The sequence below is a fragment of the Methanothrix sp. genome, from assembly GCF_024518575.1.
Lineage (GTDB): Archaea > Halobacteriota > Methanosarcinia > Methanotrichales > Methanotrichaceae > Methanothrix_B.
This window is the reverse complement of record NZ_JANIHG010000001.1, coordinates 54,954-97,259: the sequence shown is the minus strand read 5'-3', so window position 1 is coordinate 97,259 and position 42,306 is coordinate 54,954. Positions and strand designations below refer to the sequence as shown.

Here is a 42,306-nt window from a genome sequence, read left to right as displayed (position 1 = left end):
CTCAAGTCTGCGCTTCTCTCAAGTTGTGGGGTTACCGCATCACACCGCAGATCAGCATTCTTCGCTGAGCTTAAGTGCCATCGCCAGATTGAAGTCATGGATGTGGTCAGTTAACACCCATGGAAGACGATTTAAAAAGAGCGGTCGAGTTTCACGGCCATATGTGCCCTGGTATCGCTATCGGATACAGGGTGGCGAAATATGTTATGAACCACTATCGCAGATCCCAGGACGAGGAGCTCGTGGCGGTCGTCGAGAACAACTCCTGTAGCGTCGACGCGATTCAGGAGATGCTCGGATGCACCTTCGGCAAGGGAAACCTGATATTCGTCGATAACGGCAAGCAGGTCTTCACATTCTACCACAGAGGAGACAAGAAGGCCATAAGGATCTACTTCAGGGATGAGATCTTGCAGGAGATATTCAGGGAGGGCAGAGGGGAGGGGGCGAGATCGAAGGCCATGGGGGCGATACTGAGCGCTCCTGATGAGAGCATACTCTCAGTGAGAGAGGTGGATATTCCCGAGCCGCCGAGGGCAAGGATATACCCGTCCATCAAATGCCAGGAATGCGGCGAGAGCTTCATGGAGATCAGGGGCAGGGTTGTGAACGGCAAGATCGTGTGCAAGGAGTGCTTCTCCAGGCTGACCTGATTCCGATATGCGCCGATGGCAGCTCTGCTGGCTGCACCGGTCCTGTTCCAGCAGTTCTACCCATATCGCCCTCAGCTGGCTGGCCTGCCACGGATCGATTGATCCGGTCACCGTTCTCCCTCTCGCCATCGCATCGATGAGATGTCGTAAAAGGCCTAAGACCTTCGTCAGATACATATACTATACTTCCAGAACTATACTTCCAGAGGCTGTCAAGGTGAACATAATGGCAAAGCAATCAAGGGATACGGATGAGGGCATGGAGAGCATAAAGGAGAGCCTGGAGGATATCGCATCTCTGCTCGCGGAGATCTCGGATGAGCTGGCAGAGCTCAACAGCTCACTCAAGTTCATCGGGATACCGCTGATCACAGACATGCTTGTAAAGTACAGGCCGGACATCAAGGATGCGATGGAGCCGGTCATCGCTGAGCTTGCAGATAGCATAAAGAGCATGATGTCTGAGGAAGAGGAGTGAAAACTCTCCCGCCTTAACCTCAGCCCCTCTTTCTGTTTTGTGCTCACGTCACTGACATGCGCAGGGCTGATGCGTCATGCTGCCGGGGCACCGCAGAGCACCTCCGGTTTATCTGATGTTTTGATCTGCTTGTTCACAGCGAATCAAGTGTGTGCTGGACAGGGGGCCTTCTCACCCCCAGACAGCGCTCTGCTGCTCTTGCGACCATTTCCCTGTGCTCCGGGAGCGTGTAAACGCCAAGCCGCCAAGTCGCCCTGTGCGCATCCTCCAGCATTCTTATCACAGGCGAGACCTCGCGCAGCTGCAGAACCTCTCTCTCGATCATCACAGGGAACCTCCCCTCTGGAACCTCAGGAGCCGGCGGGCAGTCCAGGAGCACGTACCTCTGATCGACGCCAGACTCTGATGCTATCTCCTCTGCAAGCCTCTTCTCACTTCCAGCTTTTGGCACGAACTCCAGTGATTCGGCGCCGACATACAGCGCCCTCTTGAAGAGCCTCCTGGTCTTGATCCGTTCTGCGATCTCAGCAGCGTATCCTCCCGCGGATCTCATGGCCGCAAAGAGCTCGAAGTCATCCATTTTCAGAATCGATGATGGATCAAAGCCGAGATCCTCGATCATGCATCTCAGTGCACCTGCAACCATGCACTCGGAGATCCTGCAGACGTGGTGCTGATAGACGGTGGGCTGCATGAGAAGTCTTGATAGAAGAAGAGACTCTGCGGCATGAACACCCCCGGAGTCGATCATGAGCCTGCCTCCTGATAGGTGCATCCTCTCGATGAGCCTGAGGTGATCGAATACGCCATAAGCAACGCCTGTGTAGTGCGCATCTCTTATGAGATAATCCATCCTGTCCACATCTATCTCGCCCGATACTATCTTCCCAAGCTCAGTCCCGCCTTTTATGAGCCTCTGTATCTCCTCAGGCGTTATCCCGTACTCCTCAAGGCGGGTGCGTATCCCCTCAGATCTGAGCAGATCCATGATGCTCTCGTGCCCGCGTCGAAGGTATTTGGATAGCATCGGCTCTGTAACATGTGAGAGGGGGCCGTGGCCGATGTCGTGGAGAAGCGCTGCGGCCCTTATTTTCATCGCATCATCATCGCTGAGCCCCAGCCGGTCGCTGAGGATCACGGCAAGATGATATGCGCCCAGGCTGTGCTCGAACCTGGAGTGAGACGCTCCTGGATAGACGAGAGACGCAAGCCCGAGCTGTCTGATCCAGCGAAGCCTCTGGAGCTGTGGGTCGTCCAGCAGCGATAGACAAAGACCATCTATCTTCACATAGCCATGAACAGGATCCCTGATCTCAACCATGCAATCACCCATGCAGCTTAATAGGAAATCAGGCAGAAGACACCTTCCCTTAAGGGGATGTGCTGTACGCCGACAAAAATAAGTACAAACAGAATCTCTCAAGATCAAGAGAACGCGGCTTGTTTGGCCGAAAGCGCTGACAGGCCATCAAACCAACAACCGCGGATGACCGCGGGGTGGAGCCTGTCTGAGCTACGGAGCAAGAGGTCTGTGAAACCTTCGACTTGCTTCGGCTTCGTCGAAGCATCTCGACGCAGTCGAGAATCGCCGATGGGCTTCGACAACGAGTCGAAGCGCAGGAAGCCCCTCCCCTTCAAGGGGAGGAGGTCACAGATAATAGCATCCAACCAGACGATGACTTCGAGAGGGGTTGCTGCCCTGATTGCGATGATCCTGATCTCAGCCGTTCCTGTCCAGGCGGCAGGGATCACGGGACTCTGGGACTTCAGGTACGATGTCGCCTGGTCTACCACATCCGATATGCTCGGGAACTCGATCATCTCGATCACCCATAACGGCAGCGCCATAACGGGAGATGCATACATCGAGGAGCCGGAGCAAATGGAGGGGAGGATCACAGGCATCTGGGCTCCCGAGGGCTTCGAGATCAAAGCAACGATGTACAGGAAGCGTATTCTCATGATCTCCCTCAAAGGCAGCAGCCAGGATTCCGGGCTGCTCAGAGGCAGCTTCGTTGCAGCATCATCTGATGGCAGAGCATGGCGCGGCAGCTTCATAGCCACGCTCACAAACCCCGACCCCCACTTCCTCGGAAACGTCACATCGATTGCAGACAAAAAAGAGGTTGGAGCTGGATCTGAGGCTGCGCCGACCACACCAGCAAAAAGCAGGTTCTTCGAGATACACTACTCGAGGGATGAGACCATCTATCCAAGGCCGGTGATGTGATCTCGCGACTGCTTAACCTTGAAAGCAGACCCTGGATAGGAACTCCCGTTTGCGCATCTGTGAGCGTTGCCGGCTCTCGTGGAACAGTTACCATGAAAGCATGACATGACAACATCCAGTGTTGAGGCGTTTCTGGAAACTAACATCGCATCGAAGCTTTCATCCTTTTGGCACGCCTCTGCTGTCACATTCACGGTTTTATTGAGCGTGCCAGCTCAAACCTCCGCCCCTTCCCGCAGCTCCACAGCAACGCCACGCCTGGAGGCTGCCATCTCCCACCCGCTCATCCTGGCCCTTCCTGCCCCGAGGAAACCATCTCCCACAACGATAACCTCGTCGCCGGGCCGGATCTGCTCGTCAGCCTCGACCACCCCGGGCGCCAGCACCGTTCCTTTGGGTATGAAATCTCCTATGCGTACGGTGTAAGATCCGAGCGGCAGCAGCATCCGTGCGCCCTCCAGCGTGAGCGCGAGCCTGCCGCTGCTGATGGATGCGAGCGCTCTACCTGATGAATCGAAGAGCCTGTTCCCCTTCACCCTCGCGCCATCTGTTAGAACATCCCCTGCGCCGGATCCGAAGTAGTAGTCTGCCTTCGCCCTGAACTCCTGGAGCCTGAAGTTCCCGATCGGCCTTGCGTCCTTGCACGCAAACTCAAGCGCCTCTCTGAGCCTCTCGAGCTCCTCCTGCCCCGTCCCGCCGCCTGTGTACACCGCGTCGATCCCTCCATCACGAAGCGTATCGCAGAGCTCTCCCTCGAGATGCGCAACGATATTTGAGTATCTGTGCCTCTCCAGGTAAGATCTGAGGGAGCCCATGAGCCATGCCCTCTCCTCCAGATCCCACACGCCCGTCACCGGCGTGTCGTAGTGCGCCGCTGGGTACACATCCTCGAGCTCCCTTGGCACTATCGCGAGCGGAGAGGTCAGGATGAGCTCGTGGACGAATCTCCGCATGCTTCCCATGACAGAGCGGAAGAGCCTGTGGCTTCTCGACTCAGAGTAGGGCTTCCGGGCAGAGCATGGAAGCAGGAGAAGAACATCGCTCTCAGGCGGCCTGTACCTTGTGAGCACCCTGCTCACGAACCGTCTGACCTCAACCCTGTGAAGCGACTCAGATGTGTTCGCATACATCACACTCTTTCTATACGTCGGCGTCCTCCGCTCCAGGTACCGCTCCTGCCTGTCTGCGAGCCTCAGCGCAGCGGTCATCCAAGGGATGCATCTGACCTGTCGCTCCACATACTCCCTGAGGGTGCCAGACCTTACGCACTCCCTGACCCACACCAGCTCCTCCTCGAGCTTCAGGATGTTGTGTGCCGGCATGTCCCCCGATGAGCAGTGCTCACACATGCACGGGAGCTCAGAGAGCTCATCTCTCCGGAAGACGCCATCCCTCGTATGGTACCTGTTGTAATGACCGTCCATCTCCACCCTGACAGAGTCAACGATATCCACCCCTAGGTACACGAGAAGCGAGAGATTCGATGGGGTTGCGAGCGCAGGGGCGTAGAGCGCGGAGTCCGGAGGTATCGACTCCCGTATACATATCAGCGTATCGACAAGATCCCTCGCGCCTGCGATGGTCCCCGCCGCCCTGAGAACATACACGTCCGCATCCTTTTGAGCGTCTTTTTGAACGGATGAGATGTCTGTGACCACAGCCCTTGGCGCGTCGATGTCCAAATCGATATCCTTAGCTGCATCAGATGGATATGGAAGAACGATCAGCCTCCTGGCGTCCTTGAGGGACTTCGCCAGGGAGATCGTGGCCTCCCTCGCCTCCTCCGGGTTTCTGTACCTGAAGACGCTTCCCGCGCACACATAGTCCTCTCGCGATAAGATGCAGGGCGTCGTGATGTTCCGATCGAGCATCAGCCTGCCAAGGCGCGCCGGGCCGTCCCTTCTGAGGACCTCAAAGAACCGCATCCCTGAAACCCTCCAGATAGCTTACCTCAACATGGAACTCCGCGCCTGGGTTCTCTCTGATAAGTGACCTCAGGGTATCGAGCGCCTCTTTTACCGCATTATCGTCCGGCTCATCAGGCAGCTCAGCGTTCAGCGGGTACATCTCCTCTAAGCCCAGAGGATACGGCCCGAATGGAGGCAGAAACCCCAAAATGTGATCATATTCTGAACGCTCATCCTCTTCAGGATGCCTGTCCGTCACCAGGACCCTCCCCCTGAGCTCCAGCCTGCAGATCCTTTTCCGGTACCTGATGACCTCAGGCCTCCTCGCAGACTCGCTGCTGAGATAGAACAAGGTCGATTTCGATACACGGTCGAGCCTCTCCAGATGCTCTGTATATCTGGAGAGGTGTTTGAATGCCTGATACATCCTCGGATGGGATCTGCATCTCATCTCAAGATGCTCCCATAAAGATCCCTCGTGGATGCTCTGCCTCACAGCCCGGATCTCCTGGAATGACGCCGAGAGGTTATGGCGGGCGAGAAGCTCCACCCTCTTCGGGTCCTCGCTGAGAGATTCGGGCGTGTGTTTTCTGCACACATCACACGAGCACGGAAGGTACCGCAGGTCTGAAAGCCTGTATGTGCCGGTGGGCGTCAGGTACCTCCCATCACGAGCATAAAGGGCGTACGCTGCTGAATCGAAGAGATCGCACCCCAGGGCTGCAGCAAGTGCGAAGACCATCGGATGGCCGGCGCCGAAGAGATGCACAGGCACCCCAGGACCCAGGCCGATCTTCGATGCGACGATTACATCCACAAGCTCCCTGAACCTGTAGCTCTCCATCAGCGGGACGACCGCGCCGATCGGGTACACATCGAAGCCCATCTCCCTCAACCTGCGCGCCGCAGACTCTCTGAGGTCAGGGTAAATGCCGCCCTGCACAGGCCCTGCGATAAGAAGACCCTCTCTCCTGTGGGCCACCGCCTCCCTGAGCCGCCTCTCTGTCTCCGCGAGCTCCCTCTCTGCCTGCTCTCTCGAAGCATCAGGAGCTGTTGGTATGTCCAGCGGCACGGAGATGTCGGAGCGGATATCCTGCTGGAACTCGAGTATCTCAACCGGCTCTGTATCCACGCTCCCGTAAACTGAGAGCTGGAATGCGCCCGAGTCTGTCATAACCGGCCCGTCGAACTCGAGAAGACCGTGGACCCCGCGCTCTAGCGCGGTCTCTTTGAGCACTGGGTCCTGGTGGATGATGTAGCTGTTTGTTATGATCATATCAGCACCGAGATCAACCAGCTCCCGGGGACTCAGCAGAAGGACATGTGGATTAACCACAGGCATGAGCGCCGGCGTCTCCACGGTGCCATGGGGCGTGTGCAGCCGACCTATCCTGCCGGCCAGGTCTTTATGGATTATCTCAAAGCAGCCCTGCATGTGCAACCGGCTCCACGGATAGACATAAATAGGTTGGGACCGATGGCGATACAAAGCCAGATATTATGGGGGTACATCAAAATATGAGATGTATGGCATTATTATTACTGCTGTGCCTGGTTGGGGGGGCAGCTGCGGATGCCATCTCCGAGCCTCAGTACAGCAGAAACCAGCTGATTTACCTCAATGGTCCGGATACAGGAAGCTTTCAGCAGGATGTTCAGAGTTACTGGAACACCTATATCGAGAAGGGTACAGGCAGCACAGAGGCCAGCAAGACCATGAGCATATGGTTCAACACATTCCCGCTCAAGTTCGAGAGCCCGGTCAAGCTTGGAGAGACGACATTCGCAATGGGTGCACTCACTGCGAAGAACGTCAGCCCGACAGTCTGGACGAGCATGATGCTTGAGAGGGAGACCGTATACAAGTTCGGTCTCGATCGGAGCTCAGCCTACATGCCCCTCTCGCTTCCCTCCAGCTTCCAGACAGTGGAATCAGGAAGCTCCTCAGCACAGGAGTCGCAGGGGCAGATAATCACCCAGAGCATAATCTCAAAATTAGGGGTGTGAGATACGCGCCCGAGGGGCGCTGCTCACAATTTATGAGGCCGGCCTTCAGACCTGGCATTTCCGGAATTGGCCGGACTTAGAAAGGCTTTACTTTTCAAATTGCGAAAGCATGCCCACACAGAGCTGTTCCTACTTCTCCTGCATCAAAAGTTTCAGGTTCTGCAGAAGCTTCTCGTATGTAGCCCTGATGTGCTCCGGTATCACCCTTGTGTCAGCCAGAACAGGCATGAAGTTCGTATCGCCCTTCCATCTCGGAACGATGTGAAGGTGGATGTGTTCCGCGATGCCTGCGCCTGCCACCTCTCCCATGTTTATCCCCAAATTGAAGCCATCCGGCCGCATTGTTCTCTGGAGCAGGGATACGCACAGATCAGCAAGCTCCATGAACTCCTGAAGCTCATCCCCGCTCCATCCTGACAGCGTCGAAGTGTGACGGTAAGGAACAACCATCATGTGGCCGTTGTTGTACGGAAAAGCGTTCATTATTATGAAGTGATTCCTTCCCCTGTAGAGTATCAGGTTCTCGCGGTCCTTGTTCTCTCTGGGCTTCTCGCAGAAGATGCAGCCCTTCCCCTTCTCGCTCAGTATGTAATCGATGCGCCAAGGCGCCCACAGGACGTCCATCAGTCGCCTCCCTCTGTGCTGGAGCGGCCTGACTGCCGCATCCTGCGCCCCAACTTAAGATCTAACGCTCTTTCGATCTGATACCTGCCTCTCAAACACCACCCTCCGTCCCTCTATTCTCGGATTCCCCTCGAGAAACATCTTGATGGCCCTGGGATACGCCCTGTACTCTGCCCTCTGGATCCTGGCCTTGAGGCTCTCATGCGTGTCATCCGGTTTCACCGGAACTGGCACCTGGTATACAATGGGCCCATGATCGACCTTCTCGTCGACGATGTGTATCGTCGTTCCGGTCCATCTCACCCCGTAGTCCAGAGCCTGCTGGAAGGCATCCACGCCTCTGAACGAGGGCAGAAGCGCAGGATGTATGTTCAGTATCCTGTTCCTGTAGTGTCGCACAAACTCAGGCGACAGGATGCGCATGTAGCCTGTCAGAACCACCAGATCGACAGCTGCATCATCGAGCCTCCTGATGAGCAGCCTGTCATACTCCTCTCTGGACAGGCCGCTCGGATCGATGAACTCAGCCGGAACGCCAAACTCTCTGGCTATTCTGAGAGCCCCAGCATCCGGCTGGTTGGTCAGGACAATAATCACCTCTGCCCTCAGGTAACCCGATCTGGTGGCCTTTATTATATACCTGAGATTTTCTCCGCGCCCTGAGGAGATAACACCAATGCGCGAAAGGGGCGTCGAGCCGGTAAAGGTATCACTTTCCAAGTACGATCTCTATCGCAGAGACGTTGGTCTCCCCTCTATCCGTGTTCAACGTCTCGGTCGATATCTTTATGTCCTTTACCACAACATCGCCCAGGAACCTGCTGCGTGAGACCTCAGCGACATCAACAGCTCTGGAGATCGCACGTCCTCTTGCCATTATCCTGACTTCCTTTGCACCGCTGTTGAACTGGGTCACTACAGCCAGTACATAGTTCATCACTGGTTTATTGCCGACGAACACCACATCATCTTCTGCCATGGTTGGTCACCACCTTGGAACATACTTCACGGTGTTTGATGGAATCATAGCCAAGCATCTGATGCCTGACCAATCCGCTGATCCGGCGAATAGGCACTATCACTTGGCCAGGAGCCCGTCCTCGCTGGTCGCCACAGACAGAGCATCCATGGCCCGATGATAGGACACCGCCATTCAGGGTGGATCTCATGAGATATATAGACTGTGGTGTCCCCAAGTTTTGACGGAGATATTATATCGTATTGTTTTCACAGGTCTCCAGAGTGGGATGGCGGGCCCCCGGTCTTCGCTCAGAGCCAGTGCATTAATAGATGTAGTTTGCGGAAAGTGAAGGCCCAGGGAGAGGGCGCGGCTGCGCACGGAACTGTCCCGTCGCGCTCTCCATGATTCTCAGGGGTGAGCAGATGGATGACTGTCATGATGACTGGCCGCCGGTTCGCGGTGATTACAGGGTTGGTGACAGCAGGCGGGGTGTTGCAGTTGTCACGCTCGCAAGCCGCCTGGACATCAGAGGAGCAGCTATAGTCGGAACATGCAAGACCGAGAATCTCGGGGTGGAAAAGATCGTGACGAATCTGATCTCAAACCCGAACATACGCTACCTGATCGTGTGCGGGGCTGAGTCACGGGGTCATCTGCCTGGCGACGCGATAGTCTCCCTTCACAGAAACGGCATTGATGGGAGCGGCAGAATCATAGGCGCTGCAGGGGCGATACCGTTCATCCAGAACCTCCAGCGCGAAGCCGTAGAGCGGTTCCGCAGGCAGATCATAGTGGTGGATATGAGGGGTGTTGAGGACATCGCTGAGATCGAGAGGGCTGTTGATCACTACAGCGGGATAGCAGAGCCCTTTTCCGAGCCGCCGTTTGAGGTCGTGAAAAAAACGCGCAGCTCAAGAGCCCAGCCGGGCGATCTCGATGTCAGCCTCGGACCGGATGTGTATCTGGATGTGGATGCATGGGCTGTGTCTGCGTAGAAACAACATCTAACTCGATAGGTGCTTGAGCGGGTGATGTGGCTTGTTCAGATTTGCCAGAGATCAGTCGGTGATCAACATCGCAGGCCTTCGAATCGGAGGCCAGCCAGGTGAGCTTCCCACAGCCCTGGCCGGGACCGTGTTCTATCACGGCCACAGCATAGTCTCCGACGAGGAGATGGGAATATTTGACGGAGAGAGGGCTGAGGAGCTTATAAACAGGCAGGCTGAGATCTCAGAGGAGACCGGAAACCCGGGAGTGCTGCATATATTCGCGAGCACGCGGCGCGCTTTCGAGAGGTATCTCGATTTCATCGATCCCATCTGGAATGGACCCTTGATAATAGACTCATTCGATCCGGAGACCAGGGCAGAAATGGCGATACATGTGACAGAGATCGGATACGCGGATCGCACAGTCTACAACAGCATAGGTCTGGCATCAACCGAGAGAGAGCTGCGTTTGCTGAGGGAATCGGATCTCGACTCGGCGATACTACTCGCCTTCAGCCCGAACGCATCGAGCGTCGAGTCCAGGATGGAGCTGCTGAGCCGTGAGGGGGGTCTCCTGGCAATCGCCAGGGAGGCGGGAATCAACAACATGCTGCTAGATCCCGGCGTGGCGCCTCTTGGGAGCGGGGCTGGAGCCGCGCTGAGGTTCGCTCTCGTCTCGAAGGCGAAGCTCGGCCTCCCGGTATGCTCAGGGATGCACAATGCTGCGAGCTCATGGGAGTGGCTGAGATCCAGAGATAAAGGTATAAGAAACGCATGCGATGCGTCCACAGCAGCCCTCGCAGCATCGTTCTGCGCCAGCCTCGTCCTCTACGGCCCGATCGAGAATGCGGGGATTGCGTTTCCTGTCGTCGCCATGACCGACATCATGATTTCAGAGGCGCTGGAGGAGATGGAGGTGTGGCCGGTGTGGTCACACCCGCGGAACAGAATGGTATGAGAATAGCGGTCTTCCAGAGCGCTGCCATCTTCAAGAAATAGAACGACAGGAGGGGAGTGAGCCTTCCCGCCGCTATAGGAGACTTCCGGATCCGATTCCCTCAGCAAACGCAGTCATGTCACGACAGCCGAAGTGAGCAGTGGCCTTCTCAGCTCACGATCTCGTAGGTGACCATGACTGTCGTCTTCACCTCAACCATGCCCGGCTCTGTGGTGCTCGGCTCTACTGATGGTCCGAAGATGCCGAACGGTATGTCCCAGAGGTAAAGCGGGCTCTCCGTGATGTCCACTATCTTTCCGAGCCGTCCGCCCGCTGCGCTGACCATCGCCTCTGCTGTTGCCCTGGCGTTCTCAACAGCCTTCTTCCTCGCCTTGTTCTTTGCAGCTGTGGCATCGCTCAGCGCATAGCCCGTCACAGCGGCGTACGTCCCTGTGCTCTCTGCAGTTTGCTTGATGCTCTCTATGGTCCTCTGATCAGGGTTCTCCAGGCGTATCGAGGCGGATACGGTCACAATGCTCTGATTCATGCAGATGCTCTCATTCGATGCGCCTCTCCTGCATACCTTCGTGCTCTGGATCCCTGTGGAGTATCCCTGCAGTATCTCGCAGTTCTCAGTGCATGCACTCCTTATCGCCTCGAGACTATCGTTCAGCTTCTCAGAGCTCTCCGCATATGCATTCGAAACGTTCTCATTATCGCTTGATGCCGATACAGATATGTACACCACATCCGCAGGCACCGTCACACTGCCCTCTCCAACAACTGTTATTGTGGGAACGTCAGCTGCGGATGCGAGTGCTACAGCAGATACAGAAATCAGCATCATTACCGCGACAGCTTTCAAATCCATAACCAATCCCCCATCGTTGATTAACGTAATCAATATTAAAAGAATTCGGTCTGATGGGGGATTTGTGCACGACATCGTTCTTGTGACATGCCAGCAGATGTCCTGCCATGCGTTTCTGCCAATTTAATGCTTCATGCAGCGACTTCCTCCCATGAAGAGCGGGGCTTCCTGCGTTTCTATTTCGTCGAAGCCCTTTGGACTCTCGACTGAATCGAAAGGCTTCGACGAGATCGAAGCAAGTCGAAGGTTTCACAGATCAAGATTTCCACAAATTTGATGATCATACAGGAGCGTTTGCGCGTGCCCACAGGGAGGATCTCCAGAACCAGCAACCCCCACCTTCAGGCGTCGGTGCCATTCACAGTATTCAAAGAGCCTTTTCGAGAGACCGTGCTCTCCATCTCATCTCCTGCACGCCATCGCCACTAGATCTACGAGATCGATGACCCTGCCGTGGCCTCCTGCCTCGTTCAGGTTCCTGACGCACATCGGGCATGCTGTCACTATGTATTTCGCCTCTGGTGGGACATCATCGAGACGCCTTCTTGCTATCTCACGCGAGAGATCCTTGTATCCTGCCCTGACGCCCCCTCCTCCTCCGCAGCATCTCGCGAGCTCCCTGCTGTTCCTCATCTCCTCCAGCTCGCATATCTCCTTTATGACCTTCCTGGGCTGGTCGAAGATGCCGTTCACGCGGCCGAGATGGCACGGATCGTGGTAGGTAACTGCAAAATCCAGAGGCCTGATCTCCAGCTCAGATACACGCGAAGCCAGGAAGTCCGCCACGCTCATGACCTTCAGACCGTAATCGTTTTTGAGCGTCGTGTAGCAGCCGGCACATCCAGTTACCACAACATCCACGTCCATCTCGTTTATCTGGCGCAGGTTCTCTTCCATGCATTCTGACGCATCCAGGCCGGTTCTGAGAAGCGGAGAGCCGCAGCACCTCTCCGATGGGAGGAGCGACACGCCGAACCTTCTCAGAATCCCGAACGTCCTCGCTGCGGTCTCTGGATATCTGTAGGAGGCCATGCATCCTGCAAAGTAAACCTGGTCCGCCCTTTCTTTCGTAGCAGAGGATGCATCTGCTCCAAGGATGCTCAGCCACCCCTGCCTCCGCCCCACCTCACCCAGACTGTTCCCCGTGGATGAGATCCTGTCACGCAGCTCGATCTGCCATGCTCCCGCGATCTTCCTGGATGCGAGCGCCCTTCTCGCATCCTCCACGACCCTGGAGGGGGCGACTCCAGCAGGACACATCTGCGAGCAGAGAGAGCATGTGGTGCAAGTCCCGAGGCTATCGAGCGCCCATGAGCCATCTGCGCCGTCCAGGATTTTCCCGATCAGTAGCATCCTTCCGCGGGTGTTGAAGGACTCCCATCCCAGAACCTCGAAGCTGGGACAGACCGCCCTGCACGCACCGCACCTCACACATCGCCTGACCTGGTCGATATCGATCATCGACATCCCTCACAGACCCAGCTTGCCCGGGTTGAGTATCCCCTTCGGATCCAGCGCCCGCTTGATCGCGCGCATTATCTCCAAAGCTGGCCCCCACTGCATCTCCATGTATTCAGCTCTCGCCCCGCCAATGCCATGCTCCGAGCTGACCGTCCCGCCGAGCTCTATGGCAGCCCTGTGTATCATGTCCGCAGCTCTCCTGAGCCTGTTCCATTCCTCTTCACTTCTCACATCTATGAACCATGCGACGTGCAGGTTGCCATCACCGATATGACCGTACTTCATCGCCGGGATGCCGGTGCTGTCCGATATCTCCTGGACCTTTCTCATCAGAGTGGGAATCTCCTTCATCGGAACCCCCACGTCCTCTCCGACATAGATCCGACTCTTAGATGGATCGAGCCTGGAGATCGCAGCGCCGACCAGCTCCCTGGCAGCCCAGATCTCTGACATCTCCCTCTCATCGGATGCGATTCTGATGTTCTGCGCCAGGCCTGCACAGACCTCAGATATTCTTCTCGCATCCTCGGATGTCGAGAGATCAGTTCCATCGACCTCGAAGAGTATGATATCACCGTCAGGAAGCGCTATTTTTGGATCGCATCGCCTGAGGACCCTTACAGTCGTGCTGTCCAGTATCTCGCATGCTGACGGGACTATGCCAGCGGAAAATGTCTTCACAACAGCCATGCCGGCGAGCTCAGAGCTCTCGAAGGATGCCATGACCAGACGCCGTCTTTTCGGCAGGGGCACGATCCTGATTCTCGCAGCAGTTATGACTCCAAGCGTGCCCTCTGCCCCGACCATGAGCCGCGTCAGATCATAACCGGCGGATGACTTCAGCACTTTAGAGCCTGTTCGGATAACCGTGCCGTCGGCCAGCACGACCTCAAGATCAAGAACATAGCTCTTCGTGGTGCCGTACTTGACGCACCTCATGCCGCTTCCGTTGTTCGATATCAGTCCGCCTATCGTGCAGACGCTGGAGCTCCCCGGGTTGGGCGGAAAGAAGAAGCCGTGTGGCCTCAGAGCTCTGTTGAGCTGCTCAACAACAACCCCTGGCTCCACCTGGACCTGCAGGTTCTCCACATCTATCTCCAGGATTTTATTCATGCCGGACATGTCGAGAACTATGCCGCCCCTGAGGGGCACTGCGCCTCCCGCCAGGCCTGTGCCTGCACCTCTGGCGGTAAGTGGGATTTCGTGCTCGTATGCAAGCCTGAGGATCCTGGACACCTCCTCTGTCGTCAGGGGTCGGACGACGTACTCCGGGAGGCCATATACCTGAGATGCATCGCAGGAGTAGCAGCAGAGCTCGGCCGGCGAGTTTGAGACCCTGGGTCCGACTATACCTCTCAGCGCATCCATGATGGGGCTGCTCTCTTCTGTTGACATTCTCCTCCAGGCTTAACAGGAGATCTCGTAGCAGCGATGATACGATAAAAAGATTTTGTCAGGAGGCAGATTGCGGATCACTTCACCGATTTCAGTAATCAGCGTCCACTGAGATTGTGCTCCTCTTTCAGATGCGCTGATCTCCTGGTACTCGCAGACGATCCGGATGCTCAAAGGCTCACCGGTCTGCTCCAGAACATAAAATATATTCCGACAGAGTCTGCGAAGCTTTATAAGTAATCAGGAGCATATAATAAGCTGTTTGTTTTATAATTCAGATAGACTGCAAGTGGTGGTCCAGTGGTAGCAGTGGAGAATCCCATCCACAGGGCGTATCTGCTAAAGATCGTTGGCGAGGAGGGGCTAAAAATCGTAGAGGCTATGCCCGAGGGAGAAGAGGTGACTGATGAGCACATCGCCGAGATCACAGGGATCAGCCTCAACACAGTGAGAAGATCTCTCTATCTGCTCTACGAGCACAGACTTGCTGTATACAGGAGAAAGAGAGACCCGGACAGCGGATGGCTGACGTATCTCTGGAAGATATGCCCTGAGGCCCTGGACAGCGCGCTTGAGGCAGAGGTCAGGAAGCTCATAAACAAGCTCAACGCCAGGCTGCGCTACGAGAAGGACCATGTTTTCTATGCATGCGTGAACGGTTGCGCTCGGTTTGTTTTCGAGGAGGCAACCGAGAACAACTTCATATGCCCGTTCTGCCAGGGCAGCCTGGAGTACATGGAGAACAGCACGATCGTAGAGGTTATAGAGGAGCGGATAAAGGAGCTGAGTGCTGCGCTCTGCTCCTGATGAACTGGTACGAAAACCCCGCATGCAACAGCAGAGGCGTGCCCAAAAAAATTGCATGGATGCAGACTCATCCAGATGAGTGGCCCCGCGTCATGAGCGTTTTCTGGCTGGAGTATGCCAGCGATGGAGTAACACCGACCAGAACATCCTGCTGGTGCACCAAAACCGCTTGCATTGTTCGTTATTGCGGATCATTATGATCGAAACAAGATACATCGAGTTCGATACAAAGGGCGATGCTGATGTGGTGGACATCACCCCGATGGTCGTCAGTGCCGTCAGGAGCAGCGGATTGGCCGATGGCATTCTGGTTGTCTTCGTCCCGGGCGCCACGGGCGCTGTCACGACGATTGAGCATGAGCCCGGCCTGGTGGCAGATATGCGCAGAGCGCTCGAGAGGATCGCTCCTGAGGATGAGGAGTACGAGCACAACGCCAGATGGGGGGATGGCAACGGCCACTCCCACATCCGCGCATCGCTCCTTGGCCCGAGCCTCACAGTGCCTGTGGCGAACGGCTCTCTACTCCTCGGCAGATGGCAGCAGATTGTCTTCATCGATATGGACAACAGACCCAGACGCAGAAGGCTTGTGCTTCAGATCGTGGGAGAACCAAAATCGGACAGGTAAACCACGTTGATCCACAATTTAAAATTTTAATTTTCATAAATTATTTGTCATTATTTGTCCTCTGAGACACCATTCTTTCTTCAGATCCTTTCTGCGCGAAAATGCTATATCTGGTTGATGCCTCTCGGCTTGAGAGGAGGTCTGCAGGTGAAGGAGATAAGGTTCCACGGGCGAGGAGGGCAGGGGGCGGTCACCGCTGCGGAGATGATCGCCATCGCAGCCTTCGAGGACGGAAGGTTTTCCCAGGCGTTTCCCGCCTTCGGGGTGGAGCGCAGAGGCGCCCCTGTGCTGGCTTTTGCCAGGATCGATGATAAGCCGATACGCATGAGAAGCCAGGTGTACGAGCCGGATTACGTCATAGTGCAGGATGTCACACTGCTCGATGTCGTCAATGTGGCTGGTGGATTGAAGCCGGACGGAAAGATAATAATAAATACTGATAAAGATGCCTCTGCGATCAAACTGAACACAGAGGCTGATGTGGTGGCGATAGACGCGACTCGGATCGCCCTTGAGACTCTCGGGAGGCCGATAGTCAACACAACAATGCTAGGCGCATTCTGCGGGGCGACTGGAGAGGTGAAACTGGAGAGCCTGGAGAAGTCGATTCTAACCAGATTCCCGGGCAGCCTGGGTGAGAAGAACATTCAAGCCATAAGGACAGCCTATGAGAGGGTTGCCAGATGAAGATCACAGTTGCAGCTCTGACAGAGCCAGGCAGCACTGTTGTTAACAAGACAGGTGGCTGGCGAACATTCGTTCCGGTTGTGAATCACAAGAGGTGCATCAAGTGCAGCCTCTGCGAGATATACTGCCCTGAGGGTTGTATCCATCAGATCGACGGGTTGTTCGTTCCGGATCTGGATTACTGCAAGGGATGCGGGGTCTGCGCTCACGAGTGCCCCAGAAAGGCGATAGAGATGGTCCTGGAGGAGAAATGAAGATGATCGTTAAAGAAGAGATGAGCCTGAGGGAGAGAATGGCCCGGATGAGGGTCGTTGAGGGCTCATATGCAGTTGCACATGCCGTGAAGTGCTGCTCTCCTGATGTCATATCCGCATACCCAATAACACCTCAGACCCATATAGTCGAGCACATCTCGCAGTTCGTTGCAGACGGCGAGCTCGACTCTGAGTTTCTCACGGTTGATTCTGAGTTCTCGGCGATGTCATCACTCGTGGGGTCGAGCGCCGCAGGAGCAAGATGCTACTCATCGACCACAAGCCAGGGGCTTGCCCTCATGTGGGAGGTGCTTTACAACGCCTCCGGTATGAGGCTGCCGATAGTGATGACCGTGGCGAACAGGGCGCTCAGCGCGCCTCTGAACATATGGAACGACCAGCAGGACAGCGTAGGCGCCCGGGACTCAGGATGGATCCAGCTGTACGCTGAGGATGTGCAGGAGGCAGCTGATGCGATACCACAGGCGTACAAGATCGCAGAGGATCCTGAGATCCTGACGCCTGTGATGGTATGCATGGACGGGTTCATACTCACCCATGTCTATGAGCCTGTGGAGCTCCTGAGCGTGGAGGAGGTGGAGAGGTTCCTGCCGCCGTACAGGCCAAAGAACATTCTGGATCCGGAGAACCCGAAGACGTTCGGAGCGTTCGCAGATCCATCATACTTCACAGAGCTCAGATACATGCAGTGGGACGCCCACAGACGTGCTCTTAAGAAGATAGAGACCGTCGCAAGGGAGTTCGCAGAGCAGTTCGGCCGGTGGTATGGCGGGCTGATAGACACCTACCGGGCGGATGATGCTGAGGTTATTATTGTAACGATGGGATCTGTCATCGGAACGATAAAGGACTGCATAGATGAGATGCGCAGCGAGGGTATGAAGGTGGGTCTGGTGAAGATCAGAAGCTACAGGCCCTTCCCGACAGAGGCTCTGAGAAAGGCGCTGAAGGACGCGGATGTCGTCGCTGTTATTGAGAAGGATGTCACGGTCGGAAACGAGGGCGCGCTTCTCACCGACCTGAAGGCTGCTCTTTACAACACCCCGACGAGGATCCCAGTGATAGGGTTCCCCGCAGGCCTCGGGGGCAGGGATATAACGGTCAGAGACATCCGAAGGGTCGTCGATAAGGCGATCGCAGCGCGTGACAGGGGAATTGAGGCGGAGATTGAGTTTCTCAACCTGAGAGAGGATCTGCTCTAGGAGGATCTTTATGGAGAAGCTACTTGCACCCGGGCACAGAGCATGCGCAGGATGCTCGATGCCAACTGTGATCAATTTGGTACTGGACGCCGCTGGACCCAACACGATAGTTGCAACGCCCACAGGATGCAGCGAGGTGACGACAACACCGTATCCTGAGAGCGCCTGGAGGGTTCCGTGGATCCACTCGCTCTTCGAGAATGCAGCTGCAGTCGCCTCAGGCATAGAGGCTGCCCTCAAGCACTTCGGGAAAGACCATAACGTCTTCGTCATAGCCGGAGATGGCAGCACCCTTGATATAGGCATGGGCTGCATCTCAGGCATGTTCGACCGCGGGCACAATGTGAAGTATGTGTGTTACGATAACGAGGCTTACATGAACACAGGTGTGCAGAGGAGCAGCTCGACACCCCCATGCACATCAACGACTACCACCCCATCAGGAAAGGTCAGCTTCGGAAATCCGAGGCCGAAGAAGGACATGCCCGCCATAGCAGTCGCACACAGGGTGCCTTATGTCGCAACAGCCTCTGTCGCGTACCCTGTGGACCTCAGGCAGAAGGTGAAGAGGGCCATATCGATACCCGGACCTGCATACATACAGGTCAACGCCCCATGCATCACAGGCTGGTCGTTCGAGGCCGGAACCACTGTGGAGATAGCGCGGCTTGCGGTCGAGACTTGCCTCTGGCCTCTCTACGAGTACGTCAACGGAGAGCTTGCTGGCGTCAAGAAGATCCACGTCAAGAGGCCTGTTGAGGATTACCTCAAGGCGCAGGGAAGGTACAGGCACCTCTTCCGCATGAAGGGCGGGGAGGAGATGATCCGGGTTCTCCAGCAGATGGCTGATGAGAACGCCCGGAAGTTCGGACTTCTGTATGAGGGAGATGTCGCGTGTACGTCGGGAGAATAGTCGCGGTCGGAATCTCCGGCGATGGGGTCTGGGTGGGCTACAGGGTCTCGTCCAGATCCTTCCCGAACCGCAGGGCAACAGCATCCGGATCCTCGATATTTGTGCATCCTCTGGATCCGTCTGATCTCCTGAAGAATCCCTACATAACATATCCATGCATAAGGGCATCGAATGACTTCGCGGTCGTATCGAACGGCGACCACACTGACATGATATTCGACCGGATCGAGGACGGATCAAGACCTCTGGACGCAGTGGCCCTGAGCCTAGTGGCATACGGTTACGAGAGAGACGAGCTCCGGACGCCGAGAATCGCCGGCTTTGTCTCAGGGCGGCGCGCGGTGCTGGGGATTGCGGCACATGATGAGATCCGCGTCAGGGATTTCGAGCTCCAGGATGGAGATGCATGGATGGTGGCGACGTATGAGAAGACCGGGTTCGAGCCGATGTCCATGGAGGGATCGAGCGCCTCGAGCATAGCGAGATCTCTCTTCGGCCTTCCATTCGAGCGCCCGGTCTGCTCTGCGGCAGCGTTCAGGAGAGGAGATGGATTTGAGCTTGCTGTGTACAATCCAAGGTGATGCGAATGGAGATTAATGGTGTGGAGATAGATGACACTTTCGCGGAGGCGTTCCCGATAAAGATAGGCAGGGTGCTGATAACCGCGATCAGTGAGCGCTGGGCGCTTGAGGCGGCGCGAGAGGCCACTGGCTTCGGGACCTCGGTGATAATGTGCCCCGCTGAGGCAGGGATCGAATGTATTGTTCCAACCACAGAGACGCCCGATGGGAGACCGGGAGTATACATACAGATATGCAACATGAGCTGGAAGAGCCTGGAGGCATCGCTCCTGGCGCGCATAGGCCAGTGCGTCCTAACAGCTCCCACAACAGCTGTGTTCAACGGTTTGCCTGAGGCGGAGAAGCAGTTCGACACCGGAAAGAAGCTGGGTTACTTCGGAGACGGATACCAGTGCGAGATCGAGTACTGCAACAGGAAGTTCTGCAAGATCCCCATCATGGAGGGGGATTTCCTCGTGGAGGAGACGATCGGGGCAGTGGATGGAATAGCCGGCGGCAACTTCTACATTCTCGGGCAGAACCAGCCAGCTGCGCTCATGGCCGCTGAGGCTGCGGTCGACGCTATAGCAAAGCTCAGAGGAACGATAACCCCCTTCCCGGGAGGCGTGGTCGCGAGCGGTTCCAAGGTGGGGAGCAGGTACAAGTTCCTGAAGGCATCGACGAATGTGGCTTTCTGTCCCAGCCTGAAGGAGCAGGGGGTCTGCGCACTTCCTGAGAACGTGGCCGCAGGATATGAGATCGTGATCAACGGGCTAAGCAGGGAGGCGATCGAGGAGGCGATGCGCGTCGGGATCAGGGCTGCCTGCAAGGTTCCCGGCGTGATCAGGATATCCGCTGGGAACTTCGGAGGTAAGCTCGGGCCGCATCAGTTCCATCTGCACAGGATACTTGAGCAATAGCCATTGGGCGCTGCATCGGCATCTTCCGACCCACTGGCGCTGGGGCAGGGGTCAGAAGATGCTTTTATATCTACATTGCAAATCATTCAACAAATGCAGACTGCTCTGGTCAATCAGTTGTCATCTTTCGTGTCCCAGAAGTTGTCCTTGCCCTCATCGTACATGCTGATATCGTTGTCGTGAATATCATTTCTCATGAATGTGTTCCTGCTTCCAGTGCAGTGGATTCCGTACTTGTTGCCCTGCGCTACGTTGTCTGTGATCGTGTTGTTGTTCGAGAGCACATTTATGCCGGCATTGCCGCATCCGCATCCTCCAGAGTTAGTGACCCTGAACCCTTTCAGTGTCACATTATCCGCGCTTATCGTTATGGCGCTGCCGATGCCCTCAGCATCTATTACAGGCATTCCTCCGCCAGTATCCACACCGATCAGCGTCAGGCTCTTTGATACATACACATGCTCGAAGTATATCCCGCTGTGGACCTCGATTGTGTCTCCAGCATTCGCAGCATTTATCGCATTCTGCACGCTCGAGAAATCACATCCCTCTCCGCATACTGTCACCGCTGCGGCAGGGAGCGAAGCCATGATGATTGCACACAAGATCGTGATACATGAATGGCGGATCATTCCGTTACATCCTCCCACATGCACGACAAACTTTATGTCTTAAAAGCATTTGGAGAAGAGAGCGAGTTAGGGGAATTGTATGCGACTTTCGATGGAGTTGGAGCTGCAGGACGTGCCGGGGCAACTGCTCTTAGCACTGCAGCCCATAAGGGATGCAAGAGGGAACATAATCAGCGTCGTACACCACAGGGACAGGAAAACACCCAGGGGCACGGTCCCTGTGAGGCTCATCGTTGAGATGGACAGGTCGAAGCTGGAGGGTGTCAAAAGAGACCTGGAGAAGAGCGGGATCGTCGTTGTGCGCGCGGGAGAGGAGCGCTTCATAGAGGAGGTCTCGGTGATACTTGTTGGCCATGTTCTGGACAGCGATCTCGGCGATACCGTGAGCAGGATCGACTCGACAGGGTATGCAGAGGTCATGGACCTCTCCCTATCCATGCCGGGCGTTGATGAGCCATCATCTGCGTACATGAAGATCAGGGCCACAGGGAAGGAGGAGATGCAGAAGGCCCTGAAGATTCTGCGTGATGTTGGCGCTCAGAAGAAGCTCCTTGTGATAGAGCCTGTGGAGGACGGTCTATGAGAGAGGTCAGGATATCGCTGGTCGGCTACGGGGTCGTCGGCCACGGAGTAGTCGATGTCATCAGCAGGAAGCGCAAGATGCTCAGGGAGCTGGGGCTTGATCTCAAGATCGTGAGCATCACCGATCACACAGGCACGCTGGTTGAGGAGGATGGGATATCAGGGGAGAAGGTTCTCGGCAATCGAACCCTTCAGGATATTGCGAACTCGGAGATGAGCGCCAAGGAGACCATACGATCCGTGAACTCAGAGCTGGTAGTGGAGGTCACGCCGACAAACATAGTCCACGGGCAGCCTGGCCTGGGCCACATGGAAGAGGCTCTAGCCAATGGAAAGCATGTGGTCACCTCAAACAAAGGGCCGCTTGTTGTTGCATACAATAAGCTGAAGCGTCTGGCCGATGATAACGGAGTCATGCTGAAGTTCGAGGCGACAGTCGGCGGAACAATGCCCCTGATCAACCTCATAGAGAGAACGCTCGTCGGGAATACCATCTTGGGGATACGCGGCATATTCAACGGCACATGCAACTACATACTCACAAGGATGGCCGATGAGCAGTATCCGTTCAGCAGGGCTCTCGCTGAGGCTCAGGAGCTGGGATATGCTGAGGCAGACCCGACATACGATATAGAGGGCGTCGATACTGCTGCAAAGATAGTCATACTGGCGAACGCTATATTCAACATGAACGTGAAGTACAACGATGTCCAGGTGAGGGGCATAACAGAGATCACACCTGAGGCCCTGGCGCTTGCGAAGAAGCATGGCTATGTCATAAAGCTGATTGGCGAGGTGCCTGCACTTACAGTCAGGCCGATGCTCGTTCCGATCAGAAGCCCCCTCGCGGTCGGCTCAACGCTAAACGCAGCTGCAATCTACACAGACCTCTCAGGGACGATAACGGTCACGGGTCTCGGGGCCGGGGGTGTTGAGACAGCTGCCGCGATACTGAGCGATATAGTGAGCATCTACAGGACAAAGCGGGTGGATGCGATATTCTGATGACCGGCTTCGCGAGATTCGCAGAGCTCTGCGAGCGGATATCACAGACATCAGGCTCCCTGGAGAAGACGGATATACTGGCCGAATTTCTCTCAGATCTGGAACCGGATGATCTCAGAATCGTGGCAGGCTTCGTCATGGGCGTCGTCATACCTGGAACAGAGCTAGGCGTCGGCCCGAGCCTCCTCTACGAATCCATCTGCAAGGCCACGGGCCTGAGCCCCGAAGCGATAAAAGAGCTTCTCCGGGCCACCGGAGATCCCGGGCTCGTCGCGTACAGAGCTGTTGAGAGGAGAAAGCCGCTCACGCTCGCAGCATTCTCCGGAAGCGATGGTCTGGATGTAAAAGATGTCTATCAGAGGTTTCTATCGATAGCAAAGGCCTCCGGCAGGGGCAGCCAGGACATCAGGGTGAAGAATCTCCAGTACCTCTTCAGCGAGGCATCGCCGCTGGAGGCGAAGTACATAGCCAGGCTCGCGATGGAGGACATGAGGATTGGCGTCGGCGAGGGTCTGGTGAGAGATGCGATAGCAAAGGCATTTGGGGTCTCAAAAGAGGATGTGGAGAGGGCTTACAACCTGACGAATGATCTGGGGCTTGTCGCAGAGCACACGAAGCTCGGAAGGCTGAACGAGCTGGGGATAAGCATAAACCGCCCGATCAAGATGATGCTCGCGCAGATCGGTGAGAGCATCGAGGCGTCGCTTGCAGAGGGCGCGACAGCGGTGGAGTGGAAGTTCGATGGCGCCAGGGTCCAGATACACAAGGATGGCACAAACGTCAGGATATTCTCCAGGAGGCTGGAGGATGTCACATCGTCCCTGCCTGAGATACGCGAGATCGTGAGAGCTCATGTCAGGGCGAAAACAGCAATCCTGGATGGGGAGGCTGTTGCAACCGGCGAGGACGGTAGGCCGCTTCCGTTCCAGGAGATTCTGAAAAGGTTCCGCAGGAAGTACGGAGTCGCAAGGACGGCGAAGACAATACCACTGAGCCTGCACCTCTTCGACATAATGTACTTGGACGGGGCGAGCCTTCTCGATAAGCCTCTGGCCGAGAGGCGTGGGGTTCTTGTCAGCGTTGCTGATCCTGAGATCATAGCTGAGCAGGTCGTGACGAGCGATGTCCCGAGGGTGGAGGAGATCTACAGAGAGGCGCTTGCGGCCGGGCATGAGGGCGTGATGCTCAAGAACCCCTCATCTCCGTACTCTCCAGGCAAGAGGGGCAAGAACTGGCTCAAGATCAAGCCGCTTCTCGAATCCCTCGATCTCGTTGTGATCGGGGCTAGGTGGGGGGAGGGAAAGAGGGCGAACCTTCTCGGCTCATACAGGCTCGCATGCATCGACTCTGATACCGGAGAGCTGAAGGACGTAGGCTGGGTCGCAACAGGGATCACGGATGAGATGCTCGCGGAGCTCACCGAGCTCTTCAGGGAGCTGATAATCAAGGAGGACGGGATGGAGGTGGTGGTCCATCCGCAGATCGTCTTCGAGGTCGGCTATGAGGAGATCCAGAGGAGCCCCAATTACTCATCGGGATACGCCCTGCGTTTTCCGAGGCTGATAGCCGTGAGGGATGATAAATCACCATCTGAGGCTGAGACGCTGGAGAGGATCAGCGAGATATACCGGCTTCAGAGGGGCAGATCCAAAAAATGAGGAGCTTTTAAAATGATCGTGAAGAAGCTGAATGAGCTGAGTTCAGAGGACCTGAAGGTTCTTCTGTCGCGGGAGATTGGAATACAGGACGTCCTGCAGAGGGTCAACGACATAGTGATGGATGTCGCAGAGAATGGCGATGATGCGCTCAGAAGATACACGGAGCAGTTCGATGGAGTGCGCCTAGAGAGTTTCAGGGTTTCAGAGGATGAGATCGAGGAAGCCTACGATGCTCTGGATGAGAGCATTCTCAGTGCCCTGGAGCTCGCGGCCCAGAACATCTACGCATTCCACGATGAGGAGCGGACGAAGGACCTCTGGCTCTACCAGGTCGCGCCCGGGGTCGTCGCAGGGCAGAAGGTCGTGCCGCTGGAGAGCGTCGGCGCCTATGTCCCTGGCGGAAGGGCAGCGTATCCCAGCTCTGCTCTGATGTGCGTTATTCCCGCAAAGGTCGCGGGCGTTGAGAGGGTGGTCGTATGCACACCTCCGGACAGTTCTGGCAGAATCGCACCGCTAACGCTTGCAGCCGCGGATATCGCCGGCGCGGATGAGATATACAAGCTCGGAGGCGCGCAGGCGATAGCGGCCATGGCTCTCGGCACCGAGAGCATCGAGCGGGTTGAGAAGATAGTCGGGCCAGGGAACGTGTACGTCACCGCAGCGAAAATGCTCGTGAGGGGGAGCGTCGAGATAGATTTCCCGGCCGGCCCTTCAGAGGTTCTGATCATAGCGGATTCATCTGCTGATCCTGAGTTCATAGCAGCGGACATGATCGCTCAGGCCGAGCACGACCCATCATCTATAGCGGTCTTGGTCACAACCAGCGAGCCATTGATGAGAGCGGTTGAGACGGAGATCTCATCTCAGATGGAGAAGGCAGAGAGGAGGGATATAGTCCAGGCGAGCCTGGAGCGATGCGCTCTCCTGCTGGCCGAGGGCATGGACGATGCAATGGCGTTCTCGAATGCCTTCGCGCCGGAGCATCTGGAGCTTATGGTCAGGGATCCGATGGATGCTCTGAACATGGTCAGAAACGCGGGATCGGTCTTCCTCGGGCACTACACGCCAGTCGCTGCTGGAGATTACGCAACTGGGACGAACCATGTGCTTCCAACAGCCGGTTATGCAAAGATCTTCTCCGGTTTGAACATAGATGCGTTCACCAAGAAGATATCCATACAGAGCATGACAGCTGAGGGGCTTGAATCGCTCGCTGATGTCATAATAAAGATGGCTGAGTCTGAGGGGCTGAGGGCGCACGCGGAATCCGTCCGGATCCGGATGAGGAGATGAGGGGCGCTCGGCGGGGCTGCATCCACTGAGGCTTGGAGAGAGTCACCGACAAGAGCCGCGTGACCTCAACCCGCTCGATGCTCTCAGTGCGTTCCTCCGCCGTCTCCTTCTAGCGGGCCAGCATCCTCAAATCCCTGCCTCTGGCCTGTGCCCGCCATCCTGGTCAGCTCCTCGGGTCTGAGGAGGAGCCTGATCGCGTTCAGGGCGTGCTCCGCCGCCCTCCGCTCCGCGAGCCTGGCCAGAGCGCGCTCGTCCTCGGCCTCGTCCTCGTGGACGAATACCTCTATGATGTGCCTGTTCGTCATGAGCTGCGCCATTATCAGACCGGTCGATGCCTCATGGGCGCAGACCTTGTCTATCGGCGCAGCGCCCGGCATCCCCAGAGCGATTACGATATCGCACTTCTGCTCTTCTATGAGCCGCTTCGCAGCCACGGGGAGATCCTTCACACCCGGCACGGTGTACCTGACTATCTCCACGGATGCATGCTTCTTTATCTCGCGAATCGCGGCCCTGGCCATGTCATACCTGGCAAATGTGGTATCAGCTATACCTATGCGTTTCATGATGCGAACTCCCATAAAGTGTGCTGCAGGCCCTACACATCGCCAGCTCAATACCCGTGCCTGAGGGTAGCGCTAGCCAATGCCCTTGTGATAGCAGTGCAGGTAATTGGTGGTACTGTATTTATATGCATACATCGCTACCTTCGTGGGACGGCAAAATCAGGACGCACAAAACACATAGTGGAGACGCATTCTCATGAGCCTATCAGCAGCTGGCAGCAGACTGAAGTCGCTCTGCGACTCGATGTCCGCGAACATCGCATCGGCAGTGAGCAGCATCGCCGGGACATCGGGCGCCGGGTCTCACATAAAGATCGGAGCTGACGGGACTCCCACGAAGGCGATAGATCAGGTCGCGGAGGAGGCAGCGCTCGCGCCTCTCAGGGATTACGGCAGCGGATTCAGGGTACTTAGCGAGGAGATGGGGGAGAGCGTGATCGGAGAGAATCCAGCTTACTTCATCCATCTGGATCCGCTCGATGGCACCTTCAACGCGATACACGGCATTCCATTTTACGCAGTTTCTATATTCATAAGCGATGGCACAACGCATCTCGCATACGTGCGCGACCTTGTCAGGGGAACGAGGTACTACGCAGAGCCTGGTGGGGGGGCGTACCGTGAGGATTCATCTGTGGATCTGATAAAGGTCTCAGGAACAGCAAGCCTCAGGGACTTCAGCATCTCAGCTTACACGATGCGGCCGAGGACGTCGAGAATCGTGGGCATTGGAGATGTCGTGAGAAGGATGAGAAACCTGGGGGCGGCCTCGCTTGAGCTCTGCTACGTGGCAGATGGCAGGCTGGATGCCTTCATCGACCTGCGCGGCGCTCTCAGGGTCGTCGATGTGATCGCTGGAATTCTCATGGTGGAGGAGGCGGGGGGCACGGTCACAGACTCTCGCGGAGAGAAGCTCCATCTAAGCAGGAATATGTGGGAGAGGACCGACCTGATAGCTTCAAATGGTCTCATGCACAGAGAGATACTTAAGCTCATAGAGGGTGGTGCCGATTAGAATAGGTTTTGTCTCCCGGAACGATTCTGAATCGATAAGACTTGCAGGATCCCTCATAGACCATTTCAGGGACAGGGCTGAGATTTCTGTCGACCCGGAGCTCGCGGAGCATCTCGGATTGAAGGGCACACCTGTCGGGGAAATGGATGTTGATTTCATAGTTTCGATAGGCGGTGACGGTACCATCCTCAGGACGATACACAAGATGGAGGACCCGAGGCCGATTCTCGGGATAAACATGGGCACTGTGGGGTTTCTTGTTGATGTCGAGCCCAAGGATGCGGTCAGGACCATAGAGCATCTGCTTCTCGGATTCGAGGTAGATGAGAGGACCCGGCTGGAGACCCTACTGCGGGGGGAGAGGCTCCCGCCCGCGACGAACGAGGTCGCGCTAATAACCTCAAGTCCCGCGAAGATGCTCGATTTCGAGATAAAGGTCAACGGATCGCCGCTCGAGAGGCTTCGCGCAGACGGGATGATATTCGCGACATCCACGGGCTCCACAGCATATGCGATGTCAGCCGGTGGTCCCATTGTGGACCCGCACCTGGATGCGATAGTTCTGGTGCCCGTGGCGCCATTCAAGCTATCAGCCCGACCCTGGGTGATCCGCGGGGACAGTCTGATAGAGGTCGATCTGAAGCTCCCGGGAAAGGAGGCGCTGGTCGTCGTCGACGGCCAGACGATGGCGACAGTGACGCATGGTGATGAGATAATAATGCGAAGAGCTGAGAGGCCGGCGCGGTTCGTGAAGGCCAGCAGGGATGGGTTCTACGAGAAGGTCAAGGCAAAGCTTGTGTGAACAACTGAGAGTCGCACACGTCCTGAGAGGGGCATGTGCGAAGATGAAGGCCTATCCAGCTCTTTAAAAATATGCACATGCGTTATGTTGTGAAGATCGGCGGAAGTTTGATCGAATGCGCGAAGGAGATCGTTCGGAGGCTCTCCATTCTCGCCGAGAGGGGATACGGCTTTCTGGTGGTTCCAGGCGGCGGCCCGATGGCGGATCTTGTGAGATCTCTTCATAACAGGGGCATGGTGAGCGACGAGGCCGCGCACTGGATGGCGGTTCTAGCCATGGAGGAGTACGCGTATCTCCTGGCAGACGGGACCGGAGCGGAGCTTGTGGATGCTCCAAATCTCTCTCAGGGTGTGCGGATCCTGAGGCCGTACAGGTATCTCCTTGAGAAAGACAGGGGGCTGGAGCACAGCTGGGATTACACATCAGACGCCATCGCGGCGCTTGTGGCATGCCGCCTCGGCTCGGACATGATAAAGGTGACTGATGTCGATGGTGTCCTGATTTCGGGGAAGCTGGTGCCAGATGTGAGAGCCTCTTCGCTCATGGGGCATCAGAGCTGCATAGATCAGGGCTCTCTGAGGATAATCGATTCCTGCGAGATGAGATGCTTCGTTCTCAACGGCTCCTCGCCCGCTGAACTCATCGCGATGGTGGAGGAGCTGCCTGAGAGATGCCGCGGGACTGTGATCTGGTAGTAAGCTGCTGCGGGCTGTTAACATCCTCTTACTCCTCCGTGAATCTGCCTCCTTTGTATCGTGGGATCTAATCTTTGAATGCAGGGATTCGACATCAAATGGCATGAAACTCATGATTCCAGCATGAATAACCGCGAATGATTGCAGCTGCATCGACAACGTCGAATGCATTTGTCCAGGCTCTTTGAGAGAGTCAGATCGCAAAGTTTATAGCAGGACGTCAAGAAGGAGTGAGCGGAGAAGCATGAAAGACGTACCAGAGAAGTGTATATCGTGCGGTGTTACCCTGCTTGGCACCGGAGGCGTCAGATTTCCATGTCCGAGCTGTGGTGAGATCATCGCCAGATGCAACAGATGCAAGAAGCAGAGCAATATCTACACATGCAAAAGCTGTGGGTTCACTGGTCCATGAGGTGTTATAGATGGGAACTGTAGCTGCGAAGATCAGAATCATGCCTGAGAGCACTGAGATAGACATGGAATCCCTGAAGGAATCTATCAGGTCGGTTGTTCCAGCATCAGCAAAGCTCCACGCAATGGATGTGCGACCGATCGCCTTCGGCCTCAAGGCGCTGATAGCCGTTGTACTTCTCGATGACAAAACTGGCGGCGGGACAGCAGAGGTTGAGGCGGCGTTCTCAAAGGTGAAGGGCGTGGAATCAGTCGAGGTCGAGGAGGTAGGCCTCATCTGACCTCCCAATTTGCGGGCACGTAGATCAGCTGGAAGATCGCTACCTTCGCAAGGTAGAGGCCGCGGGTCCGAATCCCGCCGTGTCCATCCGCTCTTCGAGCTCGCTGCTGAGGGCGTTATCAGGCCTGCGTTCTGCTTTTCCGGAGGCTTCTTAACATCATTGTCACATAGCAGTTCGGCCTGCACCTCACACCTGTTATCATAAATAAGTTAATAGGAATCCTCTAGTGCGTTTTAATATTTGTGTTTTGCTGCTGTGTTGAATAATTAAGAGCTCTAAGGTCGATAGCTATCGATTTTTACTAGAATTGCAATTCGTATGAATCGAGCCTCTGCTATCGGATTCTCAAACATTATTCAACACAGCATATTTTGCAGATCCAGTCGAACTAGCGGATTGCCGACACGCTTATTGAATGAGCCCACAGAAATCCTGTTCTCGTGCCAGAACCGCTGAACAGTGTGCCAATAATCAGCGCCCACAAACACAGAAGCTTAGATGGGAAACTCGGTCGCGGTTTAGTGGCGCTGTGCGAGGGAGACATATAATACTAATAATGGATGATACAGTAACTGGAGGTCTCGAATATGGAAAAGGTACAGGACATTAAAGGGCTTGGAGGAATGCTGAACGGTTTCAGGGACATGGTGAAGGAGTTCGAGAGCATCACGTTCATAGGATCTCCCGGCTTCTGCACACCATTTGCGCTCTTCCTGGGTTATCCTGTAAGGGAGAAGAGGCTTGCATTCGTGCCGGGGCTGAGCGCTGAGAAGACGCGCAGGGTCATAGCCACCGAGTACGGAATGGAGCTCGGCGAGATGTGCCCTCCGGACGCTGATGTTCTCGTGGTCCTCGGAGGAATGGCCATGCCGAAGATCGGCGTCAGCATCGAGGATATGAAACAGCTTCTTGGTAAGATTCCACACAAAAGCGTCATGGGAGTCTGTTTCATGGGGATATTTGAGAAGGCTGGATGGTGCGACAACATTGGGTTTGATTACGTGATGAACACGATCATAGAGGGCGATATAACAAAGAGATGAAAAAATAGATGGGCCCGACGCGATTCGAACGCGTGACCTCACGGTTATCAGCCGTGCGCTCCGCCAGGCTAAGCTACGAGCCCGCGAACGTGGTGTCTGATAGAGCGTCCAGCTTATAACGTTTTCCCTTAGAGGTTGCGCTCGGGCCATAAGATGCGTTGCTTGAAGGGGCCAACAGGAGGATTATAGATGGGTCTATTAGATCGCATGGGAATGATCGTCAAGTCGAAGATGAGCAGGATAATGGACAGGATGGAGGATCCGAGAGAGGTGCTTGATTACTCTTACGAGAAGCAGCTCGAGCTTCTGCAGAACGTCAAGAGGGGCATCGCAGAGGTCGCCACCTCGAAGAAACGCCTGGAGCTCCAGCGCGCCAGGCTTGCGCAGAGCGCAGAGCAGCTCGAAGGTAAGGCTCGCGAAGCCCTGAGTTCCGGAAGAGAGGATCTCGCAAGGCAGGCGCTTGAAAGAAAGGTATCGCTCCAGAACCAGATAGATATCCTAGATTCGCAGATCGCCGATCTCGATCGCGAGGAGCAGAAGCTCATCGCTGTTGAGACGCGCCTCTCGACGAAGATCGAGACGCTTCGCGCCAGGAAGGAGGCGATAAAGGCGCAATACTCCGCGGCAGAGGCGCAGGTCAAGGTGAGCGAGTCTGTGACTGGCATAAGCGAGGAGCTCGCCGACGTCGGCCTGGCGATACAGCGCGCCGAGGAGAAGACTGAAGGGATGAAGGCCCGCGCCGCAGCGCTCGACGATCTCCTCGAGAAGGGTGTTCTCGAGGACTACACCGGCGGGGACGCTCTCGAGAGGGAGCTCTCAAAGGTCAAGGCGTCAGGCGCTGTCGAGGCTGAGCTGGCCAAGCTGAGGGGTGAGACTAGATGATCATCAGGATCCTGGGCGAGGGGCAGTACAGGGCACCTGATAACATTCTCGAGGATCTGAACGCAATAGACAACCGCATCGTGGAGCTTGTGAAGAAGGGCGACAGAGAGGGATTCCGGAACGAGCTGATACGCATGATCTCCCTGATCAGGGAGCGTTGCGAGCCGCTGGACGCGACAGAGATCGTAAAATCTGATCTGATACTCCCGCCTTCTGATCTGACGTTCGAGGAGGCGAAGGGCATATTCAGAGGACAGGGTCTGATAGAGGATTAGAGCGGCATCTCCCATATCGGGTACCACCGCGCCACATCCTTTTCAATGGGAAGTTCTTCCGCCATCACAGACCTCAGCCTTAGCTCCAGTGCGCCATCACGCTCCCGCCCGGGTTTTTCGCTGGAGGGGACGAACGGATAATATGCGCCCAGCTTGAAGCTGAAAATCCAGTAAACCTTGAAGCCATTGGAGAACGGATACACAGCGCATAAAAGCTGCTGGCCGAGACCGCTGTCTGTGAGACTTCTAACAACCATGTGAACCCCTGAGACGAGATCCTCGAACTCGGGATCCATGAGCACAACCCACAGGTAGCCGTAACTGTCATTCTCAAGGCGGTACGCCGTCCCTGCCTCTCTTGATCCCAGCCGGAGCAGGTCCTCTATCTCGGCGCGCGTGCGCTCGTAAGTCGATGACTCGAGAGGCTTTATGCATATCGCTGCGTTTCCCGTTGGCTTCAGCCCCAGCTTCGCCTCGAGCGTGATCCTTGCTGTGGCTATGGCGAAGAGCCTCTCCGACTTGGGCTGTGGCAGCTTTGTGGAGCCGAGAAGAAAGTCGAGGAAGCCCATCAGAGGATCTCCCTCTCAAGCCGCTCGAGCGCCGCTATTCTCGCCTCGATGGGCGGATGTGTTGAGAGCAGGTTCGCTATGGCGCCTGTGGGAATTATGAAGAACGCGTTCATCCCCTCGACCCTTCTCAGATCCTCTCGGGGGATCCTGGCCATGGTTCCGCTGATCTTCATGAGTGCGGATACGAGAGCTGATGGTCTTCCAGTGATTATCGCAGCACCCCTGTCCGCAGAGAACTCCCTGTACCTTGATAGCGCTCTTATGAGTATGAAGCTCACAATCCACACAATCAGAGATACGATCCACACCGCTACGAGGCTGCCCGATTCACGGTCACGCCTGTCGCCGAGGAAGAAGATATTCTGGACTATCAGAGATGCCACTGTCGAGAGGAAGCTCGCTATCGTCATCACCGCAACATCTCTGTTTTTGATGTGCGATAGCTCGTGTGCTAGAACAGCCTCAAGCTCGCTTTTGTCAAGTCTTCTGAGAAGACCTGTGGTGACCGCGACCACGGAGCTTGACTGGCTCCGGCCGGTGGCGAATGCATTGGGTACATCTGTGCGAACAATCGCTATCCTTGGCTTTGGCAGCCCTGCTATGGCGCAGAGCCTCCCCACAAGCTCGTGCAGCTCCGGAGCCTCGGTCTCAGAGACGATCCGCGCGCCGACGCTGGCAAGGGCTATTTTGTCCGAGTAGAAGTACTGTATGAAGAGAAATACGCCCATGATCAGGACGACTCCCTGTATACCAACACCCATGGCAAGTATGACGTTGATGAATATCAGGTATACAGCCGCAAGCAGGAACATCGTCAGAAGCATTCTCGCCTGCAGGCCCCGATCAGCGCTCCATCGTACCATGACTCACACCTCAATGCCAGATGATATTTCTCAAGAGATATAAGCGATTTGTTGCCAGCAGCCCGTGTTCGTGATGCGATCGATGAGATCTAGCAGACCAATTTCCCAAAGTAAATTTATAAAATTTATATTTATCTCAATAAACTCTCACTTTTGGAGTATGCAATCTAATTTTAAAAAATTTGCGATAAAAATAAAAACAAGTAACTTTTAAAATTTTGAAAATATTCTTTTAAATAATAAAAATAGATTTTATATGTTTTAAATATTATTTTATAATTTTTCAAAATTTTTATGTAACTTAGAAATTATTTTGTTTTTATAGATCATTATTAGTAATATACATAATTTAAACATAATATCAATATGAATTACAAAAATTTGTGATCTGCACCTCCTTTAGCAAAAATATTTACCTTATTTCAAATTATCTTTATAAATGAACGTAATAGTATAAATCAATTTTTGCCTTTTAATGTTTAAGTGAAAGACGTGAAATTTATTTTATAATTTATACATGAAATTACTTGAGAGAAGCATTTTGTTCTCATATATTATAGGCACAATGGGTCTCTGATCTCTGAATCTCCCTCAAGAGCTGTTTTCTGTGCGGTGAGGGAAGGGTATGCGCGCCATGAGGGGCAAATTCACATATCATTTGGAATAACTGGGATTGCAAAAATGGTGTTTTCAAGAAGGGCATCGGGGCTGATACCATATGATATGTGAATAGATGCGGGCAGCTCCACATGTTTCCGAGCCACGCACACGATTCAGCTCGCGCATGTGTTTTTCTGGGGGGTGAGAGACCGAAACACAGCTCACCAGTAGAACAGAAACACCAAGCATGCCATCCCCAAGATGTGCATTAAGGATGCACGCTGTGTAATCACATAATTGAGATCAACCGCATTTGTGATATATTGTGCCGTAAGATGCTGATTTTCTGTCAGACCATCCAATGATAGGAATCCAAGACTTGGCTGCTGTAAGGTTGATTTATCTTCCCGGTCTGTGCTCCCTCAAATGTTACATGCAAATTAATGTGAATAAAATTTAAAACAAATTTGTACAAAAATAATTTATTTTTTAAAATTGTACTTTTTAGTGCATACACAATTTATTATTAATTATTAAAAAAACGAAATAACTTGTTTAAATTTTATTGTATAGTTTAAATTTTGTATCTATTTTATTGTAATATGGAATTATTTACATAAATTTTGTGTTACAGATAATATCAGACCACATTTCCCTTAAAGTGAGAGTTCTTGCTGTGTGGCCAGATGTGGAGGTCATGAGCCACTGAGATCCGGGTATAGAGGCTCAAGCTGCCGATTATCTGGATCGATGGACAATGTGCCCTTTGCGGGGAAAAACCGGCTCTTGTGCTCCATACAATCGAGCTAAGACACATGCAACTCTGGATACGGTATTGTGTCAGTGCACACTGATTATCCTGAGAGTTTTTCGGTTGTTCAAGCTCCCGACCAAAAAAACGATATGCTCTAAGGCATCTGGCAAATGGGGTCACGCAAAGCAGTCTGGTAAACACACACTTTACCACCCATGAACGCATACGGGACCGCTGCCCACACGGACAAGTTATAGTATGGACAAGAGCAAAAGAATAAAGAAGGGCGCCTTGACAAGCAGCGTCTCTTCCTATTGCATCATCCCCTCCACCTCTCCGGTCCTCACCTTTCCGGACATCACAACAGGCAGGACGAAGATTCTGCCGTCTCCGAACCTTCCTGTTCTTGCAGAGTCGCATATCGTTCTCATCACCGTCTCCACATCCTCATCTCTGACAAACATCTCGATCTTCAGCTTCGGGAGCATGTCGACCTCGATGCTCCCGCCGCGATACTGGAGCCGGATCCCCTTCTGCTCGCCCCTTCCCAGCACTCTCGTCACCGTCATGGCCACGAAGCCCTTCTCCTCTAGGGCCGTCTTCACATGCCCGAGCCGCTCCTCTCTGATTATCGCCTCTATCTTCATCATCCTGATACCTCACGCATATGCCTTCTCGCCATGCACGGCGATATCAAGACCGACATACTCCTCATCCTCCGTCACCCTGAGACCAAGGGTGGCATCCACCAGCCTGGCCAGCACGTAGGACATAACGAAAGCATATGCCACAGACGCCAGTGCTGCCACGATCTGGGCCGTGAACTGCCCCGGGTTCCCGTGTATCAGTCCTGCGTAGCTGTTCACAGCAGGGTTTGCGAATATCCCTGTCGCCAATGCTCCCCACAGCCCGCCGACGCCGTGAACCGCCCAGGCGTCCAGGCTCTCGTCCAGCCCGACGCCGACGCGGAAGAGGAGAGCTGAGTAGCAGAGGAGCCCTGCGAATGCTCCTATCAGCAGAGCTGATATGGTGTCGACGTATCCGGCAGCCGGCGTTATCGCCACCAGCCCTGCTATGGCTCCGCTGACCATGCCCAGAGCACTTGGCTTGCCTCTAACCCAGCTGCCCAGGAGCCATGCGATTGCTCCTGCTGCTGCAGATGTGTTTGTCACCACAAATGCGCTGGCAGCGAGGCCTCCAGCGGTTAGCGCCGAGCCTGCGTTGAACCCGAACCATCCGAACCATAGGAGGGCAGCGCCTATCATCGCCATGGGTATGTTGTGAGGCTCCAGGACGTAGGTATCAAACCCCGCCCTCTTTCCTATGACAAGGGCGATCGCAAGCGCGGAGAAGCCTGAGCTTATGTGAACCACAGTTCCGCCCGCAAAGTCGAGGGCTCCGAGGCCCGCGAGCCAGCCGCCCGCCCACACCCAGTGTGCCAGCGGATCGTACACCACTGTCGTCCAGAGCAGGCTCAGCACTATGAACGAGCTGAGCTTGATCCGCTCGGCCACAGCAGATGTGAGTATGGCAAGGGTTACGGCCGCGAAGACCAGCTGGAACATCATGTACGCCAGATGCGGAACCGTTCCGGCCAGAGGGCCCTCGCTCATTCCAACGTTGCGCATTAAGATGAAATCCAGACCACCTATGATGCCCAGGATATCTGAGCCGAATGCCAGGCTGTATCCAACCAGCACCCATTGTATGCTGGCCAGAGAGATCGCCAGGATCGACAGAGATATCATCGAGATCACAGACTTGGAGCGGACAAGCCCGCCGTAGAACAGGCCGACGCCTGGCGTCATGAGCATCACCAGTGCAGCTGAGATCATGATCCAGGCTGTATCCCCTGCATCTATTGCCAATCAAATCACCTGAAAACCAGATAAGAAATTTCTTATAAAAAGATATTTGATAAATTTTCTTAAAAATTATGAAACATTAAGCTCCTGGATTCTGCTTCCCAACGGGCGCTGCGGCCGTGTGCTTGAACAACCAAATTGTCATGAATCGTGCACCTGCATAACACCACATCCAGAGTCGCGTGCGTCTGAAATCGATGCGAACTCGGCGACAAATTACAAGAGCAGTGCCATAGGTCCCCCCTCGGATGAGAAAGTTTATATATGGACCGGAATAGATGAGAGCCTGTCGTTTTCTAGTTTTAGTACGAGGTATCTAGATGGTCGAGGCGTTCAAAGGTACAACAACGGTTGGCATAGTCTGTGATGGGGGTGTGGTTCTCGCCTCAGAGAGCCGTGCCACCATGGGCAGCTTTATAGCCAGCAGGACAGCTAAGAAGATCTACCAGATCGACGACCTCGTAGGGCTTACCACTGCAGGGGTTGTTGGCGATGCCCAGGCCCTTGTGAGGATGATACAGGCTGAGGCGAGGCTCTACAGGATGCAGAGGGGCGAGCCGCTCACCATTAAAGCCATAACATCTCTCCTCTCGAACATCCTCAGCGCGCGCCGGTACTTCCCGTTTCTGGTGCAGCTTGTGGTCGGTGGCGTTGACAAGATGGGGCCGAAGATATTCTCACTCGATGCGCTTGGGGGACAGATAGAGGAGCACGACATCGTCTCCACAGGCTCAGGCTCGCCCATTGCGTATGGCGTTCTGGAGTCTCTTTACAAGCCTGGTCTCAGCATTAAGGAAGGTTCGGTGCTGTGTGTCAGGGCGGTCCACACTGCCATGAAGCGCGACTCGGCCTCGGGCAATGGTATAGCTCTCGTGAGGATCACAAAGGACAGATATGAGGAAGTTCCAACCTCCGAGGTGGAGGAGATCGTGAGATCTCTTTGAACTATTTTTGGGTGTGTTCTTTTGTCGGTTGAGGATGTTCTATCAGAGCTCAGGCGCAGGATTCAGAGCAAGTTGCCTGCAGATATTAACGTCACAGGTCTGGAGTTTGAGGGCCCTGAGCTGGTAATATACACAGACGATCCGAGGCGGCTTGCTGACGACGGTGAGATCATACGATCCCTGGCCAAGGACCTCCGGAAGAGGGTTGTGGTCAGGCCAGATCTGAAGGTGCTGATGGACCCTGAGGAGGCCATAAAGAGGATACAGGAGGTCGTGCCGAAGGAGGCGGCTCTCACAAACTACTACTTCGATGGGGAGACCGGTGAGGTGATCATAGAGGCCGAGAAACCCGGGCTGGTCATCGGGAGGCACGGCGCAACACTGAGGGAGATAACCAAGCTGATAGGCTGGACGCCAAAGGTGGTGAGGACTCCGCCGGTCAGGTCGTCGACCATCGCAAACATCAAGGACTACCTGAGATCTGTTCAGACCGAGCGCAAGAGCATACTCAGATCCATCGGCAGGAAGATACACAGAGATATAGCCTCGAAGGATCAGTGGGTCAGGATATCGACGCTCGGCGGATGCCGGGAGGTCGGAAGGAGCTGTATGCTTCTCTCGACCCCGGAGTCGAAGATCATCATCGACTGTGGGATAAACGTCGGATCTGATGACAGCGCGACTCCATACCTTTATGTTCCCGAGGTCTATCCGCTGAGCCAGATCGATGCGGTTGTGTTAACGCATGCTCACCTCGATCACTCCGGGCTCGTCCCGATGCTTTACAAGTACGGCTACGAGGGGCCCATTTACTGCACGCCGCCCACAAGAGATCTGTATGTGCTTCTACAGCTTGACTACATCGAGGTGGCTGGGCGCGAGGGCAAGAGGCTTCCCTATGAATCATCGATGATACGAGAGGCTCTGAAGCACACGATAACCCTGAACTACGGAGACGTCACAGATATCGCTCCTGACACAAAGCTCACGATGCATAACGCAGGGCACATCCTTGGATCTGCGATAGCGCACTTCCACATCGGCGACGGTCTGTACAATGTCGCATTCACAGGCGACTTCAAGTACGAGAGGACGCGGCTTTTTGACCCTGCAGTCAACAGCTTCCCCAGGCTTGAGACTCTTGTGATAGAGGCGACATACGGAGGAGCCAACAGCATTCAGCCTTCGAGAAAGGACGCTGAAAATCACCTGCTCAGAGTCGTCAGGGAGACCATAGGCAGGGGCGGGAAGGTTGTGATACCTGCGTTCGCTGTCGGCAGGAGCCAGGAGGTGATGGTGGTGCTCGAGGAGGCAATACGGAAGGGCCTGATCGAGGAGTTCCCCGTCTACCTGGACGGCATGATCTACGAGGCCACAGCGATACACACAAGCTATCCGGAGTACCTTAACAATGAGCTGCGAGACATGATCTTCCACAAGGGGATAAACCCGTTCCTCGCCGAGTGTTTCGTCCAGGTCGAGAACTCCAAGCAGAGGGACGAGATCATAAATGGCGAGCCTGCGGTCATCCTGGCCACAAGCGGCATGCTGAACGGCGGGCCGATAATGGAGTACCTCAAGGGTCTCGGGCCGGACGAGAAGAACACGCTCGTGATAGTCGGATACCAGGCCGAGGGCACTCTTGGGAGAAGGATCCAGAAGGGATGGAAGGAGATACCGCTCACTGTCGAGGGGAAGACTCAGACGGTCAAGATGAACATGGATGTAATCACCGTGGATGGATTCTCGGGCCACTCTGACAGGAATCAGCTCATGGAGTACGTGAGAAGGGTCTATCCCAAGCCCAGCAGGATAATCACAAACCACGGCGATGAGAGCAACTGCCTGGATCTCGCGAGCTCGATATACAAGAAGTACAGGATACCGACATCGGCTCCGATGAACCTGGAGACGATAAGGCTGGTGTGATCTACCCCCTGCAAAACATATATCTTCCCTGTTCTGAGGGGTGTGTGGATAGCCCATGATAGACATAGCAATTCCAAAGGGTAGCCTGCTCAACCAGACGCTCGAGCTCTTCGAGAGAGCGGGCCTTGAGGTGCGCAGGACGGAGAGGGAGTACAACGCCAGGATAAACGACCCCAGAATTGGCAAGGTGAAGATACTGAGGCCGCAGGAGATCCCGACCTATGTGAGCAAGGGATACTTCGATCTGGGCATCTCAGGCACAGACTGGATTGTTGAGTCCGGAGCAGATGTTGTGACCGTGGCCAACCTGAACTACGGAAAACAGGGGCCTGGGGTTGTTAAGGTCGTCGTCGCGGTGCCAGAGTCGATGCCGATCAGCTCCTCCAGAGAGATACCGCCGGGCAGCAGGGTCGCGACAGAGTACCCGAACATCACCAGAAGCTATTTCGAGAATTTGGGCATACCGGTTGAGGTGCAGTTCTCCTACGGGGCCACCGAGGCGAAGGTTCCGGAGCTCACGGATGTTGTTGTAGATCTCACGGAGACAGGCTCTACACTGATCAAGAACGGGCTGAAGATAATCGACGTCATAATGGAGTCGACCTCAGAGCTGATAGCAAACCAGCAGAGCTGGTCAGATCCATCCAAGAGAGAGGAGATCGAGGCTGTGGAGACCCTGCTCTCAGCGGTGATCAGGGCCAGAGGCAAAGCCCTGCTCAAGATGAATGTATCGGAGAAGAACATAGAGCAGGTCATCTCAATACTCCCAAGCATGAAGCACCCCACGATCTCAAAGCTCTACAACTCGGGCTACTATGCGATCGAGAGCGTCGTCGATAAAAATGATATCAATCTGCTGATACCACAGCTCAAGAAGGCAGGCGCCTCAGATATCCTGGAGCTCGATATCTCGAAGATCGTGCCATGATGCGCACCTGGTCAGAGTCCTCCCTGATACCCTCCGATGAGTTGCATGCATGAATCGCTGAGATGGGAAGCTCTGCAGGATCGATAATGGATCGGTCAACTGCTCAGCCTCGAGGCGGGCACGTTATCCAAAACCCTTGAGCTGAACAATTAGGCGGATCGATCTCATTTTACAATTTTCTGCTTACCGGGACCCGGCTGCCACTGGATAAGCTTATATATGGTTAGCCTGATTGGATCTCGGATTGCTATTCATTGTCTGGAGGATGTTTATTGGCTAGAAGGGTACAGAGGAAAGTAGAAAGGGCAAAGGTCAAGCAGTGGTACAAGGTCCTCGCACCTGAGATGTTCGGGCGCACGCCTGTTGGCGAGACGCTCGCAAACGACCCGAACAAGCTTCTCGGCCGTGTGATCGAGACCACGCTGGGCGACCTTACAAACAACTTCTCGAAGCAGAACACAAAGCTCAGGTTCAAGATAGATGCTGTGGCCGGTGACACAGCATACACGAAGTTCATCGGTCACGAGATGACCACAGATTACATCAGATCCCTCGTCAAGCGCAGGACATCGCGTATCGATGCCGTGGTCGATGTGATGACAAGCGATGGGTATCTGGTCAGGGTCAAGCCGAGCTGTTTCACCGTCAAGAGGGCCAGAGCGAATCAGGTCAAGGCCATAAGGGAGATCTCGCGGCAGGTCATACTCTCCAAGGCCGGGAACATAGACCTCAATGGCCTCATCCAGGAGGTCGTGCTGGGCAAGCTATCGCTTGATATATACAAGGACGCGAAAGCTGTTTATCCCCTCCGGAGAGTCGAGATAAGGAAGACGGAGATACTTGCAGGGCCTGGAGAGGTCCCACAGCCAGCTGCTGTGCCGGAGCCGACAGTCACTGCAGAATCCTGATGCTGCGAGCAGATCCATGGTGAGGGTGGGTCTTGTCCAGACCAGAGTCACTGAGGACCTGGACCTCAATCTAGCTAGGGCTGTAGATCTGGTAGAGAGTGCTGCGGAGAGGGGCGCGGAGATCGTCTGCCTTCCGGAGCTCTACAGGACGCCGTACTTTCCCAGGGAGGAGAGTGCCCAGGTCCAGCACTACGCTGAGACGATCCCAGGTGAATCGACCACCGCATTCTCGAGGCTAGCGGCCCTGAGGAATGTGGTTGTGATAGTCCCGCTCTTCGAGCGGTGTGGCAGCATTTACTACAATTCTGCAGCTGTCATCGATGCTGACGGCTCGATCGCAGGCGTCTACAGGAAGTCCCACATACCATGCGACCCGATGTTCTATGAAAAGAGATACTTCTCCCAGGGGGACGGCTTCAGGGTCTTCCGGACGCGCCATGCCTCTCTCGCGGTACTGATATGCTATGACCAGTGGTTCCCGGAGGCGGCCCGCTCTGTCGTACTGGAAGGTGCGGACATAATTTTCTATCCGACCGCCATCGGCAGGATAAGAGGCGTGGAGGAGGCAGAGGGCGACTGGCAGGCCGCCTGGGAGACGGTCCAGCGCGGTCATGCGATAGCGAATGGAGTGCACGTGGCCGCAGTGAACAGGGTGGGCGGGGAGGGCGAGATAGAATTCTGGGGAGGATCGTTCGTATGCGACTCGTTCGGGAGCTTCATCGCCCATGCCGGCTCTGATGAGGAGATCGTTCTCGCAGATCTCGATCTCTCGAAGAACTTGATGGTCAGGGAGGGTTGGGGGTTCCTCAGGAACAGGCGGCCTGATGCATACCGCACCCTTGTGATGGATCCTGAGAGGCGCTCTGCGACGCCGAGGGGCGAGGGCTACCACATGCCGGCGGAGTGGGAGAGGCATGATGCAGTCTGGCTCGCCTGGCCCCATGACACCGATACATTCCAGGATATCGAGTCTGTGGAGCGGGCATACCTCTCGATGATAAAAGCGCTCCATGTTGGAGAGATCGTGAACCTGCTGGTGAGAGATGAGGAGATGCGCGAGCGGGTGGAGCATATCCTCCAGCGGGATGTCAGGATGAGCCGCCTGAGAATTCACACCATAGATTACGCGGACGTCTGGTTCAGAGACTACGGCCCCACATTTGTCGTGAACAGAAACGAAAAACGCCTTGGGATGGTCGCCTGGAGCTTCAACGCATGGGGTGGGAAGTACTGCGAGCTCATGGGCGATGTGAAGATACCATGTCACATCGCGCGCGATCTTGGCGTCAGGTGCTTCCGCC

General features: G+C 55.0%; 46 protein-coding genes and 2 tRNA genes (1 of these 48 cut by a window edge). 32 read left to right on the top strand and 16 right to left on the bottom strand.

Annotated elements, in window-relative coordinates:
- The first annotated feature begins 119 nt into the window (after positions 1-119).
- Positions 120-653, top strand: a complete 534-nt coding sequence (locus NQU42_RS00595; protein ID WP_296608158.1) for an FmdE family protein — start codon at positions 120-122, stop codon at positions 651-653.
- A gap of 136 nt (positions 654-789) precedes the next feature.
- Positions 790-1,131, top strand: a complete 342-nt coding sequence (locus NQU42_RS00590) for a hypothetical protein (protein ID WP_296608157.1) — start codon at positions 790-792, stop codon at positions 1,129-1,131.
- 133 nt (positions 1,132-1,264) lie between these two features.
- On the opposite strand, the gene NQU42_RS00585 is transcribed toward NQU42_RS00590, so the two are convergent.
- Positions 1,265-2,452, bottom strand: coding sequence for an HD domain-containing protein (locus NQU42_RS00585; RefSeq protein WP_296608155.1), 1,188 nt, complete (start codon positions 2,450-2,452; stop codon positions 1,265-1,267).
- A 270-nt stretch (positions 2,453-2,722) separates the two neighbouring features.
- On the opposite strand from NQU42_RS00585, the gene NQU42_RS00580 reads away from it, so the two are divergent.
- Positions 2,723-3,361 (top strand): hypothetical protein, encoded by a 639-nt coding sequence (locus NQU42_RS00580; protein WP_296608153.1) that lies wholly within the window; start codon positions 2,723-2,725, stop codon positions 3,359-3,361.
- A 215-nt stretch (positions 3,362-3,576) separates the two neighbouring features.
- Here the strand turns inward: NQU42_RS00580 and arcS are convergent, their stop codons facing one another.
- Both arcS and tgtA read right to left on the bottom strand, forming a co-directional pair.
- A complete protein-coding gene (arcS, locus tag NQU42_RS00575) occupies positions 3,577-5,286 on the bottom strand; it encodes an archaeosine synthase subunit alpha (RefSeq protein ID WP_296608152.1) in 1,710 nt (569 codons plus the stop codon).
- The gene (tgtA, locus tag NQU42_RS00570; protein ID WP_296608150.1) at positions 5,273-6,703 is read right to left on the bottom strand and encodes a tRNA guanosine(15) transglycosylase TgtA; all 1,431 of its coding nucleotides are present in this window, start codon (positions 6,701-6,703) and stop codon (positions 5,273-5,275) included. The genes arcS and tgtA overlap by 14 nt, the downstream gene beginning before the upstream one ends.
- A 92-nt stretch (positions 6,704-6,795) precedes the next feature.
- Between tgtA and NQU42_RS00565 the strand changes: the two genes are divergently transcribed.
- Complete coding sequence (locus NQU42_RS00565) at positions 6,796-7,275, top strand: hypothetical protein (protein WP_296608149.1); 480 nt, start codon at positions 6,796-6,798, stop codon at positions 7,273-7,275.
- 129 nt (positions 7,276-7,404) lie between these two features.
- On the opposite strand, the gene NQU42_RS00560 is transcribed toward NQU42_RS00565, so the two are convergent.
- From NQU42_RS00560 to albA, 3 genes are read right to left on the bottom strand one after another with little or no spacing between them, the layout of a single operon-like run.
- The gene (locus NQU42_RS00560) at positions 7,405-7,899 is read right to left on the bottom strand and encodes an HIT domain-containing protein (RefSeq protein ID WP_296608147.1); all 495 of its coding nucleotides are present in this window, start codon (positions 7,897-7,899) and stop codon (positions 7,405-7,407) included.
- A 54-nt stretch (positions 7,900-7,953) separates the two neighbouring features.
- Positions 7,954-8,619 (bottom strand): phosphoribosylglycinamide formyltransferase, encoded by a 666-nt coding sequence (gene purN, locus NQU42_RS00555; RefSeq protein WP_296608146.1) that lies wholly within the window; start codon positions 8,617-8,619, stop codon positions 7,954-7,956.
- Positions 8,609-8,878, bottom strand: coding sequence for a DNA-binding protein Alba (albA, locus tag NQU42_RS00550; protein ID WP_011696800.1), 270 nt, complete (start codon positions 8,876-8,878; stop codon positions 8,609-8,611). The genes purN and albA overlap by 11 nt, the downstream gene beginning before the upstream one ends.
- Before the next feature lie 404 nt (positions 8,879-9,282).
- Here albA and NQU42_RS00545 point away from each other — a divergent pair, with 404 nt between their 5' ends.
- Together NQU42_RS00545 and mtrH are read left to right on the top strand one after the other, a co-directional pair.
- Positions 9,283-9,855, top strand: a complete 573-nt coding sequence (locus NQU42_RS00545; protein WP_296608142.1) for a tetrahydromethanopterin S-methyltransferase subunit A — start codon at positions 9,283-9,285, stop codon at positions 9,853-9,855.
- Positions 9,856-9,898: 43 nt separating this feature from the next.
- Positions 9,899-10,807 (top strand): tetrahydromethanopterin S-methyltransferase subunit H, encoded by a 909-nt coding sequence (mtrH, locus tag NQU42_RS00540; protein WP_296608141.1) that lies wholly within the window; start codon positions 9,899-9,901, stop codon positions 10,805-10,807.
- A gap of 148 nt (positions 10,808-10,955) precedes the next feature.
- On the opposite strand, the gene NQU42_RS00535 is transcribed toward mtrH, so the two are convergent.
- From NQU42_RS00535 to NQU42_RS00525, 3 genes are all read right to left on the bottom strand, one after another.
- Positions 10,956-11,657, bottom strand: a complete 702-nt coding sequence (locus NQU42_RS00535) for an SIMPL domain-containing protein (RefSeq protein ID WP_296608139.1) — start codon at positions 11,655-11,657, stop codon at positions 10,956-10,958.
- A 402-nt stretch (positions 11,658-12,059) separates the two neighbouring features.
- A complete protein-coding gene (locus NQU42_RS00530; RefSeq protein ID WP_296608138.1) occupies positions 12,060-13,118 on the bottom strand; it encodes a (Fe-S)-binding protein in 1,059 nt (352 codons plus the stop codon).
- A 9-nt stretch (positions 13,119-13,127) separates the two neighbouring features.
- Positions 13,128-14,513: an FAD-binding oxidoreductase gene (locus tag NQU42_RS00525; protein WP_296608136.1), complete on the bottom strand. Its 1,386-nt coding sequence runs from the start codon at positions 14,511-14,513 to the stop codon at positions 13,128-13,130.
- Positions 14,514-14,813: 300 nt separating this feature from the next.
- On the opposite strand from NQU42_RS00525, the gene tfe reads away from it, so the two are divergent.
- From tfe to fhcD, 8 genes are all read left to right on the top strand, one after another.
- On the top strand, positions 14,814-15,320 hold the full coding sequence (gene tfe, locus NQU42_RS00520) for a transcription factor E (RefSeq protein ID WP_296608134.1): 507 nt from the start codon (positions 14,814-14,816) through the stop codon (positions 15,318-15,320).
- A gap of 196 nt (positions 15,321-15,516) precedes the next feature.
- Positions 15,517-15,948, top strand: a complete 432-nt coding sequence (locus NQU42_RS00515; protein ID WP_296608133.1) for a secondary thiamine-phosphate synthase enzyme YjbQ — start codon at positions 15,517-15,519, stop codon at positions 15,946-15,948.
- Between the two features lie 147 nt (positions 15,949-16,095).
- Complete coding sequence (locus tag NQU42_RS00510; RefSeq protein WP_296608131.1) at positions 16,096-16,635, top strand: pyruvate ferredoxin oxidoreductase subunit gamma; 540 nt, start codon at positions 16,096-16,098, stop codon at positions 16,633-16,635.
- Positions 16,632-16,889 carry a 4Fe-4S binding protein gene (locus tag NQU42_RS00505; protein ID WP_296608130.1) on the top strand — a complete coding sequence of 86 codons (258 nt, stop codon included), beginning with the start codon at positions 16,632-16,634 and terminating at the stop codon, positions 16,887-16,889. Before NQU42_RS00510 ends, NQU42_RS00505 begins: the two co-directional genes overlap by 4 nt.
- Complete coding sequence (porA, locus tag NQU42_RS00500) at positions 16,886-18,112, top strand: pyruvate synthase subunit PorA (RefSeq protein ID WP_296608128.1); 1,227 nt, start codon at positions 16,886-16,888, stop codon at positions 18,110-18,112. The genes NQU42_RS00505 and porA overlap by 4 nt, the downstream gene beginning before the upstream one ends.
- Before the next feature lie 10 nt (positions 18,113-18,122).
- On the top strand, positions 18,123-19,025 hold the full coding sequence (locus tag NQU42_RS00495; RefSeq protein WP_296608127.1) for a thiamine pyrophosphate-dependent enzyme: 903 nt from the start codon (positions 18,123-18,125) through the stop codon (positions 19,023-19,025).
- Complete coding sequence (locus tag NQU42_RS00490) at positions 19,007-19,606, top strand: IMP cyclohydrolase (RefSeq protein ID WP_296608125.1); 600 nt, start codon at positions 19,007-19,009, stop codon at positions 19,604-19,606. Before NQU42_RS00495 ends, NQU42_RS00490 begins: the two co-directional genes overlap by 19 nt.
- Before the next feature lie 5 nt (positions 19,607-19,611).
- On the top strand, positions 19,612-20,505 hold the full coding sequence (gene fhcD / locus NQU42_RS00485; RefSeq protein ID WP_296608124.1) for a formylmethanofuran--tetrahydromethanopterin N-formyltransferase: 894 nt from the start codon (positions 19,612-19,614) through the stop codon (positions 20,503-20,505).
- Between the two features lie 113 nt (positions 20,506-20,618).
- Here the strand turns inward: fhcD and NQU42_RS00480 are convergent, their stop codons facing one another.
- On the bottom strand, positions 20,619-21,095 hold the full coding sequence (locus tag NQU42_RS00480; protein WP_296608122.1) for a NosD domain-containing protein: 477 nt from the start codon (positions 21,093-21,095) through the stop codon (positions 20,619-20,621).
- 121 nt (positions 21,096-21,216) lie between these two features.
- Here NQU42_RS00480 and NQU42_RS00475 point away from each other — a divergent pair, with 121 nt between their 5' ends.
- From NQU42_RS00475 to hisD, 4 genes are read left to right on the top strand one after another with little or no spacing between them, the layout of a single operon-like run.
- Positions 21,217-21,720 carry an amino acid-binding protein gene (locus NQU42_RS00475; RefSeq protein ID WP_366069922.1) on the top strand — a complete coding sequence of 168 codons (504 nt, stop codon included), beginning with the start codon at positions 21,217-21,219 and terminating at the stop codon, positions 21,718-21,720.
- Complete coding sequence (locus tag NQU42_RS00470) at positions 21,717-22,724, top strand: homoserine dehydrogenase (protein WP_296608119.1); 1,008 nt, start codon at positions 21,717-21,719, stop codon at positions 22,722-22,724. Before NQU42_RS00475 ends, NQU42_RS00470 begins: the two co-directional genes overlap by 4 nt.
- Positions 22,724-24,382, top strand: coding sequence for an ATP-dependent DNA ligase (locus tag NQU42_RS00465; RefSeq protein WP_296608118.1), 1,659 nt, complete (start codon positions 22,724-22,726; stop codon positions 24,380-24,382). Before NQU42_RS00470 ends, NQU42_RS00465 begins: the two co-directional genes overlap by 1 nt.
- Before the next feature lie 12 nt (positions 24,383-24,394).
- Entirely contained in the window at positions 24,395-25,675 is a 1,281-nt protein-coding gene (hisD, locus tag NQU42_RS00460; protein WP_296608116.1) for a histidinol dehydrogenase, read from the top strand.
- 83 nt (positions 25,676-25,758) lie between these two features.
- Here hisD and ribC read toward each other — a convergent pair whose 3' ends face one another.
- Complete coding sequence (gene ribC, locus NQU42_RS00455) at positions 25,759-26,241, bottom strand: riboflavin synthase (protein ID WP_296608114.1); 483 nt, start codon at positions 26,239-26,241, stop codon at positions 25,759-25,761.
- A gap of 196 nt (positions 26,242-26,437) precedes the next feature.
- Here ribC and NQU42_RS00450 point away from each other — a divergent pair, with 196 nt between their 5' ends.
- From NQU42_RS00450 to NQU42_RS00420, 7 genes are all read left to right on the top strand, one after another.
- A complete protein-coding gene (locus NQU42_RS00450) occupies positions 26,438-27,256 on the top strand; it encodes a bifunctional fructose-bisphosphatase/inositol-phosphate phosphatase (RefSeq protein WP_296608113.1) in 819 nt (272 codons plus the stop codon).
- Positions 27,246-28,058 (top strand): NAD(+)/NADH kinase, encoded by an 813-nt coding sequence (locus tag NQU42_RS00445; RefSeq protein WP_296608111.1) that lies wholly within the window; start codon positions 27,246-27,248, stop codon positions 28,056-28,058. The genes NQU42_RS00450 and NQU42_RS00445 overlap by 11 nt, the downstream gene beginning before the upstream one ends.
- Before the next feature lie 77 nt (positions 28,059-28,135).
- Positions 28,136-28,753: a uridylate kinase gene (locus NQU42_RS00440; protein ID WP_296608109.1), complete on the top strand. Its 618-nt coding sequence runs from the start codon at positions 28,136-28,138 to the stop codon at positions 28,751-28,753.
- 244 nt (positions 28,754-28,997) lie between these two features.
- Positions 28,998-29,165: an HVO_2753 family zinc finger protein gene (locus tag NQU42_RS00435; protein WP_296608108.1), complete on the top strand. Its 168-nt coding sequence runs from the start codon at positions 28,998-29,000 to the stop codon at positions 29,163-29,165.
- A 10-nt stretch (positions 29,166-29,175) separates the two neighbouring features.
- Positions 29,176-29,445: an elongation factor 1-beta gene (locus tag NQU42_RS00430; protein ID WP_296608106.1), complete on the top strand. Its 270-nt coding sequence runs from the start codon at positions 29,176-29,178 to the stop codon at positions 29,443-29,445.
- Between the two features lie 13 nt (positions 29,446-29,458).
- Positions 29,459-29,531 (top strand) — tRNA-Ala (locus tag NQU42_RS00425).
- A 501-nt stretch (positions 29,532-30,032) separates the two neighbouring features.
- Positions 30,033-30,488 (top strand): DUF2124 domain-containing protein, encoded by a 456-nt coding sequence (locus NQU42_RS00420; RefSeq protein ID WP_296608105.1) that lies wholly within the window; start codon positions 30,033-30,035, stop codon positions 30,486-30,488.
- Between the two features lie 9 nt (positions 30,489-30,497).
- Here the strand turns inward: NQU42_RS00420 and NQU42_RS00415 are convergent.
- Positions 30,498-30,571: transfer RNA gene (locus NQU42_RS00415), tRNA-Ile, on the bottom strand.
- Positions 30,572-30,677: 106 nt separating this feature from the next.
- Between NQU42_RS00415 and NQU42_RS00410 the strand changes: the two genes are divergently transcribed.
- Positions 30,678-31,370: a PspA/IM30 family protein gene (locus tag NQU42_RS00410; protein ID WP_296608104.1), complete on the top strand. Its 693-nt coding sequence runs from the start codon at positions 30,678-30,680 to the stop codon at positions 31,368-31,370.
- Positions 31,367-31,645, top strand: a complete 279-nt coding sequence (locus NQU42_RS00405) for a hypothetical protein (protein WP_296608102.1) — start codon at positions 31,367-31,369, stop codon at positions 31,643-31,645. The genes NQU42_RS00410 and NQU42_RS00405 overlap by 4 nt, the downstream gene beginning before the upstream one ends.
- On the opposite strand, the gene NQU42_RS00400 is transcribed toward NQU42_RS00405, so the two are convergent.
- From NQU42_RS00400 to NQU42_RS00385, 4 genes are all read right to left on the bottom strand, one after another.
- Positions 31,642-32,214, bottom strand: a complete 573-nt coding sequence (locus NQU42_RS00400) for a hypothetical protein (protein WP_296608101.1) — start codon at positions 32,212-32,214, stop codon at positions 31,642-31,644. The genes NQU42_RS00405 and NQU42_RS00400 overlap by 4 nt on opposite strands.
- Positions 32,214-33,077, bottom strand: a complete 864-nt coding sequence (gene htpX, locus NQU42_RS00395) for a zinc metalloprotease HtpX (protein WP_296608099.1) — start codon at positions 33,075-33,077, stop codon at positions 32,214-32,216. The genes NQU42_RS00400 and htpX overlap by 1 nt, the downstream gene beginning before the upstream one ends.
- Before the next feature lie 1,665 nt (positions 33,078-34,742).
- Positions 34,743-35,081 (bottom strand): P-II family nitrogen regulator, encoded by a 339-nt coding sequence (locus tag NQU42_RS00390; RefSeq protein WP_296608098.1) that lies wholly within the window; start codon positions 35,079-35,081, stop codon positions 34,743-34,745.
- 9 nt (positions 35,082-35,090) lie between these two features.
- Positions 35,091-36,299, bottom strand: coding sequence for an ammonium transporter (locus NQU42_RS00385; RefSeq protein WP_296608096.1), 1,209 nt, complete (start codon positions 36,297-36,299; stop codon positions 35,091-35,093).
- A gap of 317 nt (positions 36,300-36,616) precedes the next feature.
- Here NQU42_RS00385 and psmB point away from each other — a divergent pair, with 317 nt between their 5' ends.
- From psmB to NQU42_RS00360, 5 genes are all read left to right on the top strand, one after another.
- Entirely contained in the window at positions 36,617-37,240 is a 624-nt protein-coding gene (psmB, locus tag NQU42_RS00380; RefSeq protein ID WP_296608095.1) for an archaeal proteasome endopeptidase complex subunit beta, read from the top strand.
- A gap of 21 nt (positions 37,241-37,261) precedes the next feature.
- A complete protein-coding gene (locus NQU42_RS00375; RefSeq protein ID WP_296608094.1) occupies positions 37,262-39,169 on the top strand; it encodes a beta-CASP ribonuclease aCPSF1 in 1,908 nt (635 codons plus the stop codon).
- A 55-nt stretch (positions 39,170-39,224) separates the two neighbouring features.
- A complete protein-coding gene (hisG, locus tag NQU42_RS00370; protein WP_296608093.1) occupies positions 39,225-40,097 on the top strand; it encodes an ATP phosphoribosyltransferase in 873 nt (290 codons plus the stop codon).
- 272 nt (positions 40,098-40,369) lie between these two features.
- The gene (locus NQU42_RS00365; RefSeq protein WP_296608092.1) at positions 40,370-41,005 is read left to right on the top strand and encodes a 30S ribosomal protein S3ae; all 636 of its coding nucleotides are present in this window, start codon (positions 40,370-40,372) and stop codon (positions 41,003-41,005) included.
- A 16-nt stretch (positions 41,006-41,021) separates the two neighbouring features.
- Positions 41,022-42,306 carry the 5' portion of an agmatine deiminase family protein gene (locus NQU42_RS00360; RefSeq protein ID WP_296608090.1) on the top strand. Its footprint extends 590 nt past the window's final position, so only the first 1,285 of its 1,875 coding nucleotides appear in the window; it begins with the start codon at positions 41,022-41,024; its stop codon lies off the right edge, out of view.

Excerpts from the sequence above, each read along its gene's own strand:
- tgtA (WP_296608150.1), bottom strand. The coding sequence starts at position 6,703 with ATGCAGGGCTGCTTTGAGATAATCCATAAAGACCTGGCCGGCAGGATA.
- NQU42_RS00450 (WP_296608113.1), top strand. The coding sequence starts at position 26,438 with ATGAGCCTATCAGCAGCTGGCAGCAGACTGAAGTCGCTCTGCGACTCG.
- NQU42_RS00480 (WP_296608122.1), bottom strand. The coding sequence starts at position 21,095 with ATGGCTTCGCTCCCTGCCGCAGCGGTGACAGTATGCGGAGAGGGATGT.
- porA (WP_296608128.1), top strand. The coding sequence starts at position 16,886 with ATGAAGATGATCGTTAAAGAAGAGATGAGCCTGAGGGAGAGAATGGCC.
- NQU42_RS00405 (WP_296608102.1), top strand. The coding sequence starts at position 31,367 with ATGATCATCAGGATCCTGGGCGAGGGGCAGTACAGGGCACCTGATAAC.
- NQU42_RS00495 (WP_296608127.1), top strand. The coding sequence starts at position 18,123 with ATGGAGAAGCTACTTGCACCCGGGCACAGAGCATGCGCAGGATGCTCG.
- htpX (WP_296608099.1), bottom strand. The coding sequence starts at position 33,077 with ATGGTACGATGGAGCGCTGATCGGGGCCTGCAGGCGAGAATGCTTCTG.
- NQU42_RS00515 (WP_296608133.1), top strand. The coding sequence starts at position 15,517 with ATGATCGAAACAAGATACATCGAGTTCGATACAAAGGGCGATGCTGAT.
- NQU42_RS00430 (WP_296608106.1), top strand. The coding sequence starts at position 29,176 with ATGGGAACTGTAGCTGCGAAGATCAGAATCATGCCTGAGAGCACTGAG.
- NQU42_RS00585 (WP_296608155.1), bottom strand. The coding sequence starts at position 2,452 with ATGGTTGAGATCAGGGATCCTGTTCATGGCTATGTGAAGATAGATGGT.
- NQU42_RS00465 (WP_296608118.1), top strand. The coding sequence starts at position 22,724 with ATGACCGGCTTCGCGAGATTCGCAGAGCTCTGCGAGCGGATATCACAG.
- NQU42_RS00535 (WP_296608139.1), bottom strand. The coding sequence starts at position 11,657 with ATGGATTTGAAAGCTGTCGCGGTAATGATGCTGATTTCTGTATCTGCT.
- NQU42_RS00530 (WP_296608138.1), bottom strand. The coding sequence starts at position 13,118 with ATGATCGATATCGACCAGGTCAGGCGATGTGTGAGGTGCGGTGCGTGC.
- NQU42_RS00470 (WP_296608119.1), top strand. The coding sequence starts at position 21,717 with ATGAGAGAGGTCAGGATATCGCTGGTCGGCTACGGGGTCGTCGGCCAC.
- psmB (WP_296608095.1), top strand. The coding sequence starts at position 36,617 with ATGGTCGAGGCGTTCAAAGGTACAACAACGGTTGGCATAGTCTGTGAT.
- NQU42_RS00400 (WP_296608101.1), bottom strand. The coding sequence starts at position 32,214 with ATGGGCTTCCTCGACTTTCTTCTCGGCTCCACAAAGCTGCCACAGCCC.
- NQU42_RS00505 (WP_296608130.1), top strand. The coding sequence starts at position 16,632 with ATGAAGATCACAGTTGCAGCTCTGACAGAGCCAGGCAGCACTGTTGTT.
- NQU42_RS00580 (WP_296608153.1), top strand. The coding sequence starts at position 2,723 with ATGGGCTTCGACAACGAGTCGAAGCGCAGGAAGCCCCTCCCCTTCAAG.
- NQU42_RS00545 (WP_296608142.1), top strand. The coding sequence starts at position 9,283 with ATGGATGACTGTCATGATGACTGGCCGCCGGTTCGCGGTGATTACAGG.
- NQU42_RS00595 (WP_296608158.1), top strand. The coding sequence starts at position 120 with ATGGAAGACGATTTAAAAAGAGCGGTCGAGTTTCACGGCCATATGTGC.
- NQU42_RS00390 (WP_296608098.1), bottom strand. The coding sequence starts at position 35,081 with ATGATGAAGATAGAGGCGATAATCAGAGAGGAGCGGCTCGGGCATGTG.
- NQU42_RS00590 (WP_296608157.1), top strand. The coding sequence starts at position 790 with ATGAGATGTCGTAAAAGGCCTAAGACCTTCGTCAGATACATATACTAT.
- hisG (WP_296608093.1), top strand. The coding sequence starts at position 39,225 with ATGATAGACATAGCAATTCCAAAGGGTAGCCTGCTCAACCAGACGCTC.
- NQU42_RS00565 (WP_296608149.1), top strand. The coding sequence starts at position 6,796 with ATGGCATTATTATTACTGCTGTGCCTGGTTGGGGGGGCAGCTGCGGAT.
- NQU42_RS00525 (WP_296608136.1), bottom strand. The coding sequence starts at position 14,513 with ATGTCAACAGAAGAGAGCAGCCCCATCATGGATGCGCTGAGAGGTATA.
- fhcD (WP_296608124.1), top strand. The coding sequence starts at position 19,612 with ATGGAGATTAATGGTGTGGAGATAGATGACACTTTCGCGGAGGCGTTC.
- NQU42_RS00560 (WP_296608147.1), bottom strand. The coding sequence starts at position 7,899 with ATGGACGTCCTGTGGGCGCCTTGGCGCATCGATTACATACTGAGCGAG.
- NQU42_RS00435 (WP_296608108.1), top strand. The coding sequence starts at position 28,998 with ATGAAAGACGTACCAGAGAAGTGTATATCGTGCGGTGTTACCCTGCTT.
- NQU42_RS00440 (WP_296608109.1), top strand. The coding sequence starts at position 28,136 with ATGCGTTATGTTGTGAAGATCGGCGGAAGTTTGATCGAATGCGCGAAG.
- arcS (WP_296608152.1), bottom strand. The coding sequence starts at position 5,286 with ATGCGGTTCTTTGAGGTCCTCAGAAGGGACGGCCCGGCGCGCCTTGGC.
- albA (WP_011696800.1), bottom strand. The coding sequence starts at position 8,878 with ATGGCAGAAGATGATGTGGTGTTCGTCGGCAATAAACCAGTGATGAAC.
- NQU42_RS00410 (WP_296608104.1), top strand. The coding sequence starts at position 30,678 with ATGGGTCTATTAGATCGCATGGGAATGATCGTCAAGTCGAAGATGAGC.
- ribC (WP_296608114.1), bottom strand. The coding sequence starts at position 26,241 with ATGAAACGCATAGGTATAGCTGATACCACATTTGCCAGGTATGACATG.
- hisD (WP_296608116.1), top strand. The coding sequence starts at position 24,395 with ATGATCGTGAAGAAGCTGAATGAGCTGAGTTCAGAGGACCTGAAGGTT.
- NQU42_RS00420 (WP_296608105.1), top strand. The coding sequence starts at position 30,033 with ATGGAAAAGGTACAGGACATTAAAGGGCTTGGAGGAATGCTGAACGGT.
- NQU42_RS00475 (WP_366069922.1), top strand. The coding sequence starts at position 21,217 with ATGCGACTTTCGATGGAGTTGGAGCTGCAGGACGTGCCGGGGCAACTG.